The 46,712-nt window shown below is 44.0% G+C and carries 47 protein-coding genes; 15 read left to right on the forward strand and 32 right to left on the reverse strand.

All coding sequences use genetic code 11. The annotated features are described in order from the left end of the window. Nucleotides 1–109 precede the first annotated feature (109 nt). The 6 genes from msrQ to I8J31_RS18270 all read right to left on the reverse strand — a co-directional run bounded on the left by msrQ (nucleotide 110) and on the right by I8J31_RS18270 (nucleotide 6,267). A complete protein-coding gene (gene msrQ / locus I8J31_RS18245) occupies nucleotides 110–661 on the reverse strand; it encodes a protein-methionine-sulfoxide reductase heme-binding subunit MsrQ (protein ID WP_199470062.1) in 552 nt (183 codons plus the stop codon). Between the two features lie 70 nt (nucleotides 662–731). After that, the gene (gene msrP, locus I8J31_RS18250) at nucleotides 732–1,721 is read right to left on the reverse strand and encodes a protein-methionine-sulfoxide reductase catalytic subunit MsrP (protein ID WP_199470018.1); all 990 of its coding nucleotides are present in this window, start codon (nucleotides 1,719–1,721) and stop codon (nucleotides 732–734) included. Between the two features lie 106 nt (nucleotides 1,722–1,827). Next, nucleotides 1,828–2,601 carry a CDP-diacylglycerol--serine O-phosphatidyltransferase gene (gene pssA / locus I8J31_RS18255; protein ID WP_199470019.1) on the reverse strand — a complete coding sequence of 258 codons (774 nt, stop codon included), beginning with the start codon at nucleotides 2,599–2,601 and terminating at the stop codon, nucleotides 1,828–1,830. A 32-nt stretch (nucleotides 2,602–2,633) separates the two neighbouring features. Continuing rightward, nucleotides 2,634–3,914, reverse strand: coding sequence for a glutamate-1-semialdehyde 2,1-aminomutase (gene hemL, locus I8J31_RS18260; protein WP_199470020.1), 1,281 nt, complete (start codon nucleotides 3,912–3,914; stop codon nucleotides 2,634–2,636). Nucleotides 3,915–4,020: 106 nt separating this feature from the next. Beyond that, nucleotides 4,021–5,760: a chloride channel protein gene (locus I8J31_RS18265; RefSeq protein WP_233402897.1), complete on the reverse strand. Its 1,740-nt coding sequence runs from the start codon at nucleotides 5,758–5,760 to the stop codon at nucleotides 4,021–4,023. Between the two features lie 81 nt (nucleotides 5,761–5,841). After that, nucleotides 5,842–6,267, reverse strand: coding sequence for an Lrp/AsnC family transcriptional regulator (locus tag I8J31_RS18270; RefSeq protein ID WP_199470022.1), 426 nt, complete (start codon nucleotides 6,265–6,267; stop codon nucleotides 5,842–5,844). A gap of 165 nt (nucleotides 6,268–6,432) precedes the next feature. Here I8J31_RS18270 and yjeH point away from each other — a divergent pair, with 165 nt between their 5' ends. Continuing rightward, nucleotides 6,433–7,701 carry an L-methionine/branched-chain amino acid transporter gene (gene yjeH / locus I8J31_RS18275; RefSeq protein WP_199470023.1) on the forward strand — a complete coding sequence of 423 codons (1,269 nt, stop codon included), beginning with the start codon at nucleotides 6,433–6,435 and terminating at the stop codon, nucleotides 7,699–7,701. A gap of 58 nt (nucleotides 7,702–7,759) precedes the next feature. Beyond that, on the forward strand, nucleotides 7,760–8,272 hold the full coding sequence (gene luxS / locus I8J31_RS18280; RefSeq protein ID WP_199470024.1) for an S-ribosylhomocysteine lyase: 513 nt from the start codon (nucleotides 7,760–7,762) through the stop codon (nucleotides 8,270–8,272). 79 nt (nucleotides 8,273–8,351) lie between these two features. Here the strand turns inward: luxS and I8J31_RS18285 are convergent, their stop codons facing one another. Then, entirely contained in the window at nucleotides 8,352–8,984 is a 633-nt protein-coding gene (locus I8J31_RS18285; RefSeq protein ID WP_199470025.1) for a LysE family translocator, read from the reverse strand. Between the two features lie 167 nt (nucleotides 8,985–9,151). On the opposite strand from I8J31_RS18285, the gene I8J31_RS18290 reads away from it, so the two are divergent. Further along, nucleotides 9,152–10,039: a DMT family transporter gene (locus I8J31_RS18290; protein WP_199470026.1), complete on the forward strand. Its 888-nt coding sequence runs from the start codon at nucleotides 9,152–9,154 to the stop codon at nucleotides 10,037–10,039. 5 nt (nucleotides 10,040–10,044) lie between these two features. Here I8J31_RS18290 and I8J31_RS18295 read toward each other — a convergent pair whose 3' ends face one another. From I8J31_RS18295 to I8J31_RS18305, 3 genes are all read right to left on the reverse strand, one after another. Continuing rightward, nucleotides 10,045–10,491 (reverse strand): Lrp/AsnC family transcriptional regulator, encoded by a 447-nt coding sequence (locus tag I8J31_RS18295; RefSeq protein ID WP_199470027.1) that lies wholly within the window; start codon nucleotides 10,489–10,491, stop codon nucleotides 10,045–10,047. 100 nt (nucleotides 10,492–10,591) lie between these two features. Then, the gene (ilvN, locus tag I8J31_RS18300) at nucleotides 10,592–11,083 is read right to left on the reverse strand and encodes an acetolactate synthase small subunit (RefSeq protein ID WP_199470028.1); all 492 of its coding nucleotides are present in this window, start codon (nucleotides 11,081–11,083) and stop codon (nucleotides 10,592–10,594) included. A gap of 2 nt (nucleotides 11,084–11,085) precedes the next feature. Further along, the gene (locus I8J31_RS18305; RefSeq protein WP_199470063.1) at nucleotides 11,086–12,798 is read right to left on the reverse strand and encodes an acetolactate synthase 3 large subunit; all 1,713 of its coding nucleotides are present in this window, start codon (nucleotides 12,796–12,798) and stop codon (nucleotides 11,086–11,088) included. A gap of 419 nt (nucleotides 12,799–13,217) precedes the next feature. Between I8J31_RS18305 and I8J31_RS18310 the strand changes: the two genes are divergently transcribed. Beyond that, nucleotides 13,218–13,478 carry a hypothetical protein gene (locus I8J31_RS18310; RefSeq protein ID WP_199470029.1) on the forward strand — a complete coding sequence of 87 codons (261 nt, stop codon included), beginning with the start codon at nucleotides 13,218–13,220 and terminating at the stop codon, nucleotides 13,476–13,478. A 66-nt stretch (nucleotides 13,479–13,544) separates the two neighbouring features. After that, nucleotides 13,545–14,627: a tRNA epoxyqueuosine(34) reductase QueG gene (gene queG / locus I8J31_RS18315; protein WP_199470030.1), complete on the forward strand. Its 1,083-nt coding sequence runs from the start codon at nucleotides 13,545–13,547 to the stop codon at nucleotides 14,625–14,627. Nucleotides 14,628–14,634: 7 nt separating this feature from the next. On the opposite strand, the gene I8J31_RS21150 is transcribed toward queG, so the two are convergent. Then, nucleotides 14,635–15,960: a GGDEF domain-containing protein gene (locus tag I8J31_RS21150; protein ID WP_199470031.1), complete on the reverse strand. Its 1,326-nt coding sequence runs from the start codon at nucleotides 15,958–15,960 to the stop codon at nucleotides 14,635–14,637. 468 nt (nucleotides 15,961–16,428) lie between these two features. Here I8J31_RS21150 and moaA point away from each other — a divergent pair, with 468 nt between their 5' ends. The 4 genes from moaA to I8J31_RS18340 all read left to right on the forward strand — a co-directional run bounded on the left by moaA (nucleotide 16,429) and on the right by I8J31_RS18340 (nucleotide 19,817). Beyond that, the gene (moaA, locus tag I8J31_RS18325) at nucleotides 16,429–17,424 is read left to right on the forward strand and encodes a GTP 3',8-cyclase MoaA (protein ID WP_199470032.1); all 996 of its coding nucleotides are present in this window, start codon (nucleotides 16,429–16,431) and stop codon (nucleotides 17,422–17,424) included. Nucleotides 17,425–17,435: 11 nt separating this feature from the next. After that, on the forward strand, nucleotides 17,436–17,987 hold the full coding sequence (gene moaB, locus I8J31_RS18330; RefSeq protein WP_199470033.1) for a molybdenum cofactor biosynthesis protein B: 552 nt from the start codon (nucleotides 17,436–17,438) through the stop codon (nucleotides 17,985–17,987). A gap of 6 nt (nucleotides 17,988–17,993) precedes the next feature. Continuing rightward, a complete protein-coding gene (locus I8J31_RS18335; RefSeq protein ID WP_199470034.1) occupies nucleotides 17,994–19,187 on the forward strand; it encodes a molybdopterin molybdotransferase MoeA in 1,194 nt (397 codons plus the stop codon). A gap of 204 nt (nucleotides 19,188–19,391) precedes the next feature. Then, nucleotides 19,392–19,817 (forward strand): hypothetical protein, encoded by a 426-nt coding sequence (locus I8J31_RS18340; RefSeq protein ID WP_199470035.1) that lies wholly within the window; start codon nucleotides 19,392–19,394, stop codon nucleotides 19,815–19,817. Nucleotides 19,818–19,840: 23 nt separating this feature from the next. Here I8J31_RS18340 and I8J31_RS18345 read toward each other — a convergent pair whose 3' ends face one another. Further along, nucleotides 19,841–20,764, reverse strand: coding sequence for a LysR family transcriptional regulator (locus I8J31_RS18345; protein WP_199470036.1), 924 nt, complete (start codon nucleotides 20,762–20,764; stop codon nucleotides 19,841–19,843). Nucleotides 20,765–20,867: 103 nt separating this feature from the next. Then, nucleotides 20,868–21,779 (reverse strand): phosphoserine phosphatase SerB, encoded by a 912-nt coding sequence (serB, locus tag I8J31_RS18350; RefSeq protein ID WP_199470037.1) that lies wholly within the window; start codon nucleotides 21,777–21,779, stop codon nucleotides 20,868–20,870. Nucleotides 21,780–21,933: 154 nt separating this feature from the next. On the opposite strand from serB, the gene I8J31_RS18355 reads away from it, so the two are divergent. Beyond that, the gene (locus I8J31_RS18355) at nucleotides 21,934–23,364 is read left to right on the forward strand and encodes an AhpA/YtjB family protein (protein WP_199470038.1); all 1,431 of its coding nucleotides are present in this window, start codon (nucleotides 21,934–21,936) and stop codon (nucleotides 23,362–23,364) included. Between the two features lie 98 nt (nucleotides 23,365–23,462). Here the strand turns inward: I8J31_RS18355 and rpoS are convergent, their stop codons facing one another. The 13 genes from rpoS to I8J31_RS18420 form a co-directional block, all read right to left on the reverse strand. After that, a complete protein-coding gene (gene rpoS, locus I8J31_RS18360) occupies nucleotides 23,463–24,428 on the reverse strand; it encodes an RNA polymerase sigma factor RpoS (RefSeq protein ID WP_438941496.1) in 966 nt (321 codons plus the stop codon). Nucleotides 24,429–24,538: 110 nt separating this feature from the next. After that, nucleotides 24,539–25,309, reverse strand: coding sequence for a peptidoglycan DD-metalloendopeptidase family protein (locus tag I8J31_RS18365; protein ID WP_233402899.1), 771 nt, complete (start codon nucleotides 25,307–25,309; stop codon nucleotides 24,539–24,541). Between the two features lie 107 nt (nucleotides 25,310–25,416). Further along, nucleotides 25,417–26,337, reverse strand: a complete 921-nt coding sequence (locus tag I8J31_RS18370) for a DUF368 domain-containing protein (protein ID WP_199470040.1) — start codon at nucleotides 26,335–26,337, stop codon at nucleotides 25,417–25,419. Next, nucleotides 26,330–26,995, reverse strand: coding sequence for a protein-L-isoaspartate(D-aspartate) O-methyltransferase (locus I8J31_RS18375; protein WP_199470041.1), 666 nt, complete (start codon nucleotides 26,993–26,995; stop codon nucleotides 26,330–26,332). Before I8J31_RS18375 ends, I8J31_RS18370 begins: the two co-directional genes overlap by 8 nt. Continuing rightward, the gene (surE, locus tag I8J31_RS18380) at nucleotides 26,992–27,738 is read right to left on the reverse strand and encodes a 5'/3'-nucleotidase SurE (protein ID WP_199470042.1); all 747 of its coding nucleotides are present in this window, start codon (nucleotides 27,736–27,738) and stop codon (nucleotides 26,992–26,994) included. Before surE ends, I8J31_RS18375 begins: the two co-directional genes overlap by 4 nt. Continuing rightward, complete coding sequence (gene truD, locus I8J31_RS18385) at nucleotides 27,716–28,810, reverse strand: tRNA pseudouridine(13) synthase TruD (protein ID WP_199470043.1); 1,095 nt, start codon at nucleotides 28,808–28,810, stop codon at nucleotides 27,716–27,718. Before truD ends, surE begins: the two co-directional genes overlap by 23 nt. Further along, a complete protein-coding gene (ispF, locus tag I8J31_RS18390; RefSeq protein WP_199470044.1) occupies nucleotides 28,807–29,298 on the reverse strand; it encodes a 2-C-methyl-D-erythritol 2,4-cyclodiphosphate synthase in 492 nt (163 codons plus the stop codon). Before ispF ends, truD begins: the two co-directional genes overlap by 4 nt. Before the next feature lie 36 nt (nucleotides 29,299–29,334). Further along, complete coding sequence (gene ispD, locus I8J31_RS18395; protein WP_199470045.1) at nucleotides 29,335–30,048, reverse strand: 2-C-methyl-D-erythritol 4-phosphate cytidylyltransferase; 714 nt, start codon at nucleotides 30,046–30,048, stop codon at nucleotides 29,335–29,337. After that, nucleotides 30,045–30,323 carry an FtsB family cell division protein gene (locus I8J31_RS18400; RefSeq protein ID WP_199470046.1) on the reverse strand — a complete coding sequence of 93 codons (279 nt, stop codon included), beginning with the start codon at nucleotides 30,321–30,323 and terminating at the stop codon, nucleotides 30,045–30,047. The genes ispD and I8J31_RS18400 overlap by 4 nt, the downstream gene beginning before the upstream one ends. A gap of 97 nt (nucleotides 30,324–30,420) precedes the next feature. Then, on the reverse strand, nucleotides 30,421–31,716 hold the full coding sequence (gene eno / locus I8J31_RS18405; RefSeq protein WP_199470047.1) for a phosphopyruvate hydratase: 1,296 nt from the start codon (nucleotides 31,714–31,716) through the stop codon (nucleotides 30,421–30,423). Nucleotides 31,717–31,769: 53 nt separating this feature from the next. Beyond that, nucleotides 31,770–33,404, reverse strand: a complete 1,635-nt coding sequence (gene pyrG / locus I8J31_RS18410; protein ID WP_199470048.1) for a CTP synthase — start codon at nucleotides 33,402–33,404, stop codon at nucleotides 31,770–31,772. 225 nt (nucleotides 33,405–33,629) lie between these two features. Then, nucleotides 33,630–34,586: a PDR/VanB family oxidoreductase gene (locus tag I8J31_RS18415; RefSeq protein WP_199470049.1), complete on the reverse strand. Its 957-nt coding sequence runs from the start codon at nucleotides 34,584–34,586 to the stop codon at nucleotides 33,630–33,632. 63 nt (nucleotides 34,587–34,649) lie between these two features. Continuing rightward, a complete protein-coding gene (locus tag I8J31_RS18420) occupies nucleotides 34,650–35,753 on the reverse strand; it encodes an aromatic ring-hydroxylating dioxygenase subunit alpha (RefSeq protein ID WP_199470050.1) in 1,104 nt (367 codons plus the stop codon). Between the two features lie 280 nt (nucleotides 35,754–36,033). Here I8J31_RS18420 and I8J31_RS18425 point away from each other — a divergent pair, with 280 nt between their 5' ends. Continuing rightward, the gene (locus I8J31_RS18425; RefSeq protein WP_199470051.1) at nucleotides 36,034–36,747 is read left to right on the forward strand and encodes a GntR family transcriptional regulator; all 714 of its coding nucleotides are present in this window, start codon (nucleotides 36,034–36,036) and stop codon (nucleotides 36,745–36,747) included. Here I8J31_RS18425 and I8J31_RS18430 read toward each other — a convergent pair. Next, a complete protein-coding gene (locus I8J31_RS18430; protein WP_199470052.1) occupies nucleotides 36,739–37,038 on the reverse strand; it encodes a DUF6482 family protein in 300 nt (99 codons plus the stop codon). The two genes, I8J31_RS18425 and I8J31_RS18430, sit on opposite strands and share 9 nt — an antisense overlap. Before the next feature lie 127 nt (nucleotides 37,039–37,165). Here I8J31_RS18430 and I8J31_RS18435 point away from each other — a divergent pair, with 127 nt between their 5' ends. The 3 genes from I8J31_RS18435 (at nucleotide 37,166) to I8J31_RS18445 (ending at nucleotide 38,536) form a co-directional block, all read left to right on the forward strand. Beyond that, on the forward strand, nucleotides 37,166–37,843 hold the full coding sequence (locus I8J31_RS18435; protein WP_199470053.1) for an ATP-binding cassette domain-containing protein: 678 nt from the start codon (nucleotides 37,166–37,168) through the stop codon (nucleotides 37,841–37,843). Nucleotides 37,844–38,007: 164 nt separating this feature from the next. Next, nucleotides 38,008–38,253: a type II toxin-antitoxin system ParD family antitoxin gene (locus I8J31_RS18440; protein ID WP_199470054.1), complete on the forward strand. Its 246-nt coding sequence runs from the start codon at nucleotides 38,008–38,010 to the stop codon at nucleotides 38,251–38,253. Then, on the forward strand, nucleotides 38,246–38,536 hold the full coding sequence (locus tag I8J31_RS18445; protein ID WP_199470055.1) for a type II toxin-antitoxin system RelE/ParE family toxin: 291 nt from the start codon (nucleotides 38,246–38,248) through the stop codon (nucleotides 38,534–38,536). Before I8J31_RS18440 ends, I8J31_RS18445 begins: the two co-directional genes overlap by 8 nt. A gap of 18 nt (nucleotides 38,537–38,554) precedes the next feature. Here I8J31_RS18445 and I8J31_RS18450 read toward each other — a convergent pair whose 3' ends face one another. Beyond that, nucleotides 38,555–39,424 (reverse strand): type II secretion system protein N, encoded by an 870-nt coding sequence (locus I8J31_RS18450; protein ID WP_199470056.1) that lies wholly within the window; start codon nucleotides 39,422–39,424, stop codon nucleotides 38,555–38,557. A 263-nt stretch (nucleotides 39,425–39,687) separates the two neighbouring features. After that, on the reverse strand, nucleotides 39,688–40,248 hold the full coding sequence (locus I8J31_RS18455) for a TetR/AcrR family transcriptional regulator (RefSeq protein ID WP_199470057.1): 561 nt from the start codon (nucleotides 40,246–40,248) through the stop codon (nucleotides 39,688–39,690). Nucleotides 40,249–40,388: 140 nt separating this feature from the next. Here I8J31_RS18455 and I8J31_RS18460 point away from each other — a divergent pair, with 140 nt between their 5' ends. Then, entirely contained in the window at nucleotides 40,389–40,916 is a 528-nt protein-coding gene (locus I8J31_RS18460; RefSeq protein WP_199470058.1) for an HPP family protein, read from the forward strand. Between the two features lie 146 nt (nucleotides 40,917–41,062). Here I8J31_RS18460 and I8J31_RS18465 read toward each other — a convergent pair whose 3' ends face one another. The 3 genes from I8J31_RS18465 to I8J31_RS18475 all read right to left on the reverse strand — a co-directional run. Further along, nucleotides 41,063–41,689: an antA/AntB antirepressor family protein gene (locus tag I8J31_RS18465; protein WP_199470059.1), complete on the reverse strand. Its 627-nt coding sequence runs from the start codon at nucleotides 41,687–41,689 to the stop codon at nucleotides 41,063–41,065. A gap of 710 nt (nucleotides 41,690–42,399) precedes the next feature. After that, entirely contained in the window at nucleotides 42,400–42,732 is a 333-nt protein-coding gene (locus I8J31_RS18470; RefSeq protein WP_199470060.1) for a DUF1493 family protein, read from the reverse strand. Nucleotides 42,733–42,746: 14 nt separating this feature from the next. Further along, the coding region (locus tag I8J31_RS18475) for an RHS repeat domain-containing protein (RefSeq protein WP_233402900.1) at nucleotides 42,747–46,712 on the reverse strand (3,966 nt) is incomplete at its 5' end.

The raw sequence follows: 46,712 nt of genomic DNA on the forward strand, positions 1-46,712 counted from the left end.
CTGATTATCTATTTTAAAGAGCGTTGCCGTTACACTTAAGCAGCCATCCTCTACTAGAGAGCGAAGCCCTGTCCGTGTCAGCGAGGGCATATAATACCTTCTAGATTTCTTAGCGCAAGGATTTTTTACTTTTAAATGAAGGTTTTTTCAAGAAAGAAAATTGGTCTAAGCGCAAAACCAATAAAGGCACCAAAAATACGCTAAACCACATGGCAATAGTGATATCACTTTTCACTTGCCACCAAAGATGTGCAATCACGGCTAGAGCGGCAAAATAGACAAACCTATGCACGGGCTTCCAGTTCCGCCCCAATCGCTTCATCATTTTCTTCGTACTAGTAACCGCCAACACCAGCAAGATCAAAAGCGCAAGCACACCAGCATAAATATAAGGCTTCTCAACGAGGTCAGAGCTAATCCAGGACCAACTCAGTCCAGCGAATAACACCAGATAAATAAACAAATGAAGAAATGCGTATAAACAAGCCGTCAAGCCAACAAATCGACGATACCGAGAAATAAAACGCAGGGGCTTTAATTTAGTAAGTGGGGTAAGCATTAAAACCATCACAATCGATACACTCGCCCAAATACCACTGACATTCATTAAAGGTTTTCCAGGATCCGGAAAATAACGCCCAGAAAACAAAGAGAACACCATCCATATAAAGGGAAATGCAAATAAGAGCAAAATATACGGCTTTTCTTTTCTGTCCCAAAAAGTCTTCAAGTTAATAAAACCTCTTTAGATCCATGCCTGAGTATAAGCTCGCCACTTCTTCATAGCCGTTGAACATTTTGGTTTCAATGACATTAGGAAAAAGCAAACCACCGGGTAAACGACGCTCTTGTTTTTGCGTCCATCGCGGGTGATCGACATTAGGATTAACATTGGCATAAAAACCATATTCACTAGGCGCCAACGTACTCCAAGTTGTTTTTGGCATAGCCTCTAAAAAGTGAATTTTTACAATAGACTTTATACTTTTAAAACCGTATTTCCATGGCACAACTAGCCTCACAGGAGCACCGTTTTGGTTAGCCAAAACACTGCCATACATGCCAACGGTAAACATAGCCAAAGGGTGCATTGCCTCATCAATACGCAACGCTTCCCGATAGGGCCAATCAATTGAACCACCCTTTTGCCCTGGCATTTGCTCTGGGTCATAAAGCGTTTCAAAATAAACATATTTTGCTTTTGAAGTAGGCTCAAAACGTTTTAAAACATCCGCTAAAGAAACCCCCACCCAAGGAATTACCATGGACCATGCTTCGACACAGCGATGGCGATAAATTCGCTCCTCTAATGCAGACGTTTTAATAATGTCATCCAGATCAAACACCCCCGTTTTAGCAGCCTCCCCTTCTACTGTAATTGTCCATGGGGTTGTTTTAAGCTGCGAAGCACGATCTTTAGGGTCACCTTTCCCATAACCAAACTCATAGAAGTTATTATAAGAAGCAGCCACATCATAGGGTGCCGCTTTTTCATCCGCTCCATAGGAGGTTTCTATGATGTTTTGATAGGCAGAAACCAGCCCCAATGGTGGACTAAGGGGGTTACCTCCCTGAAGTGCCGCTGACGCATTCCCTATCACGCCCACACCAAGCGCCCCCCCTCCCATCACCTTCATAAGCTGACGACGGTTAAGATAAATTGACTCATCAGTAACTTCTGACTCAGAGCAATCAGAATATTTTTTATTGCGAATAAGCATAATGCGCCTCCTAAGCGTTTCAGTTAGGACAAACTCACACCATACAAGTTCCATTAAAAAGCCCCTCTTACTTTCACAAGAAGGGCTTTTTTATTACTAAAGTGTATTAGCGAAAACGCTTAAAGGCGATCCCAAGTACCCCCCATACCCCATACAAACAAAAGACACTCATTAATAGCAAAGCAGGTTCTAGAGCAATAAACACCAAAACTAATACGGCGATAAGAAGCACAACAAAAGGCACTCTCCCCTTTAAATTAAGATCCTTGAAGCTACGATATTTCACGTTACTTACCATCAACAATCCGACAATAGGTACAAGTAACATCATCATCGTCGCCATACTTTCGCCAGACAACCCCTTTTCATTTGCCGCCCAAATGACACCAGCAACAATCGCTGCGGCAGCTGGGCTCGGCAAACCAGTAAAATAACGCTTATCTTCAACCCCAATCATGGTATTAAAACGCGCCAAACGAAGCGCTGCACCTACCGCATAAATAAACGCCGCAATCCAACCGACTTTGCCCAGTGGCGCTAAAGACCAGGTAAATACCACCAAAGCAGGAGCAATACCAAATGACACCATATCGGCAAGGGAGTCATACTCAGCACCAAAAGCACTTTCCGTACGGGTCAAACGCGCAACACGACCATCAAGACCATCAAAAACCATCGAAATAAAGATGGCCATCGCCGCATAAGTATAATGCCCATTCATCGCCGCGATAATGGAATAAAAACCCGAAAACAAAGCGGCCGTAGTGAACAAGTTAGGTAATAAATAGACTTCTCGTCTCGGCTGTTTTTTTTCATTTTCACCACATTTTTTTTCTTCAACATCATCGACACTGATTGTTTCAACTTCGTCTATAGGCATATCTACAGCCTTTTCATCATTAGGTTTCATTATCACAACTTCGCGAAGGAACGCTTCGCGGCCTCAATGGTAAAGTCGATATCTTCTTCTGTGTGAGCCTGAGAAATAAACCCTGCCTCGAAGGCAGCGGGAGCAAAGTATATCCCCTCCGCTAACATATGATGAAAAAAGGCCTTGAATTGCGCAAGGTCGCAACGCTGCATTTCAGAAAAACTGGTTACCGCTTCTGCATTAGTAAAAAAGAACCCAAACATTCCACCTTCATTCACCACACAAAATGGAACCCCCACTTCATCAGCAGCTTTCTTCAACCCAGTCACTAAGCGCTCAGCCTTAGCACCTAATACTTTATGGAAGTCAGGTTCGCTGATTTTATTTAGCACTGCCAACCCAGCAACCATAGCAACAGGGTTTCCAGACAAGGTTCCCGCTTGATACACAGGCCCTAATGGAGAAATGCATTCCATAATGGCACGTTTACCGCCAAACGCTCCCACTGGCATGCCAGCCCCAATCACCTTACCAAGGGTCGTCATATCCGGCACTATACTATAACGCTCTTGAGCCCCACCTAATGCCACACGAAAGCCCGTCATAACTTCATCGAAAATCAATACAGCGCCAGACTCGTCACACACCTGCCGCAAGCTTTCTAGAAAACCAGCAACAGGTGGAATACAGTTCATATTACCGGCAATGGGCTCAACAATAATACAAGCGATCTGATCACCTATTTCAGCAAAACACCGTATTACTTCATCAATATCATTATATTGCAAAGTAATCGTATGCTGTGCTAAATCACTAGGTACACCTGGAGAGCTTGGTACCCCTAAGGTTAAAGCGCCAGAGCCTGCTTTAACCAATAAGGAATCTGAATGACCATGATAGCAACCTTCAAACTTCACGATTTTATCTCGCCCGGTGTAACCCCGCGCTAAGCGAATCGCACTCATAGTTGCTTCGGTGCCAGAGTTCACCATGCGCACCATATCCATTGAAGGGACAAGCTCACATACTTTTTCCGCCATGGTAATCTCGACTTCCGTTGGCGCACCAAAACTCAGACCGTAATCGAGCTGCTTGCGCACCGCATCTAAAACATCTGGATGAGAATGACCAAGAATCATAGGCCCCCATGATCCCACGTAGTCTATATAACGATTCTTGTCCTCATCATAGATATAAGCACCGCTACCCTGTTGAAAGAAAAGAGGCGTACCGCCAACACCATTAAAAGCTCTAACCGGGGAGTTTACGCCACCAGGAATTCGATGTTGTGCTCGGGCATATAGATCTTCTGAACGACTCATACTTTAAAAATGTCCCATTAATTATCAATAAAATCGTTTTCTTTTAGAGCAATAATCAACTCTTCATAAAACGAACAAAATGCTATTAAATCTAATTTAATCTATTTCAACTGTCTCGCAATAAAAACTCATCAAGCCGACGTCGCGTCACTATGTACAAAGATGACGTATTAGACAAAGCCACTAAAACCTCAGCTCGATTTGTCTGTTGAAACCAATTTAAAACCTCTTCAAGAGAAGCTGGCTCATCAATTAAAGGCAACGCAGCAGGGCTAACGGCTTCGACCAAATCCATACAAAGCGCATCTTGACTAAATCGCATCCAAGCTTGAGGACCAAATTCTGCCTGTTTCAGAGCCTCTAATACCACCATCCTTTTAACAAAATACCATTCACCTGCACCATCAAAAACCACATATTCTAGCATACTCGAAGCTAAGCCTTTTACCTGCTTAATGGGAACAAGCATAGGTAGGATTAAAACCTCATCCAATATCGGCTTAACCTTATGGTGCCTCAGCTGACGCTGGAAAGGGCTTATCGTTGAAGACACTCCCGCAAACCTCAAACGCTCAACAAAAATGGAGTCCTGCCCCAAAAGCGTACGTATAAACAAACAAGCCACAACAATCACAAAAAGCGCAGGTACAATCACTTCAGACGAATGAGTCATCTCAATAATGGCAACTAAAGCCGTTAATGGCGCTTGAAAACATGCCGCCATCATTGCTGCCATGCCTAATAAAGCAAACAGAGCAATTTCCCCTCCCCCAGAAAGACCTGTATCAAAAGAAAGAGCAATCTGAACCCCTGCTAGCCCACCAATAATAAAAGTCGGCCCTATCATTCCACCTGGAATACCCAAGCCGATAGTCAATGCTGTTAACACTGTTTTTGCGACAATCAACAAGAGAAGCGAGTAAACCACAACATCCCCTGACAAAAGCCCCTCCAAAGAATCGTACCCACTGCCTAACGCCTCAGGCAAATAAATTGCTGCCAGAGAAGTAGCGAGTGCCACAACCAAAAAGCGCAACCAAACAGACTGCACATTGTAACGCCACAAACGTTTCTGGATACGGAAAAATAACGAAGCAAGGAAGACAACAAAAAGAGCTAAACAAAAACAGGTAAAAAACAAGTCTGGTGTAAAATTCACAACCACTAGGTCACTCACACCAAAAAAATTTAAGGGCCCGAGTGCATAATCACTGATTAACATAGCAATCACAGAGGATAATAAAATCGGTAAAACATAGCGCAAGCGGTATTCCAAAAAAATCACTTCAAAAGCAAATAAAACACCCGCCAATGGCGTTTGAAAGCCAGCAGAAATAGCCCCAGCAACCCCACAGGCTAACAAGGTTTCAACACCGTACTGTGGCAACTTCGCTTTTTGAGCCAAATAGCTCCCTAATGTTGCCCCAAGATGTGCTGCGGGCCCTTCTTTACCAATAGACAGGCCACCAGCTAACCCAATAACAGCAGAAACAAATTGCACTAACGCGTTAGATAATGAAAGAAGCCCTTGGTGATGATTTAAACGCTCAATGATATAGGGAACACCAACTTTTAATATTCGATTAGGCAAAGTACTAAACATTAGCGCCAACATTGCGCAAGACACCCAAACAAAAGCAACACGATCTAGTACAGGAAGCGATTCAAAACCATCATAATCCCCCGCCATAAAATATTCAGCTGGTAGATAAATCAATGTATAAAATAACACCATCACCAATCCACTCAATACGCCACATAAGCTACCGAATACAGATAAGACAAGTAGGTCATTATTAAGCTGAGCTTTCCCAAGATACTTTTCCTTAAACTTTATCCCTATCAAACTACACCTCATTCTTAGGAGTCATAATTCCGTTTAGTTTTCATCAAACAGAAAGCCAACCATTGATTCTTTAAACAATACCTACCAACGGTCCAATCGTTTAGCAAGGCACATATGCGTCACAACTTTATGAAGATTAGGCCAGCCTTCCATTTTTTCACGTATTTCATTCAACCTATCCATTGATGGCGTTTGCACTAACAGCATTAAATCAAGATCACCACTGATAGAGTGGGCCAACTTGATTTCAGGAATTTCTCCAATCAATGGTAAAACCAATTCACAAGATAGAGGACGAAAAGTCAAAGCTATATAAGCCGTCACCCCTTCTTCTTTCGAAATATGGGCATGGTATCCAGTAATATGCCCTTGTTCTTCCATACGCTTAATACGATCTGTAACAGCGGAACGAGACAAACTTACTTTACGTCCAATTTCAGAGACAGACTGCCGAGCATCTTCCACTAATAACGCCAAAATATGTTGATCAAATCGATCCAAGACCATGTTTTCTTCCTAACTCTACTAATCTTCCGACAATGTGACGGTTAAAGCCACAAAGTGCAGCTAAAACTCCACACTTTGCCCAGCGCTATATTGTGCAATCCATTTTATCCTGTGCTGTCTGATTTAACAGACTTTTTATTAGAATAGGAAAGAGGAAATACAAACATGCAATACCAACGTTCATTAGGCCCACTACAAGGCATCGCCATGACCGTCACCACTTTTGTTGGTACTGGGCTTATGGTGTTACCTGCCATGTCTGTTGCTCAAGCAGGGTCTTTTGCTTTTTTCGCTTGGCTAATTACTGCCGTTGCGATATTACCTATCGCTTTTGTGTTTGCCCTAATGGGTAGCCGCTTCCCTTCCGCAGGAGGAGCCTCCCACTATATTGGCCAAGTCTTTGGAACGCGCATAGAAAGAGCGGTCGGTTGGTTATTTCTGAGCATCCTGCTAGTCGGCCCTGCGGTTGCCATTAAAGTTGCCGCTGCCTATTTGGCTATTCTATTAGATATGAATGAAGGGAGTATCTTTGCCTTAAGCCTTGTCACTCTGCTCGGCATGCTCCTCTTTTCTATCGCTGGCCTGAAAAATTCAGCGCGATTTCAAACTCTAGTCGTACTACTGCTTATTGCTGCCGTCATCTTTCTCGCGTTCGTTGGCGATATAACGTCCGCTATCAGCATTACCGAAGTACCAAGTAATTGGTCCGAATTTCATCCAACACTACTTGCTACAGGCACTATTTTTTGGTGTTTTCTAGGCATTGAAGTAATGGCCCATATGGGTAATGAGTTTAAAAACCCTGCTAGAGATTTCCCTATCGCTTTACTTGGCGGTATTGGAATCGTTGTCGCTCTCTACTTAACCCTCGTCTTGCTGATTGCTTACCACCATACTTTTGGCGATGAAATCACCAACAGCCAATCACTCGCGCTACTGATTGGAAAGTTACTAGGAGACGAATACAAACAGGTCTTTTCACTTGGTGCCTACATCATTGCCTTTGCGAATGTTGGTGTCTATATACTAGGCTTTACTCGAATGGTGCAATCTCTTGCAGCACAAAAAGCCCTGCCCCATTACTTTGCTAAATTAAACCATAAAGGCACGCCTATCAGGGCCGTCAGTTTAGTGGGCATTATCTGCGTCCTATCTTTAGCGGTCGCCGAGCACTCTAACTTAACCATGAATTGGTTTATCGAAATGACCAATGGCTCATTTTTACTCATTTATTTACTAACCTGCTTTACCGCTATCAGACTATTTAAGAAGCAAGAACGCTGGTTAGCTTGCATCGCCAGCTTAAGCTGCCTCTTAATGGTAAGCTTCATTGGCCAAAACATGCTATTTGCAGGTTTTATGCTCTCATTAGCCATCCTATGGGAATTCTATAAAGGCTATAAAAGCCACACAAAAGAAATTCATGTACAATGACGGCATCTAATACACTCTCAAAAGGCGATAAAGCCTCAAGAATATCAGGAGATGAACTATGCCATTACTAGACAGCTTTCGCGTAGACCATACACGTATGCAAGCTCCAGCCGTACGAGTAGCAAAGTCCATGGCAACGCCAAAGGGCGATACCATTACCGTTTTTGACCTTCGTTTCTGCATTCCTAATGAAGAAATTTTATCTGAGCGTGGCATTCACACGTTAGAGCATTTATTCGCAGGCTTTATGCGCGACCACCTTAATGGCAATGGCGTAGAAATTATCGATTTGTCTCCAATGGGTTGTCGTACCGGTTTTTACATGAGCCTAATAGGCACCCCCACTGAAGACAAGGTTGCTAGTTCTTGGAAAGCAGCCATGGAAGACGTACTTAAAGTAAAGTCTAAAGGGGATATTCCAGAACTAAACGAGTATCAATGCGGCACATACGAGATGCACTCCCTAGAAGAGGCTCAGCAAATTGCCAGCATGATTCTGGAACGTGATGTGAAGGTAAACAGCAACGAAGAACTTTACCTAAGCGAAGAGTTCCTTAAAGAACACAGCTAACCACATCACTTAAAACAAATAAAAGGGTGACTAGTAATAAACTAGTCACCCTTTTATATTTTCTATTATGAAACAGACGTTAGCTTCTACTAGAAGAAGCCAATAACATACTCGCCAAAACAAACAAGCTTCCCATTCCTTTGTTTAACCTCAACATTCCTTTGTGACTCTTTATGAAACGACGAATCTGCTTGCCGCTGACGGCATAAATATAAGCCGCTAAAAACTCACAAAAAATGAAAGTAACCCCAATCACTAAAAACTGTGGAGCAACAGGCATACTCAAGTCTAACAACTGTGGAAAGATGGCGGTAAAAATCAAAATGGCCTTAGGATTACTGATCGCAATCAAAAATTCTTGTCGAATTCGTGCATAATGACTCACAAATGATACGACTGTACTATCCGCCTGTTCATCTAGGCCAATAGCAGCACTCCGCCATGTTTTGATACCAATATAAAGCAGATAAACTACCCCCAACCACTTCACCACACCGAACCAAAAAACAGATGAAACAATAACGGCACCAAGCCCCAGCGCTGACACCAACATTAAAATAGCAAAGGCAATATTTCGCCCCAACGATGCAACCACAGCTCCTACAGGGCCTACCTGCATACCGTTATATATGGCTGTAAAGTTGTTTGGCCCTGGTGACAAAGCCAACAACATTAAAAAAGGCGCAGTAACCAACCAAAGCTGCCAATTCATTGCATTATCTCCTGATTCAAACCCATGATTTATAAAATGAAGTGTATGGTGAATTTTTCTTTTATTTCAAAAGTAAAAGACCAAAACAACCCTATTTATGAACTGTAGCCACGCTACAATCCCCAGTAAAATACCCACCAACAATAAACCTCTTTAAGGAAGCTGTCATGTCTATTTCACACCTTTTACTCTGGCTTACTGCCGCTATTTGGGGGTTCGCCTTTGTCGCCCAAAGTGCAGGAATGGATAGTCTTGGCCCCCATAGCTTTAACGCTGCCCGTTTTTTATTAGCAACACTATCACTACTGCCTTTATTACTAATTTTTAAAGTCCGTAAAGCTCAAAATAAACGCCTACTTTGGCTCGGTGGTTTGGCCGCTGGTTGCTGCCTTTTTCTTGGTTTTACTTTCCAACAAATGGGCTTGCAATACACTACCGCAGGCAATGCAGGTTTTATCACCAGCATGTATATTGTTTTTGTACCAATCTTAGGGCTTTTACTCGGTCATAAAACAGAAAAGAGCACATGGCTTGGAGTCGGGTTTGCACTAGTGGGTCTATATTGCTTAACAATCGGCCCGAACCTTTCCATCAATAAAGGCGATGCAATGCAACTGATAGGCACTCTATTTTGGACAGGCCATGTATTGGTTATTGGCTATTTATCTAGGCATGTGGCGGCAATCCCCCTTTCTATTGTGCAATTTTCAGTAGCAACGATTCTCGCCACCATTACAGCTTTCACAATAGAAACTCCCACATTAGAAAACATTCAATTAGCTTGGTGGCCCCTTATTTATACCGGAATTGCTGCTTCAGGTATTGCTTGCACGCTGCAAACCTTAGGACAAAGGCGCGTATCCCCTAGCATTAGCGCTTTAATTCTATCTTCAGAAGCGATATTTGCGGCCCTAGGTGGCTGGCTATTAATAGATGAAAACCTATCCAGCCGAGCCTTACTTGGGTGCAGCCTTATTATGACAGGCATGATCATTAGCCAATGGCCCCGTCAGCCTAAGCCTGTTTTAGAAAAAACAGAAGCTCTCATAAATTAAAACAATCAATCTTCTTTGGCGATATTAGATGGCATGACTCTTTTTATCGGAGTGGACATAATCATCATGGTATTGGTATCGCTTAAGTCAATTAAACGCTCCAACAACTCATCTAGTTTAGACATAGATTTCACCCCAACTTTTAATACAAAAGCATATGGTCCCGTCACGTTATAGCACTCCACCACTTCATCTAACGTCATTATCAAAGCTTTAAAAACTCGCTCCTTGGTGCGATAAACCTGACATTCCACCAGAGCAGTAATGGGAATCCCTGCTTTCTCTAAATTTAACTCTGCACGGTAACCGGTAATAACGCCAAGCTCTTCCAATTTACGCACCCGCTCGGCCACCGCTGGAGCAGACAAATGCACTAATTTACCTAAATCCGAAAAAGACATACGAGCATTTTCCTCAAGCGCTCTTAATAATTTCCAGTTGATAGCATCCATCAAAAATACGCCTTCTATTCCTCACCTAGTTAATAACAAAAATGCCGCTAAGATAATCTATCTTAGCGGCATTTTTCTAACACTCTGCACTCAATATCGCTTAGATACTAAGCACTTTTTCGCCACGGGCAATACCAGAAACACCAGTACGAACCACCTCAAGAAGGTGAGCCCCACCCAATGCTTGTAGGAAGCCATCTAATTTATCTGACTCGCCAACAATCTGAACCGTATAAATAGACGGTGTCATATCGACGATGTTGCCACGAAAAATATCAACCGTACGCTTCACTTCAGCACGCTGAGCGCCCGTTGCACGAACTTTCACCAACATAAGCTCGCGTTCTATATGTTGACCTTCTGTTAGATCAACCAGCTTTACCACATCAATTAACTTGTTCAGCTGTTTGGTAATTTGCTCTACGACTTGGTCAGAGCCAAAGGTGGTCAAAGTAAGGCGAGATAACGTTGGATCATCTGTCGCCGCTACGTTTAATGATTCAATATTAAAGTTTCGCTGGGAAAACAAACCAACCACACGAGACAAAGCACCGGGCTCATTTTCCATTAACACAGAAATAATATGTCGCATAATTAGGTTCGCTCCGTCTTGCTCAAGAACATATCGCGCATAGAGCCACGAGGCACTTGCATTGGATAAACGTGTTCTTCTGGATCCACATAGCAATTAATGAAGACCAATTGATCTGTCATTGCAAAAGCTTCTTCCATCTTGGCATCAAGTTCATCTTTACTACGAATTTCAACGTAACTATGACGATAAGCGTCCATTAATACTTTGAAATCGGGTAATGAATCCATGTAGGAGCTTGAGTAACGTCCCTCATAATTCATATCTTGCCATTGTCGAACCATGCCTAAATAGCCATTATTCAAGCACAAGATCTTAACTGGCAAACCATACTGTAGACAGGTAGAAAGCTCTTGAATATTCATTTGAATACTGCCTTCACCGGTAATACAAACCACCGTTTCTTCTGGGAAGTTCATTTTTACCCCCATCGCGGCAGGCAAACCGAACCCCATCGTTCCTAAGCCACCAGAGTTAACCCAACGATTTGGTTTATCAAATTTGTAATACTGTGCAGCAAACATCTGGTGCTGACCTACATCAGAAGCCACATAGGCATCACCTTTCGTGGCACGCCAACAAGCCTCAACAGCCGCTTGAGGCTTGATTTTTTCGCCACTAGTATCATAACGACCACCGTGAACAGCACGCCATTCATTGATCTGTTTCCACCAGCCAATCAATGCTTCTTCATTGGCTTTTTGCCCCTCAATCAAAGCATTCATTTCTTCTAATACTTGGCTAACAGGACCAACAATAGGCACATCTGCTCGAATCGTTTTAGAAATCGCTGCGGGGTCGATATCAATATGAATGATTTTGGCACCCGGACAAAATTGATCAGGGTCATTGGTCACACGGTCATCAAAGCGCGCACCAACCGCCAAGATCACATCACTGTGATGCATGGTCATATTTGCTTCATAGCTACCATGCATACCTAGCATGCCGACAAACTGCTTATCTGTACCAGGGTAACCGCCCAAGCCCATCAAGGTATTGGTAACAGGCACATTCAAGGACTTAGCAAGATTGACTAGCAGCTCAGATGCGCCACCCATAATCACACCACCACCAGCGTAAATAATAGGACGCTTAGCGGCCAACAATAAATCAATAGCCTTCTTAATTTGACCACTATGCCCCTTGGTTGGAGGAGTATAAGAACGTAAAGAAACTGACTCAGGGTATTTATACTCGAATTTAGAACCGGGCATGGTCATGTCTTTTGGCACATCTATTACAACAGGCCCAGGACGACCTGAACTTGCAATGTGATAAGCCTTTTTCATAATCATAGGTATTTCAGAAGGATGTTTAACCGTAAAACTATGCTTAACAATAGGGCGAGAGACACCAATCATATCCGTTTCTTGGAAAGCATCTTCACCAATCAGATAACTCATTACCTGACCACAGATAATGACCATCGGAATGGAGTCCATGTAAGCCGTCGCGATACCTGTCACTGTATTGGTTGCACCTGGACCAGACGTCACTAACACGGTGCCAGCTTTACCTGTTGCGCGCGCATAGCCATCAGCCATATGCGTCGCCGCCTGTTCATGCCTAACTAGAATATGTTTTACATCAGATTGACGATGCAAAGCATCGTAAATATGAAGTGCAGCACCACCTGGGTAACCATAAATATATTCAACTCCCTCATCTTTGAGGAATCGGGCGATCATCTCACCACCGGATAATAACTCCACCTTAATGACCTCTATAGAATTCATCTGTCTGCTAGTTTAGTGCGCCTATTGTAACCGCATAAGACAAGCAGATTAAAGTTGATAGAACGAAGTTTGCTAAACTAATGAGGTAACTTGAAAATAAGGAACACTCAAACGCAATAAGTCGCAGTTTTTACACTGCCCGCGTCTTTTCGCGAGGGGAAGTACAAACAGGCAAACATTACGCCACATTATGTACTTGTGCTTATCAGAATACATCTGATGACGGGGCTGGTGTCCCGTAAGGAAGTCATCGACATGGTATTGTCGAAATAAGAGATCATTTTGTCGATAAGTACGAAATTTGTCAATATAAAAGCTACCAAAACACGGATAAAACTTGCCCTAGGCTACACTTCATGATGTTATAGCCGAATAATCAAACTAGGAGTTTTAAGATGGCCAATGAGCTCAATCAACAACGTATTATTGATGAATTTTTGCGCTGTTTTCGTAAAATGTTGATGGATCCAGAACTCGCTGGAGAACTAGTACGCATCGCCAAAGAAAACATTAACGAGCCAAACGCTTATGAACGCATCGCTGAAGAAGTATCCAATCAGACAACACTAAAAATCCCTGAAAATCACACAGAAGCGGACCGCATGTTTGTTAAGCTATTAATGAATGTAGTCAAAGGCGACTCTCTTCTTTATTAACTCTAATGCTAGCTAGGTTAATGACCCATCATTTTCCTAGCAGCACAAAACACGTCGGTACTTCCTTTGCTCCCCTCGTCGCTAGCCTCACCAGATAATTTAAGCAAACTCGCGGATGAGATTAAGTCGTGGGCACTAGACTTTGGTTTTGCAGAAGCCAGAATTGTAGAACCTGATTTAGAGCAATATCGAAGTGATTTTAATCAGTGGCTAGATAAAAACTACCACGCCGGCATGGACTACCTTGCTAACCATAGCGACCTAAGATTCCAACCAGAAAATCTTCACCCTGGCACTCGTCGTGTCATTTCCCTGCGAATGCATTATTTACCTCAATCAGTAGAAACCGTTGAGCGCCTAAAAACCAAACACAAGGCTTATATCGCACGATATGCTCTGGGCAGAGATTACCACAAACTCATCCGCAAACGACTGACTCAACTCGCAAAAAAGATTGAACTCAATGTAGGCGACCATGGTTATCGTGCCTTTGTGGATAGCGCCCCAATTTTAGAGAGGCAAGTCGCCGAACAAGCAGGTATGGGCTGGATAGGTAAAAACACTCTACTACTGACCCCGAAAGCCGGTAGCTGGTTTTTATTAGGAGAAATATTTACTAACTTACCCCTTCCAGTTGATGAACCCACTTCAACTCGACATTGTGGTAGCTGCGACGCATGCTTAACTCAGTGCCCTACTGATGCTTTTGTTGAGCCTTGGGTGCTTGATGCCGGAAAATGTATTTCCTACTTAACCATTGAGCACAAAGGCCCCATTCCGGAAGAGTTACGCAGTAAAATGGGCAATCGAATATTTGGCTGTGATGATTGCCAATTAGTTTGCCCTTGGACAAAGTTCGCTAAACACACACAAGAAGAAGATTTCCAGCCTAGACATAACCTAGACTCAGCAGATCTCATCGACCTTTTTGAGTGGGATGAAGAAACTTTTTTAAAAAATACGGAAGGCTCACCAATTCGAAGAACAGGCTATGAAAACTGGCGCAGAAATATTGCTGTCGCTCTAGGAAATGCGCCTACTAACAAGTTAACCATAGGCACTTTAAAAAACGCCCTTAACTCATCTTCAGAGCTAGTCAAAGAACATATCGTTTGGGCATTACAACAACACCAAACAAAAAACATTTAATTTATTATTATGAAAGACCTTTTTCTTTATCAACGATACCTGATAAAGGCAATTGCTCCTGTGTAGCATTAACGGCCATGATGACCCGATTCCGACCATTGTCTTTCGCTCCATAAAGAGCGGCATCCGCTCTTTTTAACAACTGTTCACCACTTTCTTCGGCCAATAGCTGAGCAACGCCAATACTCATGGTGATCCGAATATGTTGCTCTTCAAACTCAGCATTTTGCATCGCAAGCCTAAGCTTTTCTGCTACTTTCTGAGCCATCAAACTATCAAAATAAGGTAAAAGAACAGCAAACTCCTCTCCCCCCCAGCGAGCAACCACACCATCATCGGCCAAAATTTTTGATAAAAGCTGTGCCGCATGCTTCAAAACATGATCACCAACCTGATGACCAAATTTATCATTCACTAGTTTAAAGTCATCCAAATCAACCAACAAAAGAGTCAAAGGCATCTGTCTTTTATGCGCTATATCGACATGTTCACGGAATAACAGATCAAATCGAGTACGATTATAAACTTGTGTTAATGAATCCGTATTAGCAAGTGTCGAAAGCTTCTGATTCAACTGTAGAAGGGCGTCATTCTTATCTTCCAAGCTCGTCGTCTTCTCTCTAATTCTTGATTCTAACCCCTGATTTAACTCAGCTAACTCCCGGCGGGAAAACACCAAACTGCTTACCATTCGGTTAATCCCATCTAATAGTTTTTGATATTCAATAAAGCGAGAAAGACGTGAATCTCCTTGCAAGGGGCTGGGGTTAGACAAGTTCAAATTATCTAATTCAAACATAATATTCCCCATGGAGCTTTGCACCAACTTAACGACTAAATGACGCAACAACAGCCACAGCAAGGCGACTTGTAAGAACAACACACTCAAGTAAATAAACAACCTATTGTAAAAAGCTGTTCGCAGCGCTAGATCAGATATATATAAAACAAGCTGAGATTGGCCTCTATCTGCCAAGATTAGGACACTTCGGGTATAATCTGCCGACGAAAAGTCTTGATGACGCACTAAAACAGAAGAGGAGTTAGGAGACGGCTGATATTCAAACCCTAATACTGAATCGCCTAAAATGCCACTATTTAAGGCTTTGGTAAACAAAGTAGTTAAAATGTTTTTATTGACGTCAGCATCAGAATAACTTTGAACCCCTTCCATCAAAAATGAGGCTGCTCTGTCTATCGCCTGATTTTGACTCTTCTTCAAGTCTTGATAGGAAGTAGCCAACATAATACCAGAGAAAAAAACGGCGGTGATAAAATAGCAGCCCAACATTTTATAAAGGGCAAAGCTCACTATACTTTGTTGTTTGTTCACGATATGGCCCCGTTAATTAAAATAAAAGACCATAACCTTAATGTTTTACGTTATGAATCTGGGGATACTCTCTCATCTCCAATCGCTACACTCGAAATAACGGAGAAATACCTTCTTGTTATCGCCATCTTTTTCAAAACCTTTAACAGGAGAATTACAAAAAATATCACAAGCTGTCTGTTTTATGACCTAGCCTTAACACATCAACACAAAAATGGGCACTGATATTAACTCTGAAACTCGTTTGCTATCAGTAGTTAGGAGCACTAGCGTTACTCTAATTAGCCATGCTCATGCAAGCATTCAGACCAGACAGAGAAAAAACCTATTGGTAGACAAAAAAACTATGTCTTGCTGCAATAAAACGACTCGCAATCTACCAATAAAACAGACAGAATCTAATGCTATTACTTTGCTAAATAAGCATTTTTTTGCTTTGATGGGCTCTTATCCCATGAGGTATTTTCCTTGATACAAACTGCGCTCATTGACCCATTTGGTCGTCGTATCGACTATTTACGAATTTCCGTCACTGACAGATGCGACTTTCGTTGTACTTATTGCATGGATGAGGACGTCACTTTTTTATCTAAAAGCCATATACTGTCTCTAGAAGAAATAGTTGTTGTTGCAAAGACTTTTATCGCCATGGGAACAAAGCGTATTCGCATTACTGGCGGAGAACCTCTAGTCAGAAAGAATATCCTATGGGCCATAGAACAAATAGCCAATACATCAGGCCTTGAAGAACTTACCATCACCACTAACGGCTCCCAGCTTCATAATATGGCACAAGACCTGCTGAATGTCGGTGTGTCACGTATCAATATCAGCCTCGATACCTTACAAGCCGATCGTTTTTTCGCATTAACCCGCAAAGACAAATTCCAGCAAGTCATAAATGGGATAGAAAAAGCAGCAGAGCTTCCCTTTAAGCGACTTAAAATCAACAGTGTTATGCTGAAAAATCATAATGATGATGAGCTTTACGATCTCGCGAACTTTGCTCTCGAAAGAAACATGGACATCAGTTTCATTGAAGAAATGCCACTTGGCATTATCAGTGACCATAGTCGCGCTGCAACTTACCTATCCAGTGACGATGTAATAGAAACACTCAGCCAACACTTTTCACTTACACCAAGCAGCATAACCACCAGCGGCCCTACTCGCTATTACCAGGTTGCAGGTTATGACCATAGAATTGGCGTCATTTCACCACATAGTCACAATTTTTGTGATACCTGTAACCGAGTTCGGCTTACCGCAGAAGGCCGCTTATTATTATGCCTAGGTAACGAGCACTCAAAAGATTTAAAGCCCTATATCCGTGATATTTTACCAAGCACTCCCCCCTTGGAAGATGCCATTATTGAAGCGCTAGCCTTAAAACCACAAAAACATCATTTTAACCTCGAAGAAGCCCCTCAAATTTTGCGTTTCATGAGCGCTACAGGAGGCTAAGAAGGAATACCATGACCAAGAAATCACCCAAGCCAACCACTCCATTTCGCCCATTAAAAATCAGCGTATTAACCGTTTCAGACACACGCACCCTTGCTGAAGATACATCGGGCAATGCCTTAATTGAACTATTACAAAAGGCTGGCCACAAACTGAATAAAAGACTGTTAGTAAAAGATGATGTTTATCAAATGCGCGCCGTCGTCTCACAATGGATAGCAGACCAAGAAACCCATGCGATTCTCATTACTGGCGGCACAGGTTTTTACTCTCGTGATAGCACTCCTGAAGCCATAACACCATTATTTGATAAGACGATAGAAGGTTTTGGCGAACTGTTCCGACAACTTTCCTATGAAGATATTGGTACTTCAACCATCCAGTCCCGAGCTGTTGCAGGATTAGCCAATCAAACCTTAATTTTTTGCTTACCTGGGTCTACTGGCGCCTGTCGAACTGCTTGGAATGGTATATTAGAAGAACAGTTAAACTCTAACCATAGACCCTGTAACTTTGTCAGCATGCTCCTGGGCCCTTACAAACCGCCCCTACACGAGGTCTAATACCCAATGTCTGAATTGCTATCGTTTGAAAATGCTCTACAGGAAATCCAGCAAAGCGCCACTGTCCGAGTTGGGCAACACAAGCTCCCCTTGCTAGAGGCCTTAAATAAAATCACGACACAAGACATTGTTGCAGACTCCTGTGTACCTCCCTATGACAACAGCGCCATGGATGGCTATGCCCTGTCTTTTGATGATTGGAGCACTGACCAAGTGTTTCCTATAAGCCAGCGTATTCCCGCTGGTCAAACAGCAACCCCTTTAGAACCTGGAACCTGTGTACGCATTTTTACTGGTGCCTGCATCCCCACTGGTGCAGATACTGTCATCATGCAAGAAAATGCAAGCATCTCCAAAGAAGGTATTCATTTTAAAGATAGGCCTAGTCAAGGTGAAAACATACGCCCTAAAGGACAAGATATTTTTACTGGTCAAACAATTATAAAAGCAGGCACTAAATTATCGCCTATGCATATTGGTCTACTTTCCAGCTTAGGCATAACCGAGATAATGGTTTATAAAACGCTACGAGTCGGCCTATTAACTACTGGGGATGAGCTCATTCCAGCTGGTGACAAACTCGCTGGGGGGCAAATATTCAACTCGAACGGCCCGATGCTGACTGCCCTACTTTTACAAGCAGGCTATGAAGTCATTGATTGTCTACACGCAAAAGACACCCCAGAAGCCACTGAAGTCGCCATAAAGAAACTAATTCAATCCTGTGATGTTATTCTTTCATCCGGCGGCGTATCGGTGGGAGAAGAAGATCATGTAAAAGGTGCCTTAGAAAAACTGGGTGAAGTGCATTTATGGAAAATTGCAATTAAACCGGGTAAGCCACTGGTTCATGCTACCCTTGATAACACACCATTCTTAGGTTTGCCAGGCAACCCTAGCTCAACATTAGTAACTTATCATTGGTTTGCAACACTACTGCTTGCAGCCAGTGCAGGACAAAGCACCCGTCTTCCACAAGCTTATCTTATAGAATCAGGCTTCAACCGAATACAAAGCATTAAAAGAGATGAGTTCCTAAGAGTGTCTATTGGTCAAGATGGCTTAGCCTATGCCCACTCACAACAAAGCTCTGGTGCCCTACTAGCCGCATGTGAAAGCCATGGCTATCTACATGTAAAAGCAAACACCCCAATCGAGTATGGCTGTTCTTATCCGTTTTACCCTTTCTCTGGTTTCTAAAAAGAGAAAAGTAAGCCTTCTAAGCTCAGGCTTTGAAACGCACGCACCGACATGGATATAGACTATCTGAGTAATGCTGAAGCAGTTACTAGGACAAGAGAACTTATTCGCCTTCCCTAACCCTTTTTTATGAACTCTTCTACACTTTAAGTAACACTATTTGTAGATTACAAACCGAGTGATTCATTAAGCTGAGGAAAGAAAATGAGAAACTTGCAATGGGAAAAATCACTTTATGAGCACCAACATGCTATGACCAAGCACTTGGATAAGTTTAGAAAACGAAATAAAAACATCGAATTATCAGTTGATGAAATCATGGTCATACAACACTCCTTTCAACTGCTCGTCGCTTCTATGCTGGACTTAGCTCAATACGTGTTAAAACATCACTACCAGACAGAAACAACCTCCCGGAAAGACGTTCTCAAAGCCCTGATTCAGCATAAAGATGTCACCTACGAACAAGCAGAGCAAATGAAGCACCTCATTTCTTTACGTGATCAGATTCTTTATGACTATTTAGAAGAGCATTTTGCTAGTTTAGAAGAGGCAATGGCACTTAGGCGCTACAGCTTAGTGGAAATGCTAACAAAAGAATGGACGAATAGACTCTCAAGCGCGGCTTAAATACGTAATAAACCGGCTAAAAATTAAGCACTAGTATCGGAAAAGGCTTGCTTTAATAGTCCTCTAAACCACAAATGAGCGGTGTCATGTTGGAACCGCTCATGCCAAATCATAGAGTAGTCAAACTCACGGCTCGCAAAGGGTAATTCATATAAACCTAAGTCAGTCACAGTTGACACCATGTCCTCAGCAAACAACCTAGGCACCGTCAGCAATAAATCACTGTCCATTACTATACGAGCCGCCGGTACAAAATTAGGTAACTGTATCGCCACATGACGCTTATGGCCCATTTTCTCCAACTCTCTGTCCACGGCGAAGTATTCTCGACGCCCTAAGACAACTTGCACATGATCCGCTTGTACATAACCTTCAATAGTCAACTCATCCCCATTAATGTCAGGATGCCCTTTACGCGCTAAGCACACCATGCGATCACTCTTTAAACGCATGGTTCTAATGCCACTAGGTGGCTCTTTTGATAAAACCGCGACCGCCAAATCAATATCTGTTTGACCTAACCCGACAGTCATATCATCACTCCAAGCCTTCACATCTAAAATCGCGTTCGGTGCTTCCTGCCGAAAACGATCCAGAATCTGTGACAATACCGTCAAAGCACCAAAGTCTGTTGTTGATAGGGTAAACCTTCGCTTACTGGTCGCAGGAATAAACTCCGTTGGCTGAACAAGGTTTTCAAGACCTTTTAGCATATCAGATAAAAAAGGCGACAAGCTTTCAGTTCTTGAAGTTGGAGATAACCCATGGGAAGTTCGAACAAATAGAGGGTCGTTGAACACATCTCTTAAACGAGATAAAGAGCGACTGACAGCTGGCTGAGAGACATTTAGGCGAATAGCAGCCTTGGTGACATTAAGTTCTTCAATTAAAACCTGAAAAATATATAACAAGTTCAAATCGATATCCGATAATTTTACCTCTGACATAATATTGCCCCATTAGGCTCGCTATAATTATAACTAAAGATCATAACAAGCTTTTACGGATAACAGTAGGTCATAAGAAAAAACACAGGCTAACGCTAGATAATCAGCTGCTTATTTTTTGAATATCTGCAGAAGTCATCCCTAATAAATACAAAATGCCCTCTAACCCTAAATTATTCATTGGGCATGGTGCCTGCTTTCTTACCAAGGGTTTAGCGTGCAATGCGACCCCTAAAGCTGCTTGATTCAACATCAACAAATCATTAGCACCATCGCCACAGGCAATAGTTTGCGGCCAATCAACATTTTGCGCCTCAACAATTTGGCCAAGTAATAACTTCTTCCGTTCGCCATCCACAATAGGCCCAAGGTGCTTACCCGTTAATTGATTATCTTGGATTTCCAGCACATTAGCATGCACTTCACTCATACCATATTGCTGTTGAACTCGATCAGCGAAATAGGTGAAACCACCGGACAAAATCGCTGTGTGCCAGCCATAATGGTGCAGCACCTTCATCAGAGTCGCAATCCCATCCATATGAACAATGCGTTGATAGACACCATCCATTACGTCACGACTTAAACCCTTTAATAAAGACAGACGCTGAACAAAGCTCTCAACAAAATCAATCTCACCTCGCATCGCACTCGCCGTCACTGCGGAAATTTTTTCACCGATACCGGCATCAACAGCCAATTCATCCATTACTTCTGCTTTAATAAGAGTAGAATCCATATCAAATACAGCAACGCCGGGCGTATGAATATCGAGCTTTGTAGACTGACAAATATGATCAATCCCAGTTTCATCAGATAAGCTCAACAAGTCAGCTCGAAGAAATTGAAAATCAGTAACATGGCTTGTTAAATCGACTTGAACAACAGAAATCAAGTCTCCAGCCGTTGTTAAAAAACGAGGGTTGCCCATCAAACCACGCTGACCTAACCAAGCGTTAAAACGGTTAAGATAATCTGATGTAAAAGAACCGATAAGAGTAATACTAGCAGACATAGGACTTCCTCATTTAATAAGGGCGCTACTATACCAAAACACCAAGCCCCAACTCTACTTTAAAGAATTAAGAAAATGGTCGATATGATGTGTATACTTTGATTACAAAGACACAGTTTCAAACCTGATCAACGAGTTAACCCGAAGGAAATGGATGAACACCCAACTCAAAAGTAACTTTATTACGCACTTTTTGCGTAGGAAGCTTACCGCCACCATCATTACTGTCACCACATTCGTTTCGTTAATGATTCTGGCTGTGTGTATTTTTTGGTACACGATGACGCACGCCTTAGGAAACTATCTCTCCCAACAAACCGAAGTACTGGGTAGCAGCTTAGCCACACAAGCCGCTTTTAATGCCACTCAATCCATTTTAACCAACGACCTATTAAGCCTCAACGTACTCCTCAACAGACTAGTCGTTGACGAAAACATTCTCAGCGCCCGCGTTTATAACAAAAAAGATGAACTACTCGCTGAAGCCGACAGCGGAAATTCAAGCATCAAATCTGAGCAAGACTTTAGACCCAGTGATAAACAACGAGTCTATAGTTCAAGCATCAAATTCCGCGATGAAATCGTTGGACACGTCTTAATTACCTTAGATAAAACGCCAGCCCAAGCCACCTTACAGCACCTGAATAATTTATTAATTGGTGTCGCTATCTTCATTTGCACTATTGCTTTGCTGTTCGTGGCTCTGATCACAAAATGGTTATTTTCGCCTATTAATGAGACAACGGATGCCCTTAAATCCCTTGTCAAAGGCCAGAAACTAGAAGAATTATCAACTCCTTTTTTCAAAGAGGCGAGAGAACTCCGTGAAGCAACAACACAAATCCCTCCCTTAAAGCCAGCGAAAAAAACCAATGTGACAGCCGATAAGCCAATAGTTTCTAATGCTCCAGCAAAAGTACAGTTTGAAATTAACTTCGATGAAATATTTGAAGAGTCAAGGCAACGCAGCTGTGTCTTATACTTTGACATTCTCAACCTAGAAAAATGGTATGAGAAAATGGCCCCTTTACAAGTATCAAACCTACTAACCCCAATATACCGTGCCATCTTTCAAGCCAGCGATGCATATTTAGGGCAGGTACACCAATATAAAAATGACTCTGTACTGGTCTTCTTCAGTGCTGCGGACTGTGAAGATAACCTATACATCAATGCTGTGAGTACAGCCCAGCTATTTTTAGGGGTAGTAGATAAATTACTCGAAAACGAGCTTTATAAAGATATACCAAAACTGGATTTTCATTTAGGGTTGCATCAAGGTAACTCGAACGTAACACAGATGGTCTATAACAATACCTTTGAACCAGAACAGATCGAAAAGTTACTCTCTGACATTGAATTTATCAGTCAGTCTGAAAGCATTAATGCTCTGGTTATTAGCGAAGACATCTTCACCCTGTCACAAATACAAAATCGTGTATTTACTGGCTTACCTGAAATCATAGAGTCAGAAGGGAGAGAAGCAATGGCGTATGAAGTCAAAGGCATGTCAGATAAATACAAGCAAAAAATCCAGCAACATATCAAAGAAATAAGCCAACCTTCAAACCACGAAGAAGCCTAAAGAATCTAAATATATTAACCTCAGTCAGTTTTATAATAAAAAAGACCAACTCAAGCTGATCTTTTTTTGTTAAGTACTCTTACCTAAGACTCCACTCCTCAATGATTAAAGCAAGTTACATCGTCTAATGACAAACCTTCCTTATCCATAATCAAGCGAAGCTTACGCAATGCTTCTACCTGAATTTGACGTACACGCTCACGCGTCAAACCTATCTCTGCCCCCACATTTTCTAATGTGCTTGGTTCATAACCTCGCAAACCAAAACGGCGAGTAATCACTTCACATTGCTTCTCATTCAATTCATCTAGCCAATGCTCAATGCTTTGTAACACATCACCTTCCTGGCGATCTTCTTCTGGCCCTTGATGCTGAGTATCCGCTAAGACTTCAACTAAACTCTTATCATAACCTTCACCACCAATAGGAGAGTCAATGGAACTCATCCTCTCATTAAGCCCAAGCATTTTTTGCACATCCGCCACAGGACGATCAAGCATGGCAGCAATTTCTTCTGCACTTGGCTCATGATCCAGTTTTTGAGTAAGTTCTCGGGCAGCACGTAAATAAACATTAAGCTCTTTTACCACATGAATCGGCAGACGAATCGTGCGGGTCTGATTCATAATAGCTCGTTCAATCGTTTGGCGAATCCACCAAGTTGCGTAGGTTGAAAAACGAAAGCCACGTTCAGGATCAAATTTTTCAACAGCGCGAATTAATCCAAGATTGCCTTCTTCAATCAAATCCAGCAAAGACAAGCCGCGATTTAAGTAACGACGTGAAATTTTCACCACCAAACGCAGATTACTGACAATCATACGTTGACGTGCTTTTTCATCTCCTTTTAAAGCAAGACGAGCAAAATACACCTCCTCCTCTGCGGATAATAAGGGAGAAAAGCCAATTTCACTCAAATAAAGTTGAGTAACATCGAGATTCTTACCGGAATCTTCATCGGTATAGCGTGCACTAACGGCAGATTCAAATGCTTCATCGGCTAGGTCCTCATCGACCAAATCGTCCTTTACTGCATCTAAAATAAATTCGCCTGACTCTGACATTTTAGAACTTACTGCTTCCATAGTGACTGCTTCCATAGTGGTCGATTTCATAGTAGCTGATTTCATAATCCCTCCTCACCCTGCTTCCAAATACTATCGCTTAGTAGGTACTATCGCTTAGGTAAAATATCTTGCGGATTGATAGGCTGACCATCTCGGCGAACTTCAAAATGAAGTAACGGCCTGTCATTTCCCTTCCCTCCTATCACAGCAAGAGAATCACCCGCTCGAACATTTTGTTGTTCCTTAACAAGAATCCTTTCGTTATACGCATAAGCACTAAGGTAAACCTCGTTATGTTTCACAATGACAAGATTTCCATAACCAATCAAACCGCTACCAGCATAAACAACTGTCCCATCTGCAGCGGCCTTAACCAGAGCCCCTTGCGTTCCCTTGATGTCTATACCTTTACTACTAACACCAGTGTTTGAAAACCCCCTCACCACCTTACCGTCCACAGGCCACGACCAAGCCTTAACCTTAACTAGGGGTTTTGTATCTTTTTTATACGTTTTTGTTGAGGCTGTTACCTTAGATTTGACCGCTACTTTAGGACGATTATTCACGGCTTTAGAAGCCTTATTGGTTGCTTTGTCTGCAACGCGTTGAGAAGAGTTCGCTTTATTTTCTCCTAAGCGAATTTTTTGTTTTGGGTAAATGATATAGGGTGCATCAATATGATTAAGAGCAGCCAACTCCCTGTAGTCCAGACCATAGCGAAACGCAATAGAGAACAGGGTTTCACCGCTTTCTACACGATGATAGCCCGATGCAGGAAGGGAAGAGACACTCGCATTATTCGACGCATAGCTTGGACTATTTTCTGTAGGAAAATGAATGACTTCATAAGCACAACCCGTTAGCAAAAAGCACAGCATTATTACTCTACTCACCAACCAAGTTAGCGATAGAAAACAATTCTTCTTAAATGCCAAACTAACGATAGTTTTATACCCCATTAAATGCATATGTAGTGAATTGATGCCTATTTGTCGACGTTCCGTAAAGATATGTAATAAATGAGAATCACACTCAACAACCCAACTAAAATGAAAACCAAAGGCAGCATAAAATCATCAAGCCAATAGAAGCTAGGCACATGCCAGGGTAGGACTAAATGCTCTTCCATTGACATTTTTTTGTCGCCAACCATAGCCCAACTGTCTATGATTTTCCATGGCCATACTTTCACTAAAGCCCCTAACATTACCCCTGTTAACACGGCCAATGTCATCGACCTTGCATGATCTAATAAATAATGCAGCACCTTAGAAAAGCTCAATAAGCCAATCAGAGCGCCAGTGGAAAATACTAATATCACGGCAATATCAAAGCCTTTCACCGCACTAAGAATAAAACCATACATGCCCATCATCAGTAGCAAAAAGCTGCCTGATATACCCGGTAAAATCATCGCACAAATGGCAATCATGCCAGCAAAAAACACCATTATATAAGAAGTACCAAACTGACTTGGAACCAATAAAGAGAGAGCGGCACCAACAGCAATTCCAATAATCAAAACGAATAAATGAGCCCAACTAAAACCCCTTATTTGACTCACTAAAAAATAAGCTGAAGCGAGAATCAAACCAAAAAAGAAGCTCCATACATAACTGGGGTAAGTGGCTAATAAGTGTGTTATCAAGCCTGCAATCGCAAGAATACTCGTCATAATCCCTAGGGCTAATGGCAGTAAAAATACACCATCAAAGTGACGCCAAAGGCCTTTGAAATCGCCTTTAAATAGCAAACCAATGCTCTCTTTATTGACCCCACTCAAAGCACCAAGCAATCGATCATAGATGCCTAAAATAAAGGCAATCGTCCCGCCAGACACACCAGGCACCACATCAGCCGCCCCCATCATCACACCACTAAGATATATTTTTAGCCATTTAGGCATGTTCTAACCCTTCCAATAAAGGCACAAAATGTGCCGACTCCGTTCCCAAACATTTCCAACGATCCCCTTCCTTTCGCCAGCAACCAATCTGCGGACTCGGATGATCAATTGGCATAATCAAAATACCCTGCTCTTTTAGACAACCCGTTAATGCTAAAGGCACCTTACTGGCCATTGCAGTAATAATCACAGCATCCATTTCGACTTTATGCGGCCAACCAGCCTGACCATCAGCAAACATATATTCGACATTATTCACCTGCATTGCCGACAAGCGTTTTTTGGCTTGAGTATAAAGCGCTTTCTGGCGCTCTATCGTGTGCACCTTATTAAAAAAGTGCGCCAAGATCCGTGTTTGATAACCAGAGCCTGTCCCCACCTCTAACACACGCCCCAGACGTGCATATTCTAATAACCATTCAGTCATTCTTGCCACGGTAAGTGGCTGACTGATCGTCTGATTACGTCCTATAGGAAGAGGAGTCGCTGAATAAGCCAAATGGGAAAAAGCAGGCTCTACAAATTCATGGCGAGGTAAAGAGCCCATCAAAACCAACAATTCAGGATGACTAATACCCTGCTCCATAAGTTGATGAACCATGTTAGCCGCCCTAGGCTCGCTGTTTTTGACTAACCAAGTAAGATCGTGTTGGCTCATAAGGCTAAAGAATCAATCCATGTTTCTAAAGGGGTTTTTGCATCATGACAAGTCATGTCGGTATGAATGGGGGTAACTGAAACATACCCAGCTTCAATCGCACTAAAATCAGTGCCGGGTGAAGCATCATGGGGAGCGGACAAAGCACCGATCCAAAAGCTCGGCACCCCACGAGGGTGTTGCGCAGAAATAGGGCTTTGTGCCTGATGACGATAGCCCAAACGCGTTACCTGTAAGCCCTTTAAAGCAGCATAAGGTACATCAGGCACATTGATATTCAATAAGATACCAGCAGGTAAGGTAAGAGTATGAGAGTCTTTCAGCAACTGTATAACCACTCTCGCTGCGGTATCAAAGTGTTGATCCCCCACTAAAGACACGGCCAAAGCAGGACGACCAAGATGACGTGCTTCCATCGCCGCAGCGACCGTACCGGAATAAATCACATCATCACCAAGATTAGGACCATGATTAATACCAGAAACCACTACATCCACTGGGCCATCAATTACCCCAGACAAAGCCAAGTTCACACAATCCGTTGGCGTGCCATCAACGCGATATTGGTGTTCTGCGACCTTAGTGGGCTGCAAAGGACGCGTTAGGGTTAAAGAGTTACTCGCACCACTACGATTACGATCTGGGGCAACAACTAAAATCTCGTACTCTTCCTCAAGATAACGAGCCAAGGTTTGTATCCCTATGGCATCGATACCATCATCATTGGCGATCAAAATTCTCATGGTGTATCTCTGCTGATTTATCCGTAAAATCTATCATTTCGCGTAAAACACTGGTTGCAAAACAGCCTTTTGTTAACGAAAACTCCACTATCAACTGTGGTTTTTCTTCGCCCTTATTAAGCAATTCCCACGCCATATCAATAGGCACGAGACGCGCTAAGCGACTGTCTCGGGAAAGGTCAAAAGCAAGCAAAGCCGCCACCAACTCACTATCCTCAGCCAACGACTCTTTAATCGCCAACTCACGCGGTTTTCCTGTTCCGGCTTCCCAGCCTTCACTGATGAGAGGCAACACCGGGCTGATAGCCCCTTTCATGGCACTCAGATGCATCTGAGGTGTCATCTCTCTGACGCGAAACTGCTCATCCGTTCGTTGTAATTGGCCAATATCACCATCACACAAACGCGCCCACATGCCATTATCAACCTGATCACTTAAAGCTTGATTAAAGCACCAGGAGCGGATCGCCGATAACCAAAAGGATTCTGTTTTTGACAACTTACGACGGCTTTGCCGTCCTTGTAAAACAAAGCCTTTGCCGTTATGCAAGTTGTTGCCGTTTATACCAAAACGTTGCGGACCATAATAATTAGGTACGCCTGCCTGCTTTATCAGATTTAAACGCGTAGTCAGTTCATCCAAGTCACCCTCTAACTCACGCAACCGCAATACGAAGCGATTGCCAATATGCGCGCCTGTGCGCAACTTTTTAGAATGGCGTAACTGCGCAATCACACGCACACTCTCCGGCTCTCTAAAAGCCTCATCAAGGGCAGATAAATCAGGTTCTTTATTCAATACATGAAGGCAAAACCACTGGCGGGTACAAGCATGACGATCCTTCACACCACTGTAAGTCACCTTATTAGGGGCAATACCCGCGACTTGCGCCAAACGCTTAGCAAGAAAGTCCGTATTCACCCCAAGCTTTTCAATAAAAACAAAGCAAAATTCGCCCTTACCATCTGGCTCAAAACCCAATTGCTCTTCGACATAAAAGTCTTGTACGTTGGTTTTTAAATCACCCGTGATCGTCGGCTTAGACCAAGCGTATCGCCATTCGGTATTCATGCAGCACCATCTTTATAAATCAAGGCGACCGCTTCAACCGCAATCCCTTCTTTGCGTCCTGTAAAACCCAGTTTTTCAGTCGTTGTCGCTTTCACATTTACCGTCGATATGGCCAACCCCAGATCTTCTGCAATATTGCTTCGCATAGCATCAATATAAGGCCGCATTTTCGGCGCCTGAGCAATGATGGTGACATCCACATTGCCCACCACAAACCCGAGTTTTTGAATTTCTTGATAAGCCCGCTTTAATAAAATACGACTATCAGCTCCAGCAAAAGCAGGATCCGTATCAGGAAAATGCGTTCCTATATCACCGAGTGCTGCTGCGCCTAACAAGGCATCGGTTAAGGCATGTAACGCGACATCACCATCAGAATGAGCAACCAGGCCTTGAGCATAAGGAATGCTCACACCACCTAAGACAATATGATCGCCCTCACCAAACTTATGAACATCAAAACCATGACCAATTCGAAACGGCATCATGATGGTTTCCCCTATGCTATCAATGCTACGTATGTGTTAATGAAAAAAATGAGAAAACAGTGCTTCGGCAATCACCAGATCTTCGGGCAAGGTCACTTTAATATTACGGTTTTCACCCATCACTAAATCTGGCTGCCAACCGATAAATTCCATAGCGGAACATTCATCCGTTATCGTTATGCCCTGACGCTGGGCTTTTTCAAGCGCCTCTAATAAGGCTTGGGCTGGAAATTTTTGTGGTGTTTGGGCTAGCCATATGGCGTTTCTATCAAGCGTCTGAGCAACCTGAAGGCCCCCCCCACTCAACTCACTCGCATTTTGACGTTTCACCGTCTCACGGGCAGGCATCGCTAATATAGCCCCTTGCTCAGACGGGTAATTCACAATCCGTACTAAAGCATCCTTGCTTAATAAAGGCCGCGCTGCATCATGAACCAGAACTTCTTGCCTGCCAATCTGCTGCGTTGCTAATAAAAATGCTAAGCCTTTTTGGACCGTGTCACTGCGCTCTTCTCCACCCACATAAGTCAGAATATTGGCATGACCATACCATTTAGAATCTGGCCAGTAGGCATCCTCAGCTCCAAGCCCAACCGCCACACCAGCAATCAAAGGATGCTCAACAAAAAGACCAATGGTTCGATCCAAAATAGTCTGTCCAGCAAGAGATAAGTACTGTTTAGGGCAGTCTGCTTGCATGCGCTGACCCACACCAGCGGCAGGAATAATCACCCACAAAGGTTGAGTCATCGTTTATCCACCATACGATAAAACACCTCGCCATCTTTGATATACTGCAATTCGGTACGGATTCGCTCTTCAACCGCTTCCCCACCTAAACGAAGATCTTCCACCTGAGCGCGAAGCGCTTGATTACGTTGTTCGAGACGTAAGTTAATGCGCTCTTGATACTCAATTTGCTTCGCCAATTCTTCTTGACGCTTCACGCCCTGATCACCGTAATACCAGTGATAAGACTGATAGCCAATGGCACAAACAAAAAACACCAATAACAAACGCGTCATAACGCCCTCAAAGAAAACAAACATCCCGTATGGATAATATCGGAAAAACAAAAAAAGGGAGAACAATGAGTTCTCCCTTTTTCAGATCAAAGCAAAATTACGCCTGACCTTTGATCTCAACAAGACCTTTATAAGGTGCTTTACCACCCAATTGCTCTTCAATACGTAGCAATTGATTGTACTTAGCAACACGGTCAGAACGACATAGAGAACCCGTTTTGATTTGACCCGCTGCCGTACCAACCGCCAGATCAGCAATCGTTGCGTCTTCTGTTTCACCAGAACGATGAGAAATAACCGCAGTATAACCAGCGGCTTTCGCCATACTGATCGCTTCCAGAGTTTCCGTTAGAGAACCAATCTGGTTGAACTTGATCAAGATAGAGTTAGCAATACCTTCATCAATACCACGCTTTAGAATCTTAGTGTTGGTAACAAAAAGGTCGTCACCCACTAGCTGAATCTTGTCGCCCAAAATCTTAGTTTGGTAAGCAAAGCCTTCCCAATCAGACTCATTCAAACCATCTTCAATAGACACGATCGGATAAGCGTCACACAATTCAGCAAGGTAGTCAGAGAAACCTTCAGAAGTGAAAACCTTGCCTTCACCTTTAAGATTGTACTTACCGTCTTCATAAAACTCAGAAGCAGCACAATCCATTGCTAAAGTAATGTCTTTACCTAACTCATAACCCGCTGCAGCAACCGCTTCCTTAATAACCGCCAAAGCTTCGGCGTTAGAAGCAAGGTTTGGTGCAAACCCCCCCTCGTCACCAACCGCTGTGCTCAGACCACGGTCGCTCAATACTTTCTTCAACGCGTGGAAGATTTCAGCACCATAACGCAAGGCTTCGCGGAAATTAGGCGCGCCAACAGGCTGAATCATAAATTCTTGAATATCCACATTGTTGTCTGCGTGCTCACCACCATTGATGATGTTCATCATAGGCACTGGCATAGAATAAACACCAGACGTGCCATTTAGATCTGCAATATGTTGATACAGAGGAACCTTCTTAGATGTTGCCGCCGCTTTCGCCGCCGCAAGAGAGACCGCCAAAATAGCGTTAGCGCCAAAAGTAGATTTGTTTTCTGTGCCATCAAGATCAATCATGACCTTATCCAGCTCAGCCTGTGCAACCGCATCTTTCCCTAGCAAAGCATCACGAATTGGACCATTCACTGCCGCAACCGCTTTTAAAACGCCTTTGCCAAGATAACGGCTCTTATCGCCATCACGCAATTCCAAAGCTTCTCGAGAACCGGTAGAGGCACCAGAAGGTGCACACGCTGAGCCTACAGAACCATCAGACAAAATAACATCCGCTTCTACAGTAGGGTTACCACGAGAATCCAAAACTTCCCTGGCTTTAATATCAACGATCTGACTCATAACAAACCTCTTAAAATAAATGAAAAATCACAAGCTAACAGTCTACTTAAGACCTATTTTTCTTTCCCTGCATACTTCAGCGCTGCATGAACAAAAGCACTAAACAAGCCATGCCCGTACCTAGGTGTCGATGTAAATTCAGGGTGGAACTGACAAGCTACAAACCAAGGGTGATCGGCGATTTCCACCATTTCAACCAAAGAATTGTCTTCTGAGCGACCAGAAACAGTTAAACCCGCCTTTTCCAACGCCTCAACATAAAAGTTGTTTACTTCATAACGGTGACGATGACGCTCTTCGATAACCGCTTCCCCATAAGCTTCAAAGGCTTTTGTGCCCTCAATAAGGTTACAGTTCTGCGCACCAAGACGCATAGTACCGCCTAGATCGGATGTCTCTGAGCGAATTTCCTTGGAACCCTCTGCATTAGTCCATTCGGTAATCAGACCAACAACTGGGTTCTCTGCTTTTAAATTAAACTCTGTACTGTGCGCCCCCGCTAAATTAGCCACATTACGCGCAAATTCAATCACGGCAACTTGCATGCCCAAACAAATCCCCAGATAAGGCACTTTGTTTTCACGAGCATATTGTACGGTTTGGATTTTGCCTTCCACACCACGCTCACCAAAACCACCTGGAACCAAAATCGCATCCATATCTTTAAGGATTTCAGTCCCCTTCTCTTCAATGCTTTCAGAGTCGATATAATGCATTTTCACTTTTGTGCGAGCATGAATACCCGCGTGATCCATGGCTTCAATCAAAGACTTGTAGGCATCCAATAACTCCATGTATTTACCCACCATGGCGATATTGATTTGCTTTTCTGGATTCAGTTTGGCTTGCGTAACCTTATTCCAAATTTCCAGATCAGGCATATTGCAATCTAGATTGAAGTACTCAACGATCAAGCTATCTAAACCTTGGTCATTGAGCATTTGTGGAATACGGTAAATGGTATCGGCATCAGGAAGCGAGACAACCGCACGTTCTTCGACACTCGTGAACAACGAAATTTTCTTACGCTCTGGTGCTTCAATAGGCACTTCAGAACGACAGATAAGAATATCAGGCTGAATCCCAATAGAACGCAGCTCTTTCACAGAATGCTGCGTCGGCTTGGTTTTGGTTTCACCCGCCGTGCGAATATAAGGAACAAGGGTCAAATGCATAAACAAAGCACGGCGACCACCTAGCTCAACTTTCAGCTGACGTACCGCCTCAAGGAAAGGTTGTGATTCAATGTCGCCCACCGTACCACCGATTTCCACTAAGGCAACATCGGCACCTTCTGCACCGGCTAACACTCGGCGTTTGATTTCATCGGTAATATGAGGAATAACCTGAACAGTACCACCAAGGTAATCACCACGGCGCTCTTTTTTCAGTACATGTTGATAAACACGGCCACTGGTAAAATTGTTACCTTGGCTCATTTTAGTAGAAATGAAACGTTCGTAGTGACCGAGGTCGAGGTCGGTTTCTGCCCCATCTTCAGTAACAAAAACCTCACCGTGCTGGAAAGGACTCATGGTGCCAGGATCCACGTTAATGTATGGATCCAATTTAAGCATGGTGACTTTCAATCCACGTGATTCAAGGATGGCAGCCAAAGACGCTGCAGCAATACCTTTACCAAGAGATGAAACCACGCCGCCTGTGACGAAAATATATCGTGTCGCCATGAGTGTTTAACCCGCCTTTAAATATAAAAATATGAGATTTGATGGCGCAGATCAGTGCACCTTCTGGACGGGGGGAAATAGTAGCATTGCAAGGCTCGCTACTCAATGTAAAACACGGCCCTATTTATATTGAGCGAGCATTAAATTGCCATTGAGTAGCGCTTCAATTCGGTCAAAACAAGCAGCCCCTGAAAAAGCAACCGCCCGCCTCCTTGTAGAAGATGATTAGAGATCCAGCTCTAGTACCGCTGACTTAGATCGAGAGCAACAAGGCATAATCAGCTTGCCTTCTTCATGCTCTTTGGTCGTTAAAAAAACATCCCTGTGATCAGCCACACCATCTAGGACTCCCGTTTGACAAGTGCCACAAACACCCGCTTCACAGGAAACCGCAACGAATACGCCATTACTCTCCAGCACATCAGAAATACTCTGATCTGCGGGAACATCATACAGGTCTCCAGTACTGTGAATCTTTACCTTAAAAGCCTTGTTTTCAGCGTCATCCAACTCGACTTCCGGCGCAGCAAAAAACTCTCTGTGTAATCTCTCTTCAGGCCAGCCAACGCTCTCAGCTTGCAACAGAATATGAGTAATAAATTCCGTCGGTCCACAGATATAAAGCTCGCCATCAAAAGCATAACGAGACATCACATTCACCACATCCATACGACCAGAGCCAGCCACTTGGCTATAATGAAAATGCATTTTATCGGCAAATGAAGCCGTGGCGAGCGCGCCAGAAAAAGCCGCTGTTTCAGGCGTTTTAGCACAGTAATGGAACTCAAACGCTAACCCTGATGTTTGTAATTGTTGGGCCATAGGCAACATAGGTGTCACACCAATACCACCCGCAATCAACACACTCTTACGCGGCGTATCCACCAAAGGAAAATGGTTCCTAGGTTCACTGATGGTTAACGGGTCACCTATTTTTAACTGATGCACTTCTACCGAACCACCCCGTGATTGAGGGTCTTTCAACACGGCTATTTCATAGTACTGAGGGTCTACTTGCAGTCGACATAAGGAATACTGTCGAATCAAACCACTTGGCAAATGAATATCTATATGTGCGCCGGCCTCAAAACTCGGCAAAGCAGAGCCATCAACACTGCCTAGCACAAGTCGAATAACCGACTCAGCTTCTACTACAACATTTCTAACGATGACCGATATCATCTGGCACTCCTAAATTTGTATTCACGGGGCAGCAGCACACTGCCACCTCATATTCTTGGCCGATTAAAATGAAATCGTCTGTAATGGTGCGGATTTCTGAGCAGAAGATGTTGTCGTTTTCTGTTCCGCGCCTTCTTCTGCAATGATACGATCTATGATGCGTCGCGCTTGCACACCACCAGCGTCGATATCCAGCTTTAATAAATCATAGTCGGGAAAAGCCAATAGGTTTTCTTGTTGACGCTCAAGGACCTCTAAATCCTCAGTGAAAATCTTGCCCTGCCCTTCTTGAATGGCATCGGTTAACGCTTGATCATTTGGCTTAAAGTTACGCGCCATGCCCCAGAAATACCAAATTGATGTTTCTGTTTCAGGGGTAATAAAGTCAACGACAGTACTGCCTGCTCTATATTCGTTCGCAGCATCAAAACCGCCATGACCCGCATGGGCCACGCCCACATCGATCATCACATGAGAAGGCGGACTAAAACGACAAATCTGCCAACGGTCTACTGGCACGTCATCGGCCAACCCATTACCACGAAGTGCCGCCTTCCAGAATGGCGGTGCCATGATGTTTTCCATGTATCGACTGGTTAACACCTTATCCCCTTCTACCGTGGTAAACACAGGAGATTCGTCGATTTCTTTTTGCCCAATACTGCTCGCATGCACATAGGTTTCATGGGTTAAGTCCATCAGATTGTCGATCATCAAGCGATAATCACAATTAATATGGAATAAACCACCACCGTATGCCCATTCTGGGCTCACAGCCCATTCTAAATGTGGGATATCCTCTTTGTTTGCTTTACTCTGATCACCAGGCCAAACCCAAATAAAACCATAGCGCTCTTCTACCGCATAAGACTTCATACAAGGGAAACCTTGAACACGCTGTAATGGCATCTCTTTGGTTTTACCATCCGCGCCCATTTTCAAACCATGGTAACCACATACCAACAGGCCTTCTTCAACATAACCTAATGACAAGGCGGCGCCTCGGTGAGGACAAAAATCCAATACCGCCGCGATTTCATCACCGTGAGAACGATAAAAAGCGATGCTTTCGCCACAAATTTTACGACCAAGAGGTTTGCTGCCCGCCACCTCTTCGGACATGGCCGCCACATACCATGCATTTTTTGGGTAAGTTTGTTTTTTCATAATGACTCTCCTGCTTTTATTCTTATCTATTGAGACCTTCGCACGACGACCACAATCGCCAAACGCTTTATCAAGCCACACAATTGGATCCAATATATAGATTTTTAATCAAAAATCAATAAAATCATCCAAAAATGGATCCAATAGAACTATCAAAAATAAAAAAAATAAAACTTAACCTATTGAAAATAAATAACTTTATTTATTGGATCCAATTTATACTTTTTTATAGCTCTTTGCGTTATCATCATGTCACTCTTTATCATTCGAGAAAGTCACAATGAGCAAACCCGGACAACAGGTTATCAGCCGACTACGACAAATGATTTTGTCTGGTGAGCTAGAGTCTGGCCAACGCCTAGCAGAGATTCCGACCTCAGAACAACTTGGCGTTTCACGCACTCCCGTACGCATTGCCTTCCGCGCACTGGAGCAAGAAGGCCTACTCACCAAGCTCGCTGGCCGTGGCTATAGCGTCAGGCAAGTTACCCAAGACGAAATCAGTGGATCCATTGAGGTACGAGGTGTACTAGAAGGGTTAGCCGCAAGACAAGCGGCAGAAAATTCACTGTCTACCAGTCAATCAAAAGAGTTAATCGAATTATTAAAACAAGGCGATGAATTATTTGAAAATGGCAGCATCAATGAACAAGACCTAACCAAATACCATGATATGAATAGGCGCTTTCATCAAATTATCATCGAGGCGAGCAACAACCCTGCCATTGCTGAAGCCCTGAGCCGCAACGAACACCTGCCTTTTGCCTCAGTCAGTGCACTGGCCTTTGACCGCACGAACCTGAAACAAGAGTACCGCCGTTTTAACTTTGCCCACATGCAACATCATGCGGTTTTCGATGCCATTAATAATGGCCAAAGCAGTCGCGCTGAAGCCATCATGCGCGAACACGCCAACGCCACCTTAGGCTATGCGAAGATCTTTTCACAAATGGAAGACAGCAATGACAAAATGCAAGTCATTCAATCAAGATAACGCCGTATTCCCCAACGGCACTTCGAGAGTGTTAGCCCCCACACTTGGCGACTGCCCGACCATTTCGTCATAGGCACTTTGATGGCAGAGCACCATGGCGTCCACCTGCTTTTCTTTGAATAAAGACTGTAAATCCAATTTATTATGGCGAGTTAAAAAACGTCCATTGTCGCCCATAACGTAATCTTCCTGCCCATCAACCACCACCGAGAGCTGGTATAAATTGGATTCTAAAGAATGTACCCTGACCTTATCAAAGTGCTGAATTTTTTTAAGCTCTTTTAGTTGCATATTGCTCTCCCCATTAAGGTGGTCTAGTGTCCAATAGATACGCAGAAAACGATGAGACAGTTCACATTAACGACTAAAATAGCGCGGCTCCCCCTGCACGAGACAACCACCCAGCACGAGACAACCAATGACAGCCTCCAATATTCACCACCTCTACAACAACTCAACCTATGTTCAAACGGCATTAAATAAGATTCAAAGCTTGCTCAATAAACCTCAGCGCACGCTCATCGGCTTAACAGGCGGACCGGGGTCTGGCAAAAGCACCCTTGCAAGCTACCTAGCAACACAGGTTACCAAACAGTCGGAACAAATAGTTTGCCTTTCAATGGACGGTTTTCACCTGTCGAAAACCCAACTCAGTGCCCTACCCAATGCAGAACAAGCCTTCGCCCGACGAGGCGCACCATGGACCTTTGATAGTGCCGCCTTCATTGAACGAGTCGGTAGGATTCGTCATGCTTTTCAGCAAGAAGACATTCTATGGCCAAGCTTCGACCACGCCCTTGGTGATCCAGTTGAAAACGATGTTTGCATAGCCAAAAATGCCAAGGTGGTATTAGTCGAAGGCTTGTACCTGCTACACCAGCAAGACGGTTGGCAAGCATCTAAACCCTTGTTTGATGAACACTGGTTCTTAGATGTTCCACTGAACATAGCCATTGAGCGTTTGGCACAACGACACATGGCCGCATGGGGGTTTAGCCATGCTCAAGCCATGGAAAGGATCGAGCAAAGCGATGGTTTGAATGCAGAGCTCGTCGCTCGCTATAGGGATCAGGCCGATTGGCTACTGAGAGTTTAGTATCTTGACCAGTTAAGGCAGAACGAGAGTGATAAAAATCATCTGAAGGGACTCGAAAATACATCATTCTTCATTTTTCCAAACAAAAAATACTTGGCAAGTAAATAAATTAAGCCATAATGCATCAATAGTATGACTATTTCACACAGAATAAGAGCACTTTTATGAGTACTACACGCAAAACAATCACGGTTACTGATCAACAAGACAACTGGATTAAAGCACAGATTACAGCGGGAAAATTCACCAATGACAGTGAGTATATCCGTGATTTAATTCGCCGCGACCAAGCCAGCCAAGCCGATATTGAGGCGATCCGCATCGCACTTATCGAAGGTGAGCAAAGCGGAGACCCCTTACCCTTTAACGCCGATTCATTCAAAAAAGAAATGATTGAAAAACATGGCTGAATATAGACTAACCCCAAAAGCTAGAAATGACATGGAAGCAGTTTGGCTGTACTCCTTAAAGCAATGGGGAACACAACAAACCACAGGGTACATTGACGACTTAACAGAGGCATTTAACTTTTTATCTAAAAGCCCCAAAGCTGGTAAGGCTTGCGATAACATTCGCACGGGCTACCGAAAACACCCCGTCCTTCGTCATGTCATTTATTACCGCGAAACGGCTTATGGCGTTGAGGTAATACGTGTTTTACATGATCGTATGTTGGCAACAAGGTCTTTTTAATAAATTAAAACAGACTGATCAATTCAATTTAAAATTGAGCGAGAGTCTTTTCCGCTCTCGAAGAAAACCAATGCGAACACTGCCTATCGATAGAATCGCCTTCATAGTACGCGGATTATTCAACAGCACCTTGATGGGCTGACCATTAATGGAAATAATCTCATCTTTAGGCTTGAAGCCCGCTTTAGCAAGCACACTCCCTTGAATAACCTGATACCGATTGTTTACCAATTTCAAACCAATGGAAGATAAAGTCTCCCTAGGGTCTTCTAGCAACTGTGCTTTGTATTTTTCTAGCAATTCAGCGTCCACAACACGGCGTGCTTTCACCTGTTGATCAGCGGTTTCCGTAATAGTGATACCTGTTGTACTGGGGACAAAGTTAGGCGTGTCGCTCGTGGGAAAGCGAAGGATCTCTCTTACATTAGCACGGTCAAGAAGCACATAATCACTAAACACTTCGACTAAGGTAACGCCTCGGATTACCTCTTCTCCCACATGGAACAACTGCTCCTTTCTGCCATTGGCGATAACCGCTCGACCTTCTTCTTTAGTGGAAGAGGGAAAAGTCCCTTTTAAAGACAAGTTTAACTTTGTTTCAACCACAGGTTTTGCCACAGAAGGCAGTACACCAAATAGGTCTTTTGACAATTGGGGAATATTCGAACGCTTATTTATTTTTTCGACTTGAATGTCAGGCAGGTCAACCTCCCTTGCCTTAAAAAAGTCCTTATCAAAATAAGGGCGAACATAGGGATCAACATAAGCGCTGACATAAGTACGAAAGTAAGTCGCCCCTGTATCGGTAAAAAAGATGGCATACCCAAGTACAAGCGCCAATACACTAGCGCATAGCAAGCCAGCCAACTTGGCATTTCCGAATAGCATCATGGTTCCTTACAAAACGCAGAATTAATATGAATCAGATATTGTCACATACTTTATGGGGATTCACCTAGTCATCAGCACTAACCTCTACAAGGCTCTATCTACTCCACTACCAAGCATTTTGCTTCAAGGTGATAGCCTTTCCGGTATAACCAAAATAGAGAATAAAAAATCAATCAATTGATATGATTGGCTTTGCGAGGCAGGTGACCCAATAAACTTGCCCAATAAATTTAAGTGACAGGCAGTATTGTCGTTCGCCATTAATGACCTGCTTTAGATAAAGTTTGAATGGCAGATCGATATAGTGGTTTAAACGACAAGATATCACCGAATTCTGCTCGAATAATCATGCCCTCAACAAACGTCATGATTGATTCGGCCTTTGACTCCGACTGTTCTTCAATACAATCTGTCGCATCTGAAATAATCTCCTTAATGAGCCCCTTAAGCCATTTTTTGTGCATAGAGGCTGCGGCGGCTATGACCTCATCAAGCGCTTTAAATTCCGACATAGCATGCATAAACATACATCCGTGAAAATCCTCTGAACTGAACCATTGGAAGTGCCAATCAATAAGCGCATCCAATTTTTCTTCCATGTTCATTTCCGGTGAGATAGCACCACCTAACTCCTCTTCGAAGCGTAAATGCCTTCGAGCAAGAACAGCCTGTATCAATTTATTTTTTGAGCCAAAATGTCGATACATCGAGGTTTTCGATATGCCAGCCGTATCACGAATGAGGTCAACCCCAACAGCGGTATAGCCATTCGTGTTAAACAAAGATTCAGCGGTATCTAATATGTGCTCTTTTGTCCCCACCGACAAGTCTCCAAATTTCTAAAATAAAAGGTTGAACGAAGTGTACAGATCTGTAACACTTCAAATTATTGGTACAGATCTGTACTAACGAACAATGTACCACATAATTGGGGTCGATAATTATTTTTGAGGGATTCGTTATGAATAAACTAAAAGGCGGTGGCTCACTTCCACCACGTCCATCGCTACCACAACTTTTAAAAGGTTTCATTGGAGGAACACTTGGGATTCTGTGTTTGTGCCTTCTTGGTCAGTACTCAGGCGTACCTTGGCTTATGGCACCATTTGGAGCGACATGCGTTATCTTGTTTGCTGCACCGCAATCCCCTCTTGCACAACCAAGAAATGTTATCTTAGGTCACTTGATTGCTTCTTCTGTTGGCCTAGCAGCACTATACACATTAGGTGACTCATACATTGTTATGTCTTTATCAGTCGGCGTCGCCATCATGGCAATGCAAGCCTTCCGTGCGGTACACCCACCAGCTGGAGCGAACCCAATTATCATTATTCTTGCAGGCAAATCTGTCGTAGGTCTGAGCTTTTTATTCACTCCAGTGCTTGTCGGAAGCGTACTCTTAGTGATTACCGCATCCATTGTAAACAACTATGGTGCAAAAGATGGCTGGCCTGTCTACTGGCATGGATTGGGTAAAAAACAAGACTAATGGCTATGCCTCAACGACATAGGTAACATATCGATAGCAAAGACACTGGATTGGTCGTTGCGATAAAATATCTGTCAAAAAATGGCCTTCCAATTAGGAAAGCCATTTTTCTTTATATTGCTTCACCTATCACTTAACGGCTGCGCTTAGCCATCCATAAATTGGCTGTTGGCGTAGGCTTTGACGTTGGCGATGTGTTGATCCAACCACATGGACGGGGTGTCTAGTCCGAGGGCTTTTTCTTGGTAAAAGCGAATGGTTTCGATCATTTTGCTGACTTCATAAATAGGCAGCACCATTGGTTCTTCGTTCAACCCCATGGACTTGACGGCTCGGTTTGCTTCACGGTATTGGTCTAGGTCGCTTTGTTTGACCTTGGGTTCAACGAGCAAGCTCGCCGTTTGATGTGACCTATCCTCTTTAGGAGGAATGTAGCGGTTTTGTGGGGTATCACAGTGTCTAAGGTAGTCACTGGCTTGTTGGGCTAGGTCGCCCTCTTCTTCCATCGCCATTTCATAGGCCATGTCCAAACGAATGAAATAGTCCTTGGTTTTCTGCACGGCGGCGCTGGTGTCTGGCGTGGGACGAATCAGGTTATCGACGATAATGAAATCTTCCCCGCGCACAAAATACAGCTTGGAACTGCTGGTTTTCACCCAGTGGAAAAAGTCGCGGTCAAGTTGCAGAAAGGTATAAAGATCACGGGCGCTGACCGTGTCCGTGGGTTGTCCGTTGAGTAAACAGGTATAGAGAGGAATCCGTTTAATAGCCATAGTTGGCCTCCTTTGGTCTAAATTAGACCACCTTAATAAGGTCTCAAACTTATTAAGGTGGTGGGTCTAAATTCAGGTTGAGACTACCGCCCAAAGACACGGCCTAGCCGAAGCTAGCCCGAATAAAGACCCACCATAACAGGTGGACTCCGGCCATAAAAAAACACGCGGTGCGTGTTTAAAGCCGCTTTGGTAAAACGGGGTCTCAATCCCGACACTGGATTTTGCCAGTGCAAGAGGAATGCTAGAGTAAAACGCAGAAAGGGTCAATGGACGGGGTTGTTGTTATCGCCGTTACAGGATTCACTTTTGTTGCGACTGAAGAAAAATGACATTCCGACTCGAAACTATCGCCTACCTCGCTGGAATGTCATTTCCCTTCGAGACTTGACGACAACGGTTATTAAAAGGGGTCATCACCCTTAAACGCCCACGCAGGTGGGAACTATAGACAACATTGATTTTTAAGGGTTTTGACCCCTTTTAGGTAGTTGGAGGTACCGTGAACGGTTAAAACATCTGAGGCATTAGTTGGGTTGGTCGTTTCAGTAAAATGACATTCCTACTCGAAACTAACGCCTACCTCGCTGGAATGTCATTTTGCTTCAAAGCTGGTATGCGATGATAGCCAAGAGCGAATAAAGAGACTTAAAAAAGCCAATAACTTGATATGACTGGCTTTAGGAAATAGATAAATGTTAGATTTTAAATCAACCAGCCCACCGTTTTAATGCAGCCGACTCTATCAAATCTTTGACATATAAGGGTTTTAATAAATCATTCTTCCTAAAAACAAGCTTCCAGATAGAGAAAATAGGATTAAAACTAGATTCCTGAACAAAATACTCACTAGCACTAAATGACGTCATGTCCACATTGAAGCGCTTAGAAAAAGAATCAATAAGCTCGATACCATCGTCCCCTTCAATATGTAAGTCTTTGACCAATTCTGAATCATTTTTTATTTTACTCAAATCAATAGAGCAAAACTCTGATAAATACACAGTAACGCTTGAGGCAATATCTTCATTTTTTTCAATCATATTTATTACTACCACTACCTAATATCATTTATACAAGACACAGTACAAGCACCGATACTCACGCCGTCATATAGCAACAAACCCTGGCCAACCACTGGGACAAAGCGACCAAGTGCTCTTCCTACTACTGGTGTTGCAGACCTGAGGTGTCCTATTCGCGGAGTAGGTATTTGCCTTCCCAATCGATGAGGAAATTTCTCTGATAAAAATTTAGAGGCCGGAGACGTTCCCTTTGAAGCATTGCCCATCTGAAACGGCTTAGATAAAATAGGAGACCCCGCAACAGTTAGCCCCCCACCGACTATTGTTTGAAATCCAAATTGTTCAGCAGAACAAGTAGACAAACATTGCAGTGGAGTATTGCTGGGACGGTACATCGCCTGCCTTGCCGCCTGAGCCGCCGCTTCTAACCTTGCAGCGTAGATACGCGCTTCCTCAGCCAATCTATTCAACTCAGCAATCCGCGCAGCCTCTTTTAGTTGAGCGGCCAACGCGTCTTTTCTGGCCTGTTCCGCTCTGGCCGCGGCATCATCACTCGAATTAGTCACAGTGGTATTCGATCCAGAACCACTACCACTGTCTCTATCATCACTGGCAAAGGTACCACCATTATTAGCACTTCCTGGATCCCATTTCACACCACTTGGATATCCATAAGAGGAAACATTACTCGAACCACCATCACCACTCCCCCCAGAGCTGCTACTTGAGCTTGACCCGCTTCCGCCATTCCAAGAAGAATCTGGCTGGGAATTAGAGTAATCATCAATAAAACCGCTTGGATCTGTGATAGCTAAAGGGTTGTTCCATGCATAGGTATAGCGGTTGTAGTCTTGCAAATACATCGGCGCTTGGATTATCGGATCCGCACTAATAAACCGTGCTATCTCTGGGTCGTAGACACGTCCGTTCATGTGGATGAGGCCGACGTTGTCTAGGTGTTCGTGTCCGGTGAAGCCCCTTGGGGTGAGGAAGTTCGCTAGGTCGAGGAGTGCCAGCGGTTGTGCTTCGATGATGGGCAGTTCCAAGCGTTTGCCCCATGGGTCATAGAACAGGCGTTTGACCGTGCCTGCGTCGCTGATAGTGGCGATGAGGCTGCCGAGGTGGTCGCGCACTGTGTAGTTGAGGCGTGCGGCGTTGTCGTCCACTTTTTCCACAATGGCGGAGTCGCCAATCTGGATGCGGTGGTAGGTCTGGCCGTCACGGATTTCTTTTTCGTAACCGCCGATGTAATAGACGGTTTTGTCTAGGGTGCCGGAGGTGGTTTGCTTATAGCGTTGCTGATCCGGCCCGTAGGAGAAATAGCTGGTTTCACCGTGTTGTTGGATGCGAGTCGGTTTGTTGAAGCTGCTGTAGGTGATTTGTCGGTCATCGCCACTGAGCATGTTGCCGTTGTGGTCGTAGCAATAATCGCCTCGTCCGTCGATTGAGCTGACCGCGTGCGGCCCGGCTGGTACGCTGCATTGGTCATGTTGAGAGACATTGTTGTAGCTGTAGTCTCCCACGTCGGTTTTTTGCAGTATGTTGCCAAGGGCGTCGTAGTCGAGAGACACGGTGCCGTAGTCCGCGCCGACCACGGTGGTCGTGGTGCTTTTCAGTCGGCTCAGGCTGTCGTAGGTGTAACCAAAGACCACGCCGTTGGTGTAGTCTGTCTGCATTCTCAGGTTACCGGTTTTCGACCAGTCGTAGTTGATCAAGGCAACGGTTTTATTATTGTTGATGACGTTGATTTGACGAACTTGGTCTTCCCCGTCTTCGTAGTATTTGACGCTCTGGATCTGGCCGTTGTTCATCGCCATGTTTTCCAGCTGGCCTCGGGCGTTGAAGCCTTTGGCCTCCCAGATAACCGTGTCGTCGTGGCGCACCTTGCTGGCGAAGCCCAATAAGCTATGGTAGTCGGTTTGCGTGGTGTAGCCCGTTGGGTATTGGGTGCTGATCAAACGCCCCGTGTTGTCGTAGCTGTGGCGGTAGGTGTAATCCAAGCCCTCGATGGTGGTAGTGGATTGGGCGAGCTGGCCTGCTGTTGTGTAGACATAGGATTCCGTTAGCCCGTGACCAGATTTTTCACACAATTGACCAATGCCGTTGGCGCAGTTGTCGTAGCGCCACGTGCTGGTGCCTTCTGGCGCAGTTTGAGAGATTTTTCGCCCTAACGCATCATAGGCGTAGGTCGTCACATTGCCATTGGCATCGGTTTGGGATTTGAGGTTACCGTTCACATAATACTGGTAGGTCCACACGCCTTGGTCTGGGTCGTCCATTTGGATTTTACGCCCCAACACATCGTAACCAATAAGAATCTGGTTTTGCTCTGGGTCGGTGGTACGGGTCAGTTGACCGAAGGCGTTGTATTGGAATTGCATCGCGTTGCCATCGTTGTCGACCGTTTCCATGGTTTGCCCAAGGGCGTTTTTGACTTCCCGCTTCTGCAAGGTACCGTCTGCGGTTTGCAGTTCGACCGTGGTGTCGCGGCCATTAAAACGCTGAATACGCACGTTGCCATTGGCTTGGGTTTCTTTCACGATGCGATTCAACACATCGTATTCTTTGCTGCTGTAAAGTGGGCTATCTCCTTCGTAATAGGGTAACGAGGTTTTAATTTCTCGACCCAGTGCATCGTATTGCACGGTTTGGTAGAGGGCCGTCACATAGTCTTCTCGCAGCCCGGAACCGTGGGTTGCCACTACCCTGTGTCGTGCATCGTAATAGGCGATGGAATCCGCTTGGTTGGTTTGGGTTTGGGTGACTTTATATTTGGCCCTAGCCACACCGTCACAGGCGTCACACCAAGCGTAAGTCCAGGCCGTGGTTTGGTTCAGACTGGTTTGCGACGCTTTACTCCCCATGGAATCGTAAGTGAGCGTGGTTTCCACCCCATTGATGGCGATGGCCTTGGTGGGTAACCAAGGGAAACGCGCATCCGAGTATTGGTAGGATTGCGTGTGATCCAGTACATTGCTGGTCGATAACAGATTATAGGGCGCGAGATCGCTGTAGCTCGACGTAGTGCTGTTGGTGGCAATGTCACCGCCATTCACCGTCACCGACGTTTGCTGACCACGGCCATTGTAGGCGTATTCTGTCACCAAACGCAGGGCACCGTCCGGTTCGCTAATCGAGGTTTTAAGCAGGCCCGTATTGGTATGGTAATCAAAGGTTTGCGTGCGCGTCTGTTGATTCGCCTGATCAAAGGGCAAGATGTTATTGTAGACTTCCGACGTCACGGTTTGGCGTTGCAGCATGGGCGGACGGTTCGCCACATAACCCGCATAGTAATACGTGTTCTGGGTGGTGCTTTGTTGGATCTTGCCAGACAGCGCGGCACAACTCACCGGCCCATTGCTTAACCCGGGATCCGTCTCCGCCACACAGGTGGTGCTGGAATCTTTCACATAATCAAAACCAGAGTGCAAGCTATAGCTACGATCCGTGCTTTCGACACTGGTCACCGCATTGGTTAAATCCCGCTTTACGGTGGTACTGGTATCCGCGTAAGTGAAAAACACCCCGTCTTTTTGCAAAGTACTATAACTATTCAGCGTATGGGATAACTCGACACCATTGTAGGTTTGCGTGGTCTCCAACGGCCGATGGGTATTGCGGTTCTGCCAATCCTGCGAATAACGCGTGGTCGTCACCACGCCCGTCGTGTTGTTGGTTTTAGTGATGGACTCAAAACCCAAATCCCCCAAACCCTGTAAATGAGAGCGCTTGCCTTGGTAATGATAGGACAGACTATTTTCACCACCGATGCCATCGGATTGAGAGAGTTTAGACACAAGTAATTGAGGTTTTGACTCTGAGGATAAAGGAACTAGTTCAGTCCCAGAAAATGCATTTATAGTTTCATACTCAAATATGGCTCGTTTAATCAGGCCATCGTGAACAGAAATTAATTTATTAGTACTCTGATCACCTGTGGTTAACCATGTCGTGGTGCCTGCCATTCCACTTGCATAATTATAAATTTCCGTAATGTC

This window comes from Marinomonas transparens (assembly GCF_016463975.1).
GTDB lineage: Bacteria > Pseudomonadota > Gammaproteobacteria > Pseudomonadales > Marinomonadaceae > Marinomonas > Marinomonas transparens.

What these genes read in the sequence shown, in the direction of transcription:
- ispD (WP_199470045.1), bottom strand. Translation starts at nt 30,048, where the DNA reads ATGACTCAACCTTTGTGGGTGATTATTCCTGCCGCTGGTGTGGGTCAG.
- I8J31_RS18445 (WP_199470055.1), top strand. Translation starts at nt 38,246, where the DNA reads ATGGCTGAATATAGACTAACCCCAAAAGCTAGAAATGACATGGAAGCA.
- I8J31_RS18290 (WP_199470026.1), top strand. Translation starts at nt 9,152, where the DNA reads ATGTCTATTTCACACCTTTTACTCTGGCTTACTGCCGCTATTTGGGGG.
- serB (WP_199470037.1), bottom strand. Translation starts at nt 21,779, where the DNA reads ATGTCTGCTAGTATTACTCTTATCGGTTCTTTTACATCAGATTATCTT.
- I8J31_RS18400 (WP_199470046.1), bottom strand. Translation starts at nt 30,323, where the DNA reads ATGACGCGTTTGTTATTGGTGTTTTTTGTTTGTGCCATTGGCTATCAG.
- I8J31_RS18285 (WP_199470025.1), bottom strand. Translation starts at nt 8,984, where the DNA reads ATGAATTGGCAGCTTTGGTTGGTTACTGCGCCTTTTTTAATGTTGTTG.
- I8J31_RS18450 (WP_199470056.1), bottom strand. Translation starts at nt 39,424, where the DNA reads ATGCTATTCGGAAATGCCAAGTTGGCTGGCTTGCTATGCGCTAGTGTA.
- I8J31_RS18345 (WP_199470036.1), bottom strand. Translation starts at nt 20,764, where the DNA reads ATGTCAGAGGTAAAATTATCGGATATCGATTTGAACTTGTTATATATT.
- truD (WP_199470043.1), bottom strand. Translation starts at nt 28,810, where the DNA reads ATGAATACCGAATGGCGATACGCTTGGTCTAAGCCGACGATCACGGGT.
- I8J31_RS18270 (WP_199470022.1), bottom strand. Translation starts at nt 6,267, where the DNA reads ATGGTCTTGGATCGATTTGATCAACATATTTTGGCGTTATTAGTGGAA.
- surE (WP_199470042.1), bottom strand. Translation starts at nt 27,738, where the DNA reads ATGAGAATTTTGATCGCCAATGATGATGGTATCGATGCCATAGGGATA.
- I8J31_RS18295 (WP_199470027.1), bottom strand. Translation starts at nt 10,491, where the DNA reads ATGGATGCTATCAACTGGAAATTATTAAGAGCGCTTGAGGAAAATGCT.
- I8J31_RS18365 (WP_233402899.1), bottom strand. Translation starts at nt 25,309, where the DNA reads ATGCTGTGCTTTTTGCTAACGGGTTGTGCTTATGAAGTCATTCATTTT.
- I8J31_RS18415 (WP_199470049.1), bottom strand. Translation starts at nt 34,586, where the DNA reads ATGATATCGGTCATCGTTAGAAATGTTGTAGTAGAAGCTGAGTCGGTT.
- I8J31_RS18440 (WP_199470054.1), top strand. Translation starts at nt 38,008, where the DNA reads ATGAGTACTACACGCAAAACAATCACGGTTACTGATCAACAAGACAAC.
- hemL (WP_199470020.1), bottom strand. Translation starts at nt 3,914, where the DNA reads ATGAGTCGTTCAGAAGATCTATATGCCCGAGCACAACATCGAATTCCT.
- msrP (WP_199470018.1), bottom strand. Translation starts at nt 1,721, where the DNA reads ATGCTTATTCGCAATAAAAAATATTCTGATTGCTCTGAGTCAGAAGTT.
- I8J31_RS18370 (WP_199470040.1), bottom strand. Translation starts at nt 26,337, where the DNA reads ATGCCTAAATGGCTAAAAATATATCTTAGTGGTGTGATGATGGGGGCG.
- I8J31_RS18470 (WP_199470060.1), bottom strand. Translation starts at nt 42,732, where the DNA reads ATGATTGAAAAAAATGAAGATATTGCCTCAAGCGTTACTGTGTATTTA.
- I8J31_RS18355 (WP_199470038.1), top strand. Translation starts at nt 21,934, where the DNA reads ATGAACACCCAACTCAAAAGTAACTTTATTACGCACTTTTTGCGTAGG.
- yjeH (WP_199470023.1), top strand. Translation starts at nt 6,433, where the DNA reads ATGCAATACCAACGTTCATTAGGCCCACTACAAGGCATCGCCATGACC.
- I8J31_RS18435 (WP_199470053.1), top strand. Translation starts at nt 37,166, where the DNA reads ATGACAGCCTCCAATATTCACCACCTCTACAACAACTCAACCTATGTT.
- moaB (WP_199470033.1), top strand. Translation starts at nt 17,436, where the DNA reads ATGACCAAGAAATCACCCAAGCCAACCACTCCATTTCGCCCATTAAAA.
- ispF (WP_199470044.1), bottom strand. Translation starts at nt 29,298, where the DNA reads ATGATGCCGTTTCGAATTGGTCATGGTTTTGATGTTCATAAGTTTGGT.
- I8J31_RS18460 (WP_199470058.1), top strand. Translation starts at nt 40,389, where the DNA reads ATGAATAAACTAAAAGGCGGTGGCTCACTTCCACCACGTCCATCGCTA.
- I8J31_RS18310 (WP_199470029.1), top strand. Translation starts at nt 13,218, where the DNA reads ATGGCCAATGAGCTCAATCAACAACGTATTATTGATGAATTTTTGCGC.
- I8J31_RS18465 (WP_199470059.1), bottom strand. Translation starts at nt 41,689, where the DNA reads ATGGCTATTAAACGGATTCCTCTCTATACCTGTTTACTCAACGGACAA.
- I8J31_RS18425 (WP_199470051.1), top strand. Translation starts at nt 36,034, where the DNA reads ATGAGCAAACCCGGACAACAGGTTATCAGCCGACTACGACAAATGATT.
- I8J31_RS18430 (WP_199470052.1), bottom strand. Translation starts at nt 37,038, where the DNA reads ATGCAACTAAAAGAGCTTAAAAAAATTCAGCACTTTGATAAGGTCAGG.
- I8J31_RS18340 (WP_199470035.1), top strand. Translation starts at nt 19,392, where the DNA reads ATGAGAAACTTGCAATGGGAAAAATCACTTTATGAGCACCAACATGCT.
- msrQ (WP_199470062.1), bottom strand. Translation starts at nt 661, where the DNA reads ATGGTGTTCTCTTTGTTTTCTGGGCGTTATTTTCCGGATCCTGGAAAA.
- ilvN (WP_199470028.1), bottom strand. Translation starts at nt 11,083, where the DNA reads ATGCGACATATTATTTCTGTGTTAATGGAAAATGAGCCCGGTGCTTTG.
- eno (WP_199470047.1), bottom strand. Translation starts at nt 31,716, where the DNA reads ATGAGTCAGATCGTTGATATTAAAGCCAGGGAAGTTTTGGATTCTCGT.
- luxS (WP_199470024.1), top strand. Translation starts at nt 7,760, where the DNA reads ATGCCATTACTAGACAGCTTTCGCGTAGACCATACACGTATGCAAGCT.
- pyrG (WP_199470048.1), bottom strand. Translation starts at nt 33,404, where the DNA reads ATGGCGACACGATATATTTTCGTCACAGGCGGCGTGGTTTCATCTCTT.
- I8J31_RS18420 (WP_199470050.1), bottom strand. Translation starts at nt 35,753, where the DNA reads ATGAAAAAACAAACTTACCCAAAAAATGCATGGTATGTGGCGGCCATG.
- I8J31_RS18375 (WP_199470041.1), bottom strand. Translation starts at nt 26,995, where the DNA reads ATGAGCCAACACGATCTTACTTGGTTAGTCAAAAACAGCGAGCCTAGG.
- I8J31_RS18335 (WP_199470034.1), top strand. Translation starts at nt 17,994, where the DNA reads ATGTCTGAATTGCTATCGTTTGAAAATGCTCTACAGGAAATCCAGCAA.
- pssA (WP_199470019.1), bottom strand. Translation starts at nt 2,601, where the DNA reads ATGCCTATAGACGAAGTTGAAACAATCAGTGTCGATGATGTTGAAGAA.
- rpoS (WP_438941496.1), bottom strand. Translation starts at nt 24,428, where the DNA reads ATGTCAGAGTCAGGCGAATTTATTTTAGATGCAGTAAAGGACGATTTG.